The 56449-nt window shown below is 70.9% G+C and carries 50 protein-coding genes, 1 tRNA gene and 1 riboswitch (1 of these 52 cut by a window edge); of the genes, 34 read left to right on the top strand and 17 right to left on the bottom strand.

The genetic code is table 11. The features are described from left to right. The 9 genes from QIT00_RS25975 to QIT00_RS25935 form a co-directional block, all read left to right on the top strand. A protein-coding gene (locus tag QIT00_RS25975; RefSeq protein ID WP_282537822.1) for a cytochrome P450 family protein crosses the window boundary here: on the top strand, nt 1-1101 show its 3' portion. Its footprint begins 171 nt before the window's first position; only the last 1101 of its 1272 coding nucleotides appear in the window; the start codon falls outside the window, past its left edge; the stop codon is at nt 1099-1101. A gap of 280 nt (nt 1102-1381) precedes the next feature. Beyond that, a complete protein-coding gene (locus tag QIT00_RS25970; protein WP_282537821.1) occupies nt 1382-2278 on the top strand; it encodes a transglycosylase family protein in 897 nt (298 codons plus the stop codon). A 219-nt stretch (nt 2279-2497) separates the two neighbouring features. Continuing rightward, a riboswitch (cyclic di-AMP (ydaO/yuaA leader) is annotated at nt 2498-2690 on the top strand. Nucleotides 2691-2694: 4 nt separating this feature from the next. Next, nucleotides 2695-3393 carry a LysM peptidoglycan-binding domain-containing protein gene (locus tag QIT00_RS25965; RefSeq protein ID WP_282537820.1) on the top strand — a complete coding sequence of 233 codons (699 nt, stop codon included), beginning with the start codon at nt 2695-2697 and terminating at the stop codon, nt 3391-3393. A gap of 402 nt (nt 3394-3795) precedes the next feature. Continuing rightward, complete coding sequence (gene eno / locus QIT00_RS25960; RefSeq protein ID WP_282537819.1) at nt 3796-5076, top strand: phosphopyruvate hydratase; 1281 nt, start codon at nt 3796-3798, stop codon at nt 5074-5076. 90 nt (nt 5077-5166) lie between these two features. Beyond that, on the top strand, nt 5167-5655 hold the full coding sequence (locus QIT00_RS25955) for an FtsB family cell division protein (RefSeq protein WP_282537818.1): 489 nt from the start codon (nt 5167-5169) through the stop codon (nt 5653-5655). An 88-nt stretch (nt 5656-5743) separates the two neighbouring features. After that, nucleotides 5744-6307, top strand: a complete 564-nt coding sequence (locus tag QIT00_RS25950) for a DUF501 domain-containing protein (protein ID WP_282537817.1) — start codon at nt 5744-5746, stop codon at nt 6305-6307. Further along, on the top strand, nt 6304-7248 hold the full coding sequence (locus tag QIT00_RS25945) for a Ppx/GppA phosphatase family protein (protein ID WP_282537816.1): 945 nt from the start codon (nt 6304-6306) through the stop codon (nt 7246-7248). The genes QIT00_RS25950 and QIT00_RS25945 overlap by 4 nt, the downstream gene beginning before the upstream one ends. Nucleotides 7249-7626: 378 nt before the next feature. Then, the gene (locus QIT00_RS25940) at nt 7627-9036 is read left to right on the top strand and encodes an NAD(P)/FAD-dependent oxidoreductase (protein WP_282537815.1); all 1410 of its coding nucleotides are present in this window, start codon (nt 7627-7629) and stop codon (nt 9034-9036) included. 247 nt (nt 9037-9283) lie between these two features. Beyond that, nucleotides 9284-10573 carry an SAM-dependent methyltransferase gene (locus QIT00_RS25935; RefSeq protein ID WP_282537814.1) on the top strand — a complete coding sequence of 430 codons (1290 nt, stop codon included), beginning with the start codon at nt 9284-9286 and terminating at the stop codon, nt 10571-10573. 278 nt (nt 10574-10851) lie between these two features. On the opposite strand, the gene QIT00_RS25930 is transcribed toward QIT00_RS25935, so the two are convergent. Together QIT00_RS25930 and QIT00_RS25925 are read right to left on the bottom strand one after the other, a co-directional pair. Next, the gene (locus QIT00_RS25930) at nt 10852-13383 is read right to left on the bottom strand and encodes an ABC transporter permease (RefSeq protein WP_282537813.1); all 2532 of its coding nucleotides are present in this window, start codon (nt 13381-13383) and stop codon (nt 10852-10854) included. Between the two features lie 48 nt (nt 13384-13431). After that, nucleotides 13432-14202 carry an ABC transporter ATP-binding protein gene (locus QIT00_RS25925; protein WP_282537812.1) on the bottom strand — a complete coding sequence of 257 codons (771 nt, stop codon included), beginning with the start codon at nt 14200-14202 and terminating at the stop codon, nt 13432-13434. Between the two features lie 403 nt (nt 14203-14605). Between QIT00_RS25925 and QIT00_RS25920 the strand changes: the two genes are divergently transcribed. Further along, nucleotides 14606-14688 (top strand) — tRNA-Leu (locus QIT00_RS25920). Nucleotides 14689-14833: 145 nt separating this feature from the next. After that, a complete protein-coding gene (locus QIT00_RS25915) occupies nt 14834-15718 on the top strand; it encodes a Bax inhibitor-1/YccA family protein (protein WP_282537811.1) in 885 nt (294 codons plus the stop codon). 96 nt (nt 15719-15814) lie between these two features. Here the strand turns inward: QIT00_RS25915 and QIT00_RS25910 are convergent, their stop codons facing one another. Beyond that, nucleotides 15815-16045, bottom strand: a complete 231-nt coding sequence (locus tag QIT00_RS25910) for a DUF4287 domain-containing protein (protein WP_282537810.1) — start codon at nt 16043-16045, stop codon at nt 15815-15817. A gap of 98 nt (nt 16046-16143) precedes the next feature. Between QIT00_RS25910 and QIT00_RS25905 the strand changes: the two genes are divergently transcribed. Then, the gene (locus QIT00_RS25905) at nt 16144-16455 is read left to right on the top strand and encodes a hypothetical protein (RefSeq protein WP_282537809.1); all 312 of its coding nucleotides are present in this window, start codon (nt 16144-16146) and stop codon (nt 16453-16455) included. Nucleotides 16456-16561: 106 nt separating this feature from the next. On the opposite strand, the gene QIT00_RS25900 is transcribed toward QIT00_RS25905, so the two are convergent. From QIT00_RS25900 to QIT00_RS25890, 3 genes are all read right to left on the bottom strand, one after another. Then, nucleotides 16562-17413 carry a hypothetical protein gene (locus tag QIT00_RS25900; RefSeq protein WP_456316491.1) on the bottom strand — a complete coding sequence of 284 codons (852 nt, stop codon included), beginning with the start codon at nt 17411-17413 and terminating at the stop codon, nt 16562-16564. Between the two features lie 262 nt (nt 17414-17675). Next, nucleotides 17676-18896: an acetyl-CoA C-acetyltransferase gene (locus QIT00_RS25895; RefSeq protein ID WP_282537807.1), complete on the bottom strand. Its 1221-nt coding sequence runs from the start codon at nt 18894-18896 to the stop codon at nt 17676-17678. Nucleotides 18897-18958: 62 nt separating this feature from the next. Beyond that, nucleotides 18959-20077, bottom strand: coding sequence for an SGNH/GDSL hydrolase family protein (locus tag QIT00_RS25890; RefSeq protein WP_282537806.1), 1119 nt, complete (start codon nt 20075-20077; stop codon nt 18959-18961). Nucleotides 20078-20317: 240 nt separating this feature from the next. Between QIT00_RS25890 and QIT00_RS25885 the strand changes: the two genes are divergently transcribed. After that, a complete protein-coding gene (locus tag QIT00_RS25885; protein WP_282537805.1) occupies nt 20318-21709 on the top strand; it encodes a cystathionine beta-synthase in 1392 nt (463 codons plus the stop codon). A 484-nt stretch (nt 21710-22193) separates the two neighbouring features. Here QIT00_RS25885 and QIT00_RS25880 read toward each other — a convergent pair whose 3' ends face one another. Beyond that, complete coding sequence (locus tag QIT00_RS25880) at nt 22194-23033, bottom strand: helix-turn-helix transcriptional regulator (RefSeq protein ID WP_282537804.1); 840 nt, start codon at nt 23031-23033, stop codon at nt 22194-22196. A gap of 131 nt (nt 23034-23164) precedes the next feature. Between QIT00_RS25880 and QIT00_RS25875 the strand changes: the two genes are divergently transcribed. Beyond that, entirely contained in the window at nt 23165-23926 is a 762-nt protein-coding gene (locus tag QIT00_RS25875; RefSeq protein WP_282537803.1) for an SDR family oxidoreductase, read from the top strand. Nucleotides 23927-23936: 10 nt separating this feature from the next. Here QIT00_RS25875 and QIT00_RS25870 read toward each other — a convergent pair whose 3' ends face one another. Both QIT00_RS25870 and QIT00_RS25865 read right to left on the bottom strand, forming a co-directional pair. Beyond that, nucleotides 23937-24353 (bottom strand): hypothetical protein, encoded by a 417-nt coding sequence (locus QIT00_RS25870; protein WP_282537855.1) that lies wholly within the window; start codon nt 24351-24353, stop codon nt 23937-23939. Continuing rightward, nucleotides 24334-25761 carry a purine-cytosine permease family protein gene (locus QIT00_RS25865; RefSeq protein WP_282537802.1) on the bottom strand — a complete coding sequence of 476 codons (1428 nt, stop codon included), beginning with the start codon at nt 25759-25761 and terminating at the stop codon, nt 24334-24336. The genes QIT00_RS25870 and QIT00_RS25865 overlap by 20 nt, the downstream gene beginning before the upstream one ends. Before the next feature lie 137 nt (nt 25762-25898). On the opposite strand from QIT00_RS25865, the gene QIT00_RS25860 reads away from it, so the two are divergent. From QIT00_RS25860 to QIT00_RS25850, 3 genes are all read left to right on the top strand, one after another. Beyond that, nucleotides 25899-26735 (top strand): MurR/RpiR family transcriptional regulator, encoded by an 837-nt coding sequence (locus QIT00_RS25860; protein ID WP_282537801.1) that lies wholly within the window; start codon nt 25899-25901, stop codon nt 26733-26735. Nucleotides 26736-26848: 113 nt separating this feature from the next. Beyond that, nucleotides 26849-27106 carry a hypothetical protein gene (locus QIT00_RS25855; RefSeq protein ID WP_282537800.1) on the top strand — a complete coding sequence of 86 codons (258 nt, stop codon included), beginning with the start codon at nt 26849-26851 and terminating at the stop codon, nt 27104-27106. Beyond that, complete coding sequence (locus tag QIT00_RS25850) at nt 27103-27363, top strand: PIN domain-containing protein (RefSeq protein ID WP_282537799.1); 261 nt, start codon at nt 27103-27105, stop codon at nt 27361-27363. The genes QIT00_RS25855 and QIT00_RS25850 overlap by 4 nt, the downstream gene beginning before the upstream one ends. 12 nt (nt 27364-27375) lie before the next feature. Here the strand turns inward: QIT00_RS25850 and QIT00_RS25845 are convergent, their stop codons facing one another. Then, nucleotides 27376-28743, bottom strand: a complete 1368-nt coding sequence (locus tag QIT00_RS25845) for an APC family permease (protein ID WP_282537798.1) — start codon at nt 28741-28743, stop codon at nt 27376-27378. Nucleotides 28744-28890: 147 nt separating this feature from the next. Continuing rightward, on the bottom strand, nt 28891-30252 hold the full coding sequence (locus QIT00_RS25840; protein ID WP_282537854.1) for a type III PLP-dependent enzyme domain-containing protein: 1362 nt from the start codon (nt 30250-30252) through the stop codon (nt 28891-28893). Between the two features lie 175 nt (nt 30253-30427). Here QIT00_RS25840 and hutU point away from each other — a divergent pair, with 175 nt between their 5' ends. The 4 genes from hutU to hutI all read left to right on the top strand — a co-directional run bounded on the left by hutU (nt 30428) and on the right by hutI (nt 36247). Then, the gene (gene hutU / locus QIT00_RS25835; RefSeq protein ID WP_282537797.1) at nt 30428-32107 is read left to right on the top strand and encodes a urocanate hydratase; all 1680 of its coding nucleotides are present in this window, start codon (nt 30428-30430) and stop codon (nt 32105-32107) included. A 203-nt stretch (nt 32108-32310) separates the two neighbouring features. Beyond that, nucleotides 32311-33513 (top strand): allantoate amidohydrolase, encoded by a 1203-nt coding sequence (locus tag QIT00_RS25830; RefSeq protein WP_282537796.1) that lies wholly within the window; start codon nt 32311-32313, stop codon nt 33511-33513. Next, the gene (locus QIT00_RS25825) at nt 33510-34844 is read left to right on the top strand and encodes a formimidoylglutamate deiminase (RefSeq protein WP_282537853.1); all 1335 of its coding nucleotides are present in this window, start codon (nt 33510-33512) and stop codon (nt 34842-34844) included. The genes QIT00_RS25830 and QIT00_RS25825 overlap by 4 nt, the downstream gene beginning before the upstream one ends. A gap of 233 nt (nt 34845-35077) precedes the next feature. Then, a complete protein-coding gene (gene hutI / locus QIT00_RS25820) occupies nt 35078-36247 on the top strand; it encodes an imidazolonepropionase (RefSeq protein WP_282537795.1) in 1170 nt (389 codons plus the stop codon). A 159-nt stretch (nt 36248-36406) separates the two neighbouring features. Here the strand turns inward: hutI and QIT00_RS25815 are convergent, their stop codons facing one another. After that, nucleotides 36407-37444, bottom strand: coding sequence for an RNA polymerase sigma factor SigF (locus QIT00_RS25815; RefSeq protein WP_282537794.1), 1038 nt, complete (start codon nt 37442-37444; stop codon nt 36407-36409). 239 nt (nt 37445-37683) lie between these two features. Between QIT00_RS25815 and QIT00_RS25810 the strand changes: the two genes are divergently transcribed. The 6 genes from QIT00_RS25810 to QIT00_RS25785 all read left to right on the top strand — a co-directional run bounded on the left by QIT00_RS25810 (nt 37684) and on the right by QIT00_RS25785 (nt 43536). Beyond that, entirely contained in the window at nt 37684-38052 is a 369-nt protein-coding gene (locus QIT00_RS25810; protein ID WP_282537793.1) for an STAS domain-containing protein, read from the top strand. Nucleotides 38053-38409: 357 nt separating this feature from the next. Beyond that, nucleotides 38410-38910, top strand: a complete 501-nt coding sequence (locus QIT00_RS25805) for an ATP-binding protein (RefSeq protein WP_282537792.1) — start codon at nt 38410-38412, stop codon at nt 38908-38910. A gap of 306 nt (nt 38911-39216) precedes the next feature. Further along, nucleotides 39217-39849, top strand: a complete 633-nt coding sequence (locus QIT00_RS25800) for an LPXTG cell wall anchor domain-containing protein (protein WP_282537791.1) — start codon at nt 39217-39219, stop codon at nt 39847-39849. 167 nt (nt 39850-40016) lie between these two features. Further along, nucleotides 40017-40958 carry a COG1470 family protein gene (locus QIT00_RS25795; protein ID WP_282537790.1) on the top strand — a complete coding sequence of 314 codons (942 nt, stop codon included), beginning with the start codon at nt 40017-40019 and terminating at the stop codon, nt 40956-40958. Continuing rightward, entirely contained in the window at nt 40955-42172 is a 1218-nt protein-coding gene (locus QIT00_RS25790) for a hypothetical protein (protein WP_408909853.1), read from the top strand. The genes QIT00_RS25795 and QIT00_RS25790 overlap by 4 nt, the downstream gene beginning before the upstream one ends. Nucleotides 42173-42210: 38 nt before the next feature. Further along, entirely contained in the window at nt 42211-43536 is a 1326-nt protein-coding gene (locus tag QIT00_RS25785) for a hypothetical protein (RefSeq protein WP_282537851.1), read from the top strand. A 141-nt stretch (nt 43537-43677) separates the two neighbouring features. Here QIT00_RS25785 and QIT00_RS25780 read toward each other — a convergent pair whose 3' ends face one another. Next, nucleotides 43678-44505 (bottom strand): alpha/beta hydrolase family protein, encoded by an 828-nt coding sequence (locus QIT00_RS25780; RefSeq protein WP_282537789.1) that lies wholly within the window; start codon nt 44503-44505, stop codon nt 43678-43680. Between the two features lie 123 nt (nt 44506-44628). Further along, on the bottom strand, nt 44629-46131 hold the full coding sequence (locus tag QIT00_RS25775) for a peptide MFS transporter (RefSeq protein WP_282537788.1): 1503 nt from the start codon (nt 46129-46131) through the stop codon (nt 44629-44631). Between the two features lie 427 nt (nt 46132-46558). Between QIT00_RS25775 and QIT00_RS25770 the strand changes: the two genes are divergently transcribed. Both QIT00_RS25770 and QIT00_RS25765 read left to right on the top strand, forming a co-directional pair. Next, a complete protein-coding gene (locus QIT00_RS25770) occupies nt 46559-47245 on the top strand; it encodes a response regulator transcription factor (RefSeq protein WP_282537787.1) in 687 nt (228 codons plus the stop codon). 252 nt (nt 47246-47497) lie between these two features. Next, the gene (locus QIT00_RS25765) at nt 47498-48778 is read left to right on the top strand and encodes an ATP-binding protein (RefSeq protein ID WP_282537786.1); all 1281 of its coding nucleotides are present in this window, start codon (nt 47498-47500) and stop codon (nt 48776-48778) included. Here the strand turns inward: QIT00_RS25765 and QIT00_RS25760 are convergent. Then, on the bottom strand, nt 48771-49337 hold the full coding sequence (locus tag QIT00_RS25760) for a GtrA family protein (protein ID WP_282537785.1): 567 nt from the start codon (nt 49335-49337) through the stop codon (nt 48771-48773). The genes QIT00_RS25765 and QIT00_RS25760 overlap by 8 nt on opposite strands. 227 nt (nt 49338-49564) lie before the next feature. Here QIT00_RS25760 and QIT00_RS25755 point away from each other — a divergent pair, with 227 nt between their 5' ends. The 4 genes from QIT00_RS25755 to QIT00_RS25740 all read left to right on the top strand — a co-directional run bounded on the left by QIT00_RS25755 (nt 49565) and on the right by QIT00_RS25740 (nt 53867). Then, nucleotides 49565-50704 carry a 5-(carboxyamino)imidazole ribonucleotide synthase gene (locus QIT00_RS25755; protein ID WP_282537784.1) on the top strand — a complete coding sequence of 380 codons (1140 nt, stop codon included), beginning with the start codon at nt 49565-49567 and terminating at the stop codon, nt 50702-50704. Then, nucleotides 50701-51258, top strand: a complete 558-nt coding sequence (purE, locus tag QIT00_RS25750) for a 5-(carboxyamino)imidazole ribonucleotide mutase (RefSeq protein WP_282537783.1) — start codon at nt 50701-50703, stop codon at nt 51256-51258. Before QIT00_RS25755 ends, purE begins: the two co-directional genes overlap by 4 nt. A 144-nt stretch (nt 51259-51402) precedes the next feature. Continuing rightward, nucleotides 51403-52596 carry a dipeptidase gene (locus QIT00_RS25745; protein ID WP_282537782.1) on the top strand — a complete coding sequence of 398 codons (1194 nt, stop codon included), beginning with the start codon at nt 51403-51405 and terminating at the stop codon, nt 52594-52596. A 131-nt stretch (nt 52597-52727) separates the two neighbouring features. Further along, nucleotides 52728-53867 (top strand): dipeptidase, encoded by a 1140-nt coding sequence (locus tag QIT00_RS25740; protein ID WP_282537781.1) that lies wholly within the window; start codon nt 52728-52730, stop codon nt 53865-53867. 26 nt (nt 53868-53893) lie between these two features. Here the strand turns inward: QIT00_RS25740 and QIT00_RS25735 are convergent, their stop codons facing one another. Next, nucleotides 53894-54265: a VOC family protein gene (locus QIT00_RS25735; RefSeq protein WP_282537780.1), complete on the bottom strand. Its 372-nt coding sequence runs from the start codon at nt 54263-54265 to the stop codon at nt 53894-53896. A gap of 129 nt (nt 54266-54394) precedes the next feature. Here QIT00_RS25735 and QIT00_RS25730 point away from each other — a divergent pair, with 129 nt between their 5' ends. Next, a complete protein-coding gene (locus tag QIT00_RS25730; protein ID WP_282537779.1) occupies nt 54395-54910 on the top strand; it encodes a CGNR zinc finger domain-containing protein in 516 nt (171 codons plus the stop codon). Nucleotides 54911-54918: 8 nt separating this feature from the next. Here QIT00_RS25730 and QIT00_RS25725 read toward each other — a convergent pair whose 3' ends face one another. After that, nucleotides 54919-56244, bottom strand: coding sequence for a UDP-glucose dehydrogenase family protein (locus QIT00_RS25725; protein WP_282537778.1), 1326 nt, complete (start codon nt 56242-56244; stop codon nt 54919-54921). Nucleotides 56245-56449: the final 205 nt, after the last annotated feature.

Raw genomic sequence — 56449 nt, 5'->3', positions numbered from 1 at the left:
GCCCGGCAGGCCCTCGCCGACCAGCGGCTCAGCAAGAACCCGGAGCATCACGACGAGCCCTCCCACGCCAAGGGTAAGACGGGCATTCCGGGCGAACGCAAGGCCGAGCTGATGACGCATCTGCTCAACATCGACCCGCCGGACCACACCCGGCTGCGGCGGCTCGTGTCGAAGGCGTTCACGCCGCGCCGGGTGGCCGAGTTCGCGCCGCGCGTGCAGCAGCTCACCGACGAGCTCATCGACAAGTTCATCGCGTCGGGCGAGGCCGACCTCATCCACGAGTTCGCCTTCCCGCTGCCCATCTACGCGATCTGCGACCTGCTCGGCGTCCCGCGCGAGGACCAGGACGACTTCCGCGACTGGGCGGGCATGATGCTGCGACATTTCAAGCCGGGCCACGGCGGAGGCCCGCGCGGCGGCGTCGCCCGCTCGGTGAAGAAGATGCGCGGCTATCTTGCCGAACTCATTCACCGCAAGCGCGAAGAGCCCGGCGACGACCTGATCTCCGGCCTCATCAAGGCCAGCGACCACGGCGAGCACCTCACCGAGAACGAGGCCGCCGCGATGGCCTTCATCCTGCTCTTCGCCGGTTTCGAGACCACGGTCAACCTCATCGGCAACGGGACGTACCAGCTGCTCCGCAACCCCGGCCAGCGCGAGCGGCTGCAGCGGTCCCTGGCGGCGGGGGAGACGGACCTCCTGGAGACCGGCGTCGAGGAACTGCTCCGCCACGACGGCCCGGTGGAGCTCGCCACCTGGCGCTTCGCCACCGAGCCGCTCAGCATCGGCGGCCAGGACATCGCGCCCGGCGACCCGGTCCTGGTCGTCCTCGCTGCCGCCGACCGCGATCCGGAACGCTTCGCGGACCCGGACACCCTCGACCTGGCCCGGCGGGACAACCAGCACCTCGGATACGGGCACGGCATCCACTACTGCCTGGGCGCACCGCTCGCCCGCCTGGAGGGTCAGACCGCGATCGCGACGCTGCTCCGCCGCCTCCCGGACCTGCGGCTCGCGGCGGAACCTGCCGATCTGCGCTGGCGCGGCGGGCTCATCATGCGCGGACTGCGCACGCTTCCGGTGGAGTTCACGCCGGAGTGAGCCCCCGGTCGGCAGGGGGCCGCACCACGACACCGTTTCTGACGGGGCGTCAAGACTGTGACTTTCGCGTGATCTGCGCTGTACCGGGTTGTGACAAGCGTTCGACTGTCGCTAGGTTTCAGCCTCGACTGAGACGCCTCGACTGAGACGCCACGGCTGCCAGACGTCATGGCTGCCTGATGTCATGGCTGTCAGACGCCACGCCTGTTGTCGCGCGAAAGGGAACCGCATGCTCTCCGGGAACGGCCGTCACCGACGCCCCCGTCAAGCCCCTGCCCTCGTGGTCGCGGCAGGAGTGACCGGGTCGGCGATCGCCATCCCGCTGCTCGGCGCGACCGGCGCCAGCGCCGCGGACGCCACCGTCGACGCCAACACCTGGGACCGCCTCGCGGACTGCGAGAGCGGCGGGGTCTGGAGCGCCGACACCGGCAACGGGTACTACGGCGGGCTCCAGTTGACCCAGGCCGTCTGGGAGGACCACGGCGGCCTGAAGTACGCCCCGACGGCCGACCTGGCCAGCCGCGCCCAGCAGATCGCCGTGGCAGAGAAGGTCCTCGCCGAACAGGGCCCGCTCGCCTGGCCCACCTGCGGCCTGGTCGCGGGCTTCCCGCTCGATGTGACGAACCCGACGGACGAGCCGGAGGCCGACCCCTCCCAGCCCGCCGACGAGGCGACCGAAGAGCCCGCCGACGAGCCGTCGTCCGGAGGCCCGTCGTCCGAGGACCCCGCCCCGGAGGCGCCCGGCGACACCGCCGTCGAGAACCCGGCCGACGTTCCCGCTGACACCCCCACCGACACCCCCACCGACACCCCGTCAGGTGATACTTCGGGTGATTCGGGCGACAAGGCTCGCGACGACTCTGCGGACGAAACGGGCAACTCAGGCCAGAACGGCTCCGGCAAGCATCGCGGTGAGCCCGCCCCCGAGGCCCCGGGCGGCGACCGCGACTCCAACTCCTCGGGCCGGCACGCCTCGCGCGGCGACGGCCCCCGTGACGACTCCCGCGACGACGATGGATCGACGTACACGGTCCGCCTCGGCGACAGCCTCTCCGCGATCGCCGACGCCCGTGGGATCGACGGCGGTTGGACCGCCCTGTACGAGGCCAACGAGGACGCGATCGGCGCCGACCCGGACCTCATCCTCCCTGGCCAGCGCCTCGCCCTCGACGACTGACGGGGGAACGAGCGGGGTGAAACTGGGCGGAATCCGGCGGCAGTTCGCCGCTGAATGTCCGTTATAAAGACACTTCACCCCTGGTGAGAGATGAGTCTCATCAGCCTTGATCGGCTTGGTATTTCCGTGGATCGCATGGCTACCGTCGTCACCGCTCGCCACTGGCGGGCCCCGATGGCCGTCACGCCGAATCCTGCCGGCGGCCCTTGGGAACAGTCGTCGCGTAAAGCGCCGTAGGCAGGAGCGGGGGACCCAAGGTTTGTGCCGGGCCCGGCCGTTGAGAGCTCCACGCGGAGCCCGCAGCGGCGACGGAAACGGCTTGGGGTGAAGTCGTACGGACCATCCGTACGGCCGGGCAACTCACTTGGCCCGAACCCGACAGCTCACCTCGCAGGCGTCGGTGAGGGGATTACTCCATGCTGTTCTCCGGCAAGGGCAAGCACCGTCGTCTGACCAAGGCCGACAAGGCCACCCGCGCCCTCGCGGTCGCCGGTGTCGCCGGTGCCGCGGTCGCCGCGCCGATCGCCACCGCGGGCTCCGCCTCCGCCGCCACCGGCTCCGAGTGGGACGCCGTCGCCCAGTGCGAGGCGGGCGGCAACTGGTCGATCAACACCGGCAACGGCTACTACGGCGGCCTGCAGTTCTCGGCCTCCACCTGGAGCGCCTACGGCGGCGACAAGTACGCGGCCACCGCCGACCAGGCCACCAAGGCCCAGCAGATAGAGATCGGCGAGAAGGTCCTCGCCGGTCAGGGCAAGGGTGCCTGGCCGAACTGCGGCACCGGCCTCTCCAACGCCGCCTACGACGGCGGCGGTTCGGAGCAGCCCGCCGAGCAGGCCCCGCAGCAGCAGGCCGCCCCGCAGCCGGAGCGCAAGGCCGAGCAGCCCGCCTCCCGCTCGCAGGAGCGCGCCCCGCAGAAGACCGTCGAGACCCCGACCGGCAAGAAGGTCAAGAAGGGCGACGGCGAGTACAAGGTGAAGAAGGACGACACGCTCTCCAAGATCGCCGAGGAGCACGACGTCAAGGGTGGCTGGAAGACTCTCTTCGAGCTGAACAAGGACATCGTCGACGACGCCGACTTCATCTTCCCGGGCCAGCAGCTGCACCTGAAGTAAGCAGTAGCTGCACCTGAAGTAAGCAGTAGCTGCACCCGAAGCGAGCAGCGGCACGCGGCCGGGGCGGAATCAGCACATCCCCCCACCAACCGCCCCCGGCCGCCCCGCCGCTGCCCCCCACACTCTCCGCCCCGGCGCGCATTCCCCCGTACGCGCCGGGGCGGGGTCATGCCCGTACGAGCGGGTCGGCGCACATCGTGCTTACCGCTCGGTAGTGTTGTTGTTCTTTGCCCCTCAATGCGTGTCTTCGAGTCTCTTTTCGTCCCAGCGGGCGGGCGGCCGGGTGGCTGTGCCTCCGGAGGCGGTTAGGCTCGTGAGACGCAAGGCAAAGCATGGTCGGCCCGCAACGGCGCGGTCCGCGTGCAAGCACAGCTATGCGTCACATCCCAGAAGGAGATGCTCGTGCCGTCCATCGACGTCGTCGTAGCCCGGGAAATCCTGGACTCCCGAGGCAACCCCACGGTCGAGGTCGAGGTCGGCCTCGACGACGGCAGCACGGGTCGTGCTGCCGTTCCGTCCGGCGCCTCCACCGGTGCCTTCGAGGCCATCGAACTCCGTGACGGTGACCCCAACCGTTACCAGGGCAAGGGCGTGGAGAAGGCCGTCCTCGCGGTCATCGAGCAGATCGGCCCGGAGCTCGTCGGTTACGACGCCACCGAGCAGCGCCTGATCGACCAGGCGATGTTCGACCTGGACGCCACCGACAACAAGGGCTCGCTCGGCGCCAACGCCATCCTCGGCGTCTCCCTCGCCGTCGCCCACGCCGCCTCCGAGGCGAGCGACCTGCCGCTGTTCCGCTACCTCGGCGGCCCGAACGCGCACCTGCTGCCGGTGCCGATGATGAACATCCTGAACGGCGGCTCGCACGCCGACTCCAACGTGGACATCCAGGAGTTCATGATCGCCCCGATCGGCGCGGAGTCCTTCTCCGAGGCGCTGCGCTGGGGCACCGAGGTCTACCACACGCTGAAGAAGGTCCTGAAGAGCAAGGGCCTGGCCACCGGCCTCGGCGACGAGGGCGGCTTCGCCCCGAACCTCGGCTCCAACCGCGAGGCCCTCGACCTCATCCTCGAGGCCATCAAGGAGGCCGGTTACGTCCCCGGCCAGCAGATCGCCCTCGCCCTCGACGTCGCCGCCTCCGAGTTCTACAAGGACGGCACGTACACCTTCGAGGGCAAGGACCGCTCCGCCGCCGAGATGACCGAGTACTACGAGGAGCTCGTCTCCGCGTACCCGCTCGTGTCCATCGAGGACCCGCTGTTCGAGGACGACTGGGCCGGCTGGAACGTCATCACCGAGAAGCTCGGCTCCAAGGTGCAGCTGGTGGGTGACGACCTGTTCGTCACCAACCCGGAGCGCCTGGCCCGCGGCATCGAGGAGAACTCGGCCAACGCCCTGCTCGTCAAGGTCAACCAGATCGGTTCGCTGACCGAGACCCTGGACGCCGTCGAGCTGGCCCAGCGCAACGGCTTCAAGTGCATGATGTCGCACCGCTCCGGTGAGACCGAGGACGTCACCATCGCCGACCTGGCCGTCGCCACCAACTGCGGCCAGATCAAGACCGGCGCCCCGGCCCGCTCCGAGCGCGTCGCCAAGTACAACCAGCTCCTTCGCATCGAGGAGATCCTCGACGACGCCGCGGTCTACGCCGGTCGCAGCGCCTTCCCGCGCTTCAAGGGCTGACCCTCACGGCCTGAGTAGTTACGTACGTCCCCGCACCCGGTCCCGTACCGTGTGCGGGGACGTACGCGCGTGTGAACGGGAGGCGGGGACATGGCCGTGAAGGACCGGGAGCGGTTCTCCACCGCGACCAGGCTGCGGCTGTTCGGCGAGCAGACCGCGGCGCGCGTCTACCGCTCCCAGTCCCGCCGCCAGGCCCGCCGCTCCCGCCTCACCGGCCGCGCGGCGCTGCTCGCCCTCGTCGTCTGCTCGCTGATCGTGGCGCTCGCGTACCCGATGCGGCAGTACGTGGCGCAGCGCGCCGACATAGAGGAGCAGGAGCAGAAGCTGGCCGAGGCCCGCGAGCAGACCGAGAAGCTCCGGGACTCCAAGGCGCGCTGGCGCGACCCGGCGTACGTGGAGCGGCAGGCCCGCGAGCGGCTGCACATGGTGCTGCCGGGCGAGACCGGGTACACCGTGGTGGACCCGAGCGGCGGCCGCGTGCGCACCACCGAACCGGGAGCGGCCGACCGCGCCTGGTACAGCAACCTCTTCGACGGCGTCGACCAGGCGGACCGCCGCGGCTCCGAAGACGACAACTGACCGCCTTTCTCCGACCCGTACTTTCTCCGACCCGTACTTTCTTCGACCGTACTTTCTTCGACCTCACCGAAAGAACACGAGCACCGGCATGGAAACGCCCCCGCCCTCCACCCCGCGCACCGAGCCGACCGACGCGGACGTCGCGGCCTTCAAGCAGCAGCTCGGCCGACCGCCGCGCGGGCTGCGGGCCATCGTCCACCGCTGCCCGTGCGGTCAGCCCGACGTGGTGGAGACGGCGCCCCGGCTGCCCGACGGCACGCCGTTCCCGACGCTGTACTACCTGACGTGCCCGAAGGCCGCCTCGGCGATCGGCACGCTTGAGGCCAACGGTGTCATGAAGGAGATGACGGAGCGGCTCGCCACGGACCCGGAGCTCGCCGCCGCGTACCGCGCCGCGCACGAGGACTACATCCGCCGCCGCGACGAGATCGAGGTCCTCCAGGGCTTCCCGTCGGCGGGCGGTATGCCGGACCGGGTGAAGTGCCTGCACGTCCTCGTCGGCCACTCGCTGGCCGCCGGACCCGGGGTGAACCCGCTCGGCGACGAGGCCATCGCGATGCTGCCGGAGTGGTGGCGCAAGGGCGCGTGCGTGACGCTCCCCGAGGACAAGCCGGAAGACCGGCCGGAAGACCAGCCGGAGGAGACCGTATGACCCGCGTCGCCGCCATCGACTGCGGTACGAATTCCATCCGCCTGCTCGTCGCTGACGCGGACCCCGAGACCGGTCAACTGGTCGATCTGGACCGGCGGATGACGATCGTCCGGCTCGGCCAGGACGTCGACAGGACCGGCCGGCTCGCCCCCGAGGCGCTGGAGCGTACGTTCGCGGCGTGCCGGGAGTACGCCGGGATCATCAGGGAGCACGGCGCCGAGCACCTCCGCTTCGTGGCCACCTCGGCCTCGCGGGACGCGGAGAACCGGGACGAGTTCGTGCGCGGCGTCGTCGACATCCTGGGCGTCGAGCCCGAGGTGATCACCGGCGACCAGGAGGCGGAGTTCTCCTTCACCGGCGCCACCGGGGAGCTGAAGGGCCGCGCCGATCTGCACACGCCCTACCTGGTCGTGGACATCGGCGGCGGCTCGACCGAGTTCGTCGTCGGGGACGCGGACGGGGTGCGCGCCGCCCGCTCCGTCGACGTCGGCTGCGTGCGCATGACGGAGCGCCACCTCGTGCGGGACGGCGCGGTCGCGGACCCGCCCTCCGAGGCGCAGGTGGAGGCCATCCGCGCGGACATCGCCGAGGCCCTCGACCTGGCCGAGCGGACGGTGCCGATCGGCTCGGCCCGCACCCTGGTCGGCCTGGCGGGCTCGGTCACGACGGTCGCCGCGATCGCCCTCGGCCTGCAGAGGTACGACTCGGCGGCGATCCACCACTCCCGGATCCCCTACGCCCAGGTCAAGAAGATCACCGAGCAGCTCCTCGGCTCGACGCACGCGGAACGCGCCGCGATCGGCCCGATGCACCCGGGCCGCGTGGACGTGATCGGCGCGGGCGCCCTCGTACTCCTGATGATCATGGAACGCGTCGGCGCGGACGAGGTCGTCGTGAGCGAGCACGACATCCTCGACGGGATCGCCTGGTCCCTCGCCTGAGCCGCCTTGGATTCCTTGGCGGCGGGCCGGATCGACCCTGTCGCCGAGAAAGTTCGTGAACTTCTTCACAAGGAAAAGGGGTCCGGCGGGCCTCTAGGTGCGCTTCTTGTCCTGAATGGCGGGCTCCGCCGGACCTCACCCCAGGTTTCAGAGGTGCGTCGGGCGGCGGCAACCGCGGGGAAACCAGGCCGTGTTCCACTCGGGTCCGTGCCCAGAGCGGCAGCTCAGCGGCGGTCTCAACGCGTCCGGCCGGTCCGATGGTTCCCCGGCGGGGTCATGACCTCGGTCACGTGGGTGGCGGAGTGTAGCAGAGGGTGTCGAGACCCTTGTGAAGGGGCTCACGAGCGACCCCTCATCGGGGGGTGGATACTCGATGGCATGAGCACCACGGAGCGTCCCAGGATCCTCGTTGTAGGCGGTGGGTACGTAGGCCTGTACGCAGCTCGGCGCATTCTCAAGAAGATGCGCTACGGCGAGGCGACCGTCACGGTCGTCGACCCCCGGTCGTACATGACGTACCAGCCCTTCCTCCCCGAAGCTGCCGCCGGCAGCATCTCGCCTCGGCATGTCGTCGTCCCGCTGCGACGCGTGCTGCCCAAGGCTGAGGTCCTCACCGGCCGAGTCACCACCATCGATCAGGACCGCAAGGTCGCCACGGTCGCGCCGCTCGTCGGCGAGGCCTACGAGCTGCCCTTCGACTACCTGGTCATCGCGATGGGCGCGGTCTCCCGCACCTTCCCGATCCCCGGCCTCGCCGAGCAGGGCATCGGCATGAAGGGCATCGAGGAGGCCATCGGCCTGCGCAACCACGTCCTCGAGCAGCTCGACAAGGCCGACTCCACGACCGACGAGGACGTCCGCCGCAAGGCGTTGACCTTCGTCTTCGTGGGTGGTGGCTTCGCGGGCGCGGAGACCGTCGGCGAGGTCGAGGACATGGCCCGGGACGCGGCGAAGTACTACACGAACGTGTCCCGCGAGGACATGCGCTTCATCCTCGTGGACGCCGCCGACAAGATCCTTCCCGAGGTCGGCCCGAAGCTCGGGCAGTACGGCAAGGAGCACCTGGAGAGCCGTGGCGTCGAGGTCTACCTCTCGACCTCCATGGACTCCTGCATCGACGGCCACGTGGTGCTGAAGAACGGCCTCGAGGTCGACTCCAACACCATCGTGTGGACCGCCGGTGTGAAGCCCAACCCGGTGCTCTCCCGCTTCGGTCTGCCGCTCGGCCCGCGCGGCCACGTGGACACCCAGGCCACCCTCCAGGTCCAGGGCAGCGACTACATCTGGGCCGCCGGCGACAACGCCCAGGTTCCGGACATGGCCGGCCGCAAGGCGGGCAACGAGAACGCCTGGTGCCCGCCGAACGCCCAGCACGCGCTGCGTCAGTCGAAGGTCCTCGGCGACAACGTGATCTCCGGCATGCGGGGCTTCCCGCAGAAGGAGTACAGCCACGCCAACAAGGGTGCGGTCGCCGGTCTCGGCCTGCACAAGGGCGTCGCGATGATCGTCATGGGCAAGATGAAGATCAAGCTCAAGGGCCGTCTCGCCTGGTACATGCACCGCGCGTACCACGGCATGGCGATGCCGACGTACAACCGCAAGATCCGGGTCTTCGCGGACTGGACCCTCGGCATGTTCCTCAAGCGCGAGGTCGTCTCCCTCGGTGCGATGGAGTCGCCGCGCGAGGAGTTCTATGAGGCCGCCAAGCCCGCCCCGGTCGCCCCGCCGGCCGCCGAGGCCGTCGACAGCAAGGCCGACGCCAAGTCGGAGAAGGCCAAGGCCTCCTGAGGCGTCGCGCCTCCTGAGCCCCGGCTCACCGTCAGACCCCGCAGGGGCCGCCCGCCATCCGTGGTGCGGGCGGCCCCTGCGGGGTTTCTGCGGTCCCAGGGACGATTCGGTGTGCTGTCGGTGGGCTATCGGTGTCCCGAGGCAACTGTTTTACGATCCTTTTATGGCGCAACGGGACTGCGCGGGCCCCCTGTTGGTGTTTACGTGGTGTTGGACCTACCGGTAAAGACCAGGAAGGTGACACGCCATGGCAGACGCCGCGCTGCGGCTGAGGACACTCGCCGAGCAACTCCTCGGAGCCCCGCTCCCCGTCCGGATCCGCGCCTGGGACGGCAGCGAGGGCGGTCCCCCCGGCGCCCCCACCTTGATCGTCCGCAACCGCCGCGCCCTGCGCCGGATGCTCTTCAAGCCCGGCGAACTGGGCATGGCCCGCGCCTGGGTGGCCGGAGACCTGGACGTCGAGGGCGACCTCTACGCGACCCTCGACCTGATGTCCGAGCTGATCTGGGAGCGCGCCGAGGACGCCGCGCCCCCCTCGCTGCGCGACCCCGACACCCGCGCCGCCGTCCGCGAGCTGCTCTCCCTCGCCGGACCGCTGCTGCTGCCCCCGGCCCCGCCCGCCGAGGAGGTCGGCCGGCGCAGCGGCCCCCTGCACACCAAGATCCGCGACCGCCAGGCCATCAGCCACCACTACGACGTCGGCAACGACTTCTACGAGCTGGTCCTCGGCCCGTCGATGGTCTACTCCTGCGCCTACTGGGAATCGCCGGACGCGAGCCTGGAGGACGCCCAGCGGGACAAGCTCGGACTCATCTGCCGCAAGCTGGAGTTGACCGCCGGGCAGCGCCTGCTCGACGTCGGCTGCGGCTGGGGCTCCCTGGCCATCCACGCGGCCCGTGAGTACGGCGTCCAGGTCGTCGGGGTCACGCTCTCCCAGGAGCAGGCCGCGTACGCCCGCAAGCGGATCGCGGACGAGGGCCTCACCGACCGGATCGAGATCCGCGTCCAGGACTACCGCGACGTCCGGGACGGCCCGTACGACGCGATCTCCTCCGTCGGGATGGCCGAACACGTCGGCTCGGTCCGGTACTTGGGGTACGCGAACGACCTGTACGCCCTCCTGAAGCCCGGCGGGCGGCTCCTCAACCACCAGATCGCGCGCCGGCCGGTGAGCGACGAGGCGGGGTACAGCGTGGACGAGTTCATCGACGCGTACGTCTTCCCGGACGGCGAGCTGGCCCCCGTGGGCCGTACGGTCTCGCTCCTGGAGGAGGCGGGCTTCGAGGTCCGCGACGTGCAGGCGATCCGCGAGCACTACGCGCTGACGCTGCGGCAGTGGGTGGCCAACCTGGAGGACGCGTGGCCGCGCGCGCTGCGGCTTGTCTCGCCGGGGCGGGCGCGGGTGTGGCGGCTCTACATGGCCGCTTCCGCGCTGGCCTTCGAGCGGAACCGGATCGGGGTGAACCAGGTGTTGGCGGTGCGGACTGAGGAGTCCGGCACGTCCGGTGTGCCCCTCCGCGCGCGGGACTGGCGGTAACCGGGGGCTCCGCCCCCCGGACCCCCGGTCTGTTCTTCGGCTGCGGCGCCGTCGTGGCTGGTCGCGCAGTTCCCCGCGCCCCTTAAAACCCCCGCCCCTCCGGCAGGATCCAGGCGCTCCGGGGCTAAATCCAGCCCCTCCGGCGTTTGAGGAGCGGGGGTCCGGGGGCTGGCCCCCGTGCCGACGGCAGTCTTTCGGGAAGGGGCGGGGAGGGGAAAAGAATGAGGTCCCGGGTGGCACGTACGCGCACCCGGGACCCAACCCCCGTCCGGCAAGGACTACTCCGCCTTGATGGCGGCCAGCATGTTCAAGCGGGCCGCCCGCCGCGCCGGCCACAGCGCGGCCAGGACGCCGACCACCGCCGCGAGCGCGAGGAAGAGCCCCATCCGGCCCCACGGCAGGACCAGCTCGTACGTCGCCAGGGACGAGCCGATCAGCTCCCCGGCCGCCCAGCCGAAGAAGACGCCTAGGCCGATCCCGAGGACGCCGCCGAAGAGCGAGATCACCAGGGACTCCATGCGGACCATCCGCTTGATGCCCTTGCGGTCGAGGCCGATCGCGCGCAGCATCCCGATCTCCTGGGAGCGCTCGAAGACCGACATCGCCAGGGTGTTGATCACGCCGAGCACGGCCACGATGACCGCCATGGCGAGCAGCCCGTACAGCATGTTCAGCATCAGCGTGAACATCTGGGCGATCCCGTTGGAGATGTCCTTCTTGTCCTCGACGGCGATCGCCGGGTTGTCGCCGAGCGCCGCGCGGATCGAGTCCTTGACCGCGGGCGTCGCGCCGTCCGACATCTTCACCATCACCTGCATGTCGGTGATCTGCCGCTGGTGCGGGGCGAGCCGGTCCTTGTCGATCATGATGCCGCGCATCATCTCGTTGCCCTGGTACACGCCCGCGACCCGCAGCGTGCCCTTCTCGCCGTCCTCGTACCGGACGGTGAAGTCCGAGCCGGCCTTCCAGCCGTGCTGCTTCGCGGTGTCGCTGTCGACGACGACCTTGCCGCCGCCGAGGCCGCCCCACGAGCCCTGCTCGAAGTCCAGGGAGGCGAGCGAGCCGATGGTCTCCGCGTCGACGCCCGTCAGGTACGCGGGCTCCTTCTTGCCGTCGATCTGCGCGGGCGAGTTGCGCAGTGGGCTGGTGGCGGTGACGCCGTCGAGGTCCGCCAGCCTCTTCTCCACGTCGGGGGAGAGCGTGTTGAAGTTCTGCATCGAGACCACGTAGTCGGCCTTGATGGAGTCCGTGGCCATCTTGTCGATGGACTTCTGCACGCTGCCCGCGATCACGGTCATGCCGGTGATCAGGGTGAGCCCGATCATCAGCGCCGAGGCCGTGGCCGCCGTACGGCGCGGGTTGCGCACCGAGTTCTGCCGGGCGAGCTTCCCGGAGACCCCGAAGAGGCGCAGGACCGGGGCGGCGGCCGCGATGATCGGTCGGGAGAGCAGCGGCGTCAGGACGAAGACGCCGATCAGCAGCAGCGCGGCGCCCAGGCCCATCGGCAGCTTGCCGTCGTCGCCCATCCGCGTCCCGGCGAGCACCGCGGCGATGCCCGCGCCGGAGAGGAGGGCGCCGATGGTGTTGCGTACGACGAGGGACTTGGTGGTGGCCGTGGCGTGCACGCTGTTCATCGCGGCGACCGGCGGGATCTTCGCGGCGCGGCGGCCCGGCAGCCAGGCGGCGAGCATCGTCACGACGATGCCCACGACGAGCGAGGCGATCACCGTCGAAGAAGAGACGACCAGCGGGCCGTCCGGCACGCTGCCGCCGAAGGAGCCCATCAGGGAGCGAAGGCCGGCGCCGATGCCGACGCCCGCGGCCAGACCCACCACGGCCGCGACAGCGCCCACGACGAACGCCTCGATCAGCACCGACCGCGTGACCTGGCGGCGCGAGGCGCCCACCGCGCGCATCAGGGCCAGCTCCTTGGTGCGCTGGGCGACCAGCATGGTGAAGGTGTTGGCGATGATGAAGATGCCGACGAAGAGCGAGATCCCGGCGAACGCGAGCATGCCGGTCTGCATGCCGCTCATGCCGCTCTCGATCTGCCTGGCCTGCTCGTCGGCGAGCTCGCTGCCCGTGGTGGCCTCGGCGGTGCCGTTCTTCGGCAGCACCTTCTCGATCTCGGCCTTGAGCGCGGCCTGGCTGGTGCCGGGCGCGGCCCGCACGTCGATCTCGCTGAACGTGCCGGGCTGCGCGTACAGCGCCTGCGCGGTCCTGGTGTCGAACAGGGCGAGGCTGCCGCCCGCGGCGACGTTGCCGTCGTCGGTGGTGAAGATGCCGGAGACCTTCGGCGTGAGCACGGGCCCGTCGATGGACATCCGCACCTGGTCGCCGACCTTGTACCCGGCGCGCTCCGCGGTCTTCGCGTCGAGAGCGATCTCGCCCTTGCCGGACGGGGCGCGGCCGTCCTTCATCGGGTAGCGGGAGTCGCTCTCGCCGTAGTAGTTGGCGCCGGTCGTGGACCAGCCCTCGCCGACCAGCTTGCCGTCCTTGTCGGCGAGCGCGGCGAAGCCGGAGACGGTGCCGGTCGCGGAGGCGGCGCCGGGCACGCTCGCGGCCTTGTCGAGCAGCTCCTGGGTCAGCCGGGGCGGGGCACCTGGCTTGTCCTCGGCGCCCTTCTTCGGCTGTACGGCGACGTCGACGTGCTCGAAGCCCTGGGCGGAGCTCTTCTGGAACGCGTCGGAGATGGTGTTGGTGAAGACCAGGGTGCCGGAGACGAAGGCCACGCCGAGGAGGACGGCGAGCACGGTCATCAGCAGCCTGGCCTTGTGCGCGAGCACGTTGCGCAAGGCGGTACGGAACATGGTTCCTGAGGTCCTGTTCTGAAGGTCAGTAGTGGGGCTGCTGGGGGCTCAGCTGGTCCGGCCCTTGGCGTCGAACCGCTTCATCCGATCCAGTACGGCCTCGGCGGTCGGCTCGTGGAGCTCGTCGACGATGCGGCCGTCGGCGAGGAACACGACGCGGTCGGCGTACCCGGCGGCCACCGGGTCGTGCGTGACCATGACGACGGTCTGGCCCAGCTCCCGTACGGAGTTCCTGAGGAAGCCGAGGACCTCGGCGCCGGAGCGGGAGTCCAGGTTTCCGGTCGGCTCGTCGCCGAAGATGATGTCGGGCTTCGAGGCGAGGGCGCGGGCCACGGCCACGCGCTGCTGCTGGCCGCCGGAGAGTTCGCTCGGCCGGTGACCGAGCCGCCCGGAGAGGCCCACCATCTGGATCACCTGCTCGACCCACTGCTTGTCCGGCTTCCGCCCGGCGATGTCCATGGGGAGCGTGATGTTCTCGTACGCGGTGAGGGTGGGCAGCAGGTTGAACGCCTGGAAGATGAACCCGATCTTGTCCCGGCGGAGCTTGGTCAGCTGCTTGTCCTTCAGGGACCCCAACTCGGTGTCGCCGATGCGCACGGAGCCGGAGCTGAACGAGTCGAGCCCGGCGACGCAGTGCATCAGGGTCGACTTGCCGGACCCGGACGGGCCCATGATCGCGGTGAACTCGGCCTGCCGGAAGTCGACCGTGACCCGGTCCAGGGCGACCACCTGGGTCTCGCCCTGGCCGTAGACCTTGGTCAGCTCGGTGGCACGCGCGGCTACTGCGGTCGCCTGGTGAGCGACGGATGTGGTGGTCACGGAACGGGGCTCCTGTCGGCACGACGTCAACTTCCGGTATCCATCGTGCTGTCGGATCCGTGTGAAGAAGTCAGCCCCAGCTCTCGTTCGCCGCTTCCTCTTCAGGCTGACCGGTGGGGTCCGGTGTCATACCTGGGGAGGAGCCCCGACCCTGACCCGGTTCGCCGGAAACGCGGTCGGTCCACCCCGCGGACACCCCCGCGCGGGGCGACAGAATCCCGTCATTCCGCCGGGGGCTCCCGAACCGCGCGCGGGGGCGGTCCCGTAAGCGTCGAACACCCCTCACGAGCGCTGACGCACCCTCAGACGTCAATAAAACAAGACAACATCGGGCTGTTGTTCGGCCGTTCGGGGGACGCCTCCCGATAGGCTCAGGACCCCGCACACGCGGAGTCCACGGTCTGCCCGGATGGTGGAATGCAGACACGGCGAGCTTAAACCTCGCTGCCCCTCGGGGGCGTACCGGTTCAAATCCGGTTCCGGGCACCTCTCCACTCCATTCTTCACCACCCTCCTACAGCGAAGTGAGAGAAGATCCTCCCAGAGCACTAGGGTGGTTCTTTTGCTTACGCATTACCCTTGTCGTAGGGCCGCGCAGGGTGGCCAGTCGTGATTGGCGCAGAGGAGTGAAATGAGGAGCAGCAACCCGGTCTTCTCGCGACGGGGGTTCAGCCGCGACAACGGCTACGCGGGCTTCGGCTCGGCGCCGCAGGCCGGGGGCCCCGCGGTCGGTACGCAGGGCAACCCCTACGCGGGCGGCAACCCGTACGCGCAGGCGCCGACGAACCCGTACGCGCAGAACCCCTACGCGCAGCAGGACCTCCAGCACGGCGCCCCGCAGGCGCCGGTCAGCACCGGCGACAAGATGACGATGGACGACGTCGTCATGCGGACGGGCATCACGCTCGGCACCGTGATCGCCGGCGCCACCGTCGCCTGGGTCATGAACGTGGGCCTCGGCATCGCCATCGGCGCCGCGCTCATCGCGATGGTGCTCGGCCTGGTGCAGGCCTTCAAGCGCAAGGCCAACCCCGCGCTGATCCTGGCGTACGCCGCCTTCGAGGGTGTCTTCCTCGGCGCGATCAGCAACTACGTCAACAGGTACATCGCGGAGGGTGCGGCCATGCAGGCCGTGCTCGGCACGATGGCCGTCTTCGTCACGATGCTGGTGCTGTACAAGACCCGCATCGTCCGCGTCACGCAGCGCTTCACGCGCTTCCTGATGATCGCCGTGACGGCGTTCCTGGTGCTGACCGCCGTGAACCTGCTGTTCATGGTGTTCGGCGGCGGTGACGGCCTCGGCTTCCGCAGCGGCTGGCTCGGTGTCGTCTTCGGCATCGTCGGCATCCTGCTCGGTGCCTTCTTCCTCGCCCTGGACTTCAAGCAGGTCGAGGACGGCATCGCGTACGGCGCTCCGCGCTCGGAGTCCTGGCTGGCCGCCTTCGGTCTGACCATGACCCTGGTCTGGATCTACCTGGAGATGCTGCGGCTGATCTCCATCTTGAACAGCGACTGACGGACGTCCGTCCGGTCCTGCCCGACAGGACGAAGGGCCCGCGAAGCGCTTGCTTCGCGGGCCCTTCGGCGTTGTCGGGGATCTGGTGGGGTGCGCTCAGAGGAATCTGCGCGCGGCCCTCCTCATGTCGTGCTCGTGGACGATCGCCTTGGCGTGACCGTGGGCGAGGTCGTACTCGGCGCGGAGCCAGCTGACCTTCTCGTCGAAGCGGAGGAAGGACGGGCCGTCGTCGATCGCGCGAAGCCACTCGGCGACTTCGCGACCGGTGCAGTGCGGGATGCGGGCGAGCAGATTGCGGTGGGTCTCCTCGGAGAAGACTAGGGACATCGGCGCCTCCGGACGCTGTCGATGCGAGTCCTTCACGTCACCGTGCCTGAGTGTCCCGGGGTTGGCAACAGCCCCGGAAGGGCGCATAGGGTCACAGGGTGCTTGATACGACGCCCCTGACGGATGCCGTGGACCAGTTCGCCGACCGCCTGCGGGCCGCCCCGGAGAGCCGCCTCCAGCGCGTCGCCGCGGCCGAAGCCCGGTCCCTTGCCAGGGAGTTGGCGGTGCGCGCGCAGTCCATCGAGGACCCGCGGACCGAGCCGCGGGAGATCCCTGACGCGGGCCTGTTCGCGGTCTCCGATCAAGTAACGGTCGCCGGACGCGACTTGGCCCTTGTGTTGACGGACGAGGCGCAGCTCGCGGAAGCGGTGGAACTGGTGCATGAGGCACAGAAACGCGCCGGGGTATGAACACCGGCGCGTTTCGGGGGCGTACGGGGGCTGGCCTCGGGCGGGGATACCAGGACGGGCCTCGGGCGAGGACGGGCCCTCGGGCGAGGACGGCCCTCGGGCGGGCTCAGGCGGAGGCTATGACGCGGTCCGCCAGGATGTAGACGTTCTCGTCGCCGCAGCCGAACGTCAGCGTGTACGCGCCGGAGACTCCGGAGCCGCCGAGCAGCACCGGGGTGTCGCCCGCCCGCAGGGCCGCGGCCAGGCGCTCCGCGGTCTCGCGGTGGCCCGGGGTCATGCACAGCGTCGTACCGTCCGAGAAGACGTACACGTCGAGGGTGCCGAGCGGGCCGGGGCGGACGTCGGAGAGCGCGGTGCGGTCCTGGGCGAGCTCCTCCAGGCAGCGCAGCGTGTGCTCGTGGTCGCCGGTGGCGCCGTCGCGTCCCGCCTTGACCGGCACGAAGTCGGGGTGCGAGGGGTGGCGGCGGCGGGCCGCGGCCAGCTCGGGGGAGTCCTCGGGGAACTCGTCGGCGGCGCCGTTCAGCTCCTCGGCGGGCTCGGCCAGCTCGTGCTGCAGCTCCCGCTCCAGGCCGACGAAGTCGGACTGGCGGGGCAGGAACAGCTCCTCGGCCAGGTGCGCCGGCAGCCCGCCGAGCAGGGACGGGGCGTCGGCGGCGTCGCGGGCCTCCTGCGCGGCCCAGAAGGCGCGCGCCTCGGCCAGCTCACGCTCCCGCTCCTCGGCCAGGGCCTCGGCGACGGCGGCGCGGATCGCGTCGGTGCCCTGCGCGGGCACACCGGACTCGGCGGCGCCGCGGGCGTGCGGCACGGCGACGTCGCTGTGCTCGGCCAGGCCCGTGGCGAGCTCGGTGCGCAGCGCGGAGATCTCGGAGAGCTGCTGACGGAGGCCACGCACGGTGTGCAGTGCGGCGGCTCCCACGGCCGTGGCAGCGGCGGTGGCGACCAGCAGGGCAAGAGTCATGGCGCTCACTGACGTACTCCCGGTTCCAAGTTGACCCCCTGCTTACAGATCCCCGACTTACTGACCCCCGACTTACTACAACAGCTTGTCGGAGACGGCTGAGGGCTGTCAGTGCATTAGGTCACGAAACGGACAGGACTTTCTACCCCAGGTTTCCCCCCGCACCGCCCTGACCTGCGGAAATGCTACTCCCCCAGGACATAGGTCACATCCTGGGGGAGGTTGTGTCACGGCTGGGACTCGGAAGGTTACGCGGGGTGCGTCAGCTGAGGCGCTCGATGACCATGGCCATGCCCTGGCCGCCGCCGACGCACATGGTCTCCAGGCCGAACTGCTTGTCGTGGAACTGCAGGCTGTTGATCAGCGTGCCGGTGATGCGGGCGCCGGTCATGCCGAAGGGGTGGCCGACGGCGATGGCGCCACCGTTGACGTTCAGCTTGTCCTCGTCGATGCCCAGGTCGCGGGCGGACGGGATGACCTGCGCGGCGAAGGCCTCGTTGATCTCGAACAGGTCGATGTCGGAGACCGACAGGCCCGCCAGCTTCAGGGCGCGCTTCGACGCCTCGACCGGGCCGAGGCCCATGATCTCCGGGGAGAGGCCGGAGACACCGGTGGAGACGACGCGGGCGAGCGGTGTCAGGCCGAGCTCGCGGGCCTTCGTGTCGGACATGACGACGAGGGCGGCGGCGCCGTCGTTCAGCGGGCAGCAGTTGCCGGCCGTGACCAGGCCGTCGGGGCGGAAGACCGGCTTCAGGCCCGAGACGCCCTCAAGGGTGACGCCGGCGCGCGGGCCGTCGTCCTTCGCGACGACCGTGCCGTCGGGGGTGGTGACCGGGGTGATCTCGCGCTCCCAGAAGCCGTTCTTGATGGCTTCCTCGGCACGGTTCTGCGAGCGCACGCCGAAGGCGTCCATGTCCTCGCGGGTGATGCCCTTGAGGCGGGCGAGGTTCTCGGCGGTCTGGCCCATCGCGATGTACGCGTCCGGCACCAGGCCGTCCTCGCGCGGGTCGTGCCAGCTGGTGCCGGTCTGCTCGGCGACGGCGGCGGTACGGGCCTCGGCCTCGGCGAACAGCGGGTTGTGCGTGTCCGGCAGCGAGTCCGAGTTGCCCTTGGCGAAGCGGGACACCATCTCGACACCGGCCGAGACGAACACGTCGCCCTCGCCTGCCTTGATGGCGTGCAGCGCCATGCGGGTCGTCTGCAGCGAGGAGGAGCAGTAGCGGGTGATCGTGCAGCCGGGCAGGTGGTCCATGCCCATCTGCACGGCGACGATGCGGCCCAGGTTGTTGCCCTGCTCGCCGCCGGGCAGGCCGCAGCCGAGCATCAGGTCGTCGATGTCCTTCGGGTCGAGCTCCGGGACCTTGGCGAGGGCGGCCTGGATGATCGTCGCGGTCAGGTCGTCCGGGCGGAGGTCCTTCAGGGAGCCCTTGAAGGCGCGGCCGATGGGGGAGCGGGCGGTGGAGACGATCACGGCTTCGGGCATGAGGGGGCTCCCTTGTCGCAGGTATGGACGGTACGGGAAGTTACCTGCACGTACCGCGAAGGTCATCGGTCCTGGCGTGTGACACCCGCCTCTTTTCTAAGCGCTTGCTCAGGGTTGGTGGGTTCCGGAGCCGGCCGGGATTCCGCATCCGAGTGTTCCTCGTGGCCGTTCCCCGCGCGCTCCGGGGCGTTGATACGGCGCCGCCTGCGGTGCTTGAGGAGGGCCCACGGACCCCGCGGACCGGTCGGCATCGCGGCCGTGACCTCCGTACCGCCCTCGGCCGCGGCCTCCGCCGCCGCCCGTGCGACCGGCAGGAAGCCCTCGTCGCGGGAGGTGTCGGGGCGCTCCTCCTCCGGCCACAGGCCGACCGCCGCGCAGACCGTGGGCAGTACGGCCATCGCCGCCGTCGCGTAGCCCTCCGCCGACGGGTGGTAGTTGTCCGGGCCGAACAGCTCGCGCGGGTTCGCCGTGAACTCCGGGCCGAGCAGATCGCCGAGCGAGACCGTACGACCGCCCTGCTCGACGACGCCGATGGTCTGGGCGGCGGCCAGCTGGCGGGAGACGCGGCGGGCCAGCCAGCGCAGCGGCTGGTAGACCTGCTCGACCGAGCCCAGGTCGGGACAGGTGCCGACGACCACTTCGGCACCCGCGGTGCGCAGCCGCCGTACCGCCGCCGCGAGGTAGCGGACCGAGCGGGTCGGGGGCATCCGGTGCGTGACGTCGTTGGCGCCGATCATGATCACGCAGACGTCCGGCACCGCCGAGGAGTTGGCGAGCAGCAGCGTGACCTGGCGGGCCAGGTCGTCCGACTGCGCGCCCGGCAGCGCCACGTTCCGCAGCAGCACCGGGCGTTCCGCCACCGCCGCGAGGCCCTGCGCGATCAGCGCGCCCGGCGTCTGGCCGGTGCGGTGCACGCCCTGGCCCGCGGCCGTGGAGTCGCCGAGAAGGGTCAGGCGCAGCGGGGAGCGGGTGTCCGCCGGGTCGAGGAACGGCCTGCCGTACAGGCCGTCGGCGTGCGGCGGCTGCGTCGGCTCGGCGCCCGACGCGGTCCCCACACTGCGTTTCGCCAGCTGCACCTCGGCCAGGAGCACCCCGACCGCCGCCGCGCTCAGCAGCCCGACTCCGCCGCCGCCGTACGCGGCACCCGCGGCGATCCGCCGCGCCACCCTTGCCCTCGACATGGACCGAAGCCACCTCCTTGTAGCGCCGTACATCAACTCCTTGCCCGGTACGTACCGTCGGTCAATCTCCGACCTGGCGAAGGAGGGGTACGGGCAGGGGTGCGGGCAGGGGTACGGGCAGGGGTGCGGGCCGGTGCGGCGGGCCCCGGAAGTCCGGTGTGGCAGGCCCCCGAAGTGCAGCGCCGGGCAGCCGAATTCCGCTTAGGCTGGCCGCATTCCTAGGGAGAACCGGAGACAACGGTGCAATTCCACGACTCGATGATCAGTCTCGTCGGCAACACCCCGCTGCTGAGGCTCAACAACGTGACCGCGGGCATCAGGGCCACCGTCCTGGCCAAGGTCGAGTACTTCAACCCGGGCGGCTCCGTGAAGGACCGCATCGCGCTGCGCATGATCGAGGCGGCCGAGGCGAGCGGCGAGCTGCGGCCGGGCGGCACCATTGTCGAGCCGACCAGTGGCAACACCGGGGTGGGCCTCGCGATCGTGGCCCAGCAGAAGGGCTACAAGTGCGTCTTCGTGTGCCCGGACAAGGTCTCCACGGACAAGATCAACGTGCTGCGCGCGTACGGCGCCGAGGTCGTCGTCTGCCCCACGGCCGTGGACCCCGAGCACCCCGACTCGTACTACAACGTCTCCGACCGGCTCGTCCGTGAGACGCCCGGCGCCTGGAAGCCGGACCAGTACAGCAACCCGAACAACCCGCGCTCGCACTACGAGACCACCGGGCCCGAGCTGTGGGAGCAGACGGAGGGGAGGATCACCCACTTCGTGGCGGGCATCGGCACCGGCGGGACGATCTCCGGAACCGGCCGCTACCTGAAGGAGATCAGCGACGGCAAGGTCCGGATCGTGGGCGCCGACCCCGAGGGCTCGGTCTACTCCGGGGGCTCCGGGCGGCCGTACCTGGTCGAGGGCGTCGGCGAGGACTTCTGGCCGACGGCGTACGACCAGCACGTGACGGACGAGATCGTCGCGGTCTCGGACAAGGACTCCTTCCAGATGACCCGGCGTCTCGCCAAGGAGGAGGGCCTGCTCGTCGGCGGCTCCTGCGGCATGGCGGTCGTGGCGGCGCTCAAGGTGGCGGAGGGCCTCGGGCCGGACGACGTGGTCGTCGTCCTGCTGCCGGACTCCGGGCGCGGCTACCTCTCGAAGATCTTCAACGACGAGTGGATGAACGACTACGGCTTCCTGGAGCAGCCCGGTGACGAGCCGCGCGTCGGCGACGTCCTGGAGCACAAGGAGGGCGGCATCCCCAAGCTCTTGCACATGCACCCGGAGGAGACCGTCGGCGAGGCCATCGAGGTCCTGCGCGAGTACGGCGTCTCGCAGATGCCGATCGTGAAGCCGGGCGCCGGGCACCCGGACGTGATGGCCGCGGAGGTCATCGGCTCGGTGGTCGAACGCGAGCTGCTCGACGCGCTGTTCACGCAGCGGGCCTCGCTCGCCGACCCGCTGGAGAAGCACATGTCCGACCCGCTGCCGCAGGTCGGCTCGGGCGAGCCGGTGGCCGACCTGATGTCCGTGCTGTCCGCGGCGACCGGTGCCGACGCGGCGATCGTCCTGGTCGAGGGCAAGCCGACGGGTGTGGTGAGCCGGCAGGACCTCCTTGCGTACCTGGCGCGCGAGAAGTAGGCCTGTACGGTTCGGGGTTCGGGAAATCGGTACGAGCGCGACACGTGCGCGCAGCACCCGCTTAACACGGCTCCGGCACAGTGGTCGATGTCGGCGCACAGGACTCCTCCGGAGCGGCTCCCGGACCTCCTGAACGCCTCGGACGCGGAAACACCGGCCCTGACCCGGCCCGCGTCCCCCGCGGGGACCACCGTCGTCCCGCCCTCCGGCACTCGCTGCCGAAGGTGCGGTGGTCCCTGCGGGGCACTCCCCGTCTTACGTGGTCTTTCTGCTGCTGTTGTCCAGCGCACCCTTTGCCGGCCTTCTGGCGCCGTTGACCAGCGCCCCCTTCGCCGGCCTTCGGCCTTGTCCTCAAACGCCGGACGGGCTGGATCATCGGCCTTCGGCCTTGTCCTCAAGCGCCGGACGGGCTGGATTGTCGGCCCGCTTCCTCAAGCGGCGGACGGGCTGGATCGTCGCCCCGCGTCCTCAAGCGCCGGACGGGCTAGATCGTCGGTGGGTGGGCTGGGTTTGCCGTCCAACTTCCCAGGAGCGCCAGCCTTTCCGCCGTCTCCGAGCCCGGCTCCGGGGTGTAGACGACCAGGAGCTGGTCCGGGTCGCCCGGGAAGGTCAGGCCCTCGTACGGGAGGGTCAGGAGACCCGCCACCGGGTGCTGGACGCGTTTCACGCCGTGCGTCTTCTCCTTGACCTGGTGGTCCGCCCACAGACGCCGGAAGTCCTCGCTCTTCACGGACAACTCGCCGACCAGCTCGGCCAGTTGACGGTCACCGGGGTGGCGGCCCGCGTCCAGCCGGAGGTAGGCCACGGTCTCGGCGGCGACCGCGGGCCAGCCGGGGTAGCGGTCGGGGGCGGCCGGGTCGAGGAAGATGTGGCGCATGATGTTGCGCTCGCGCGGGGTCTGCGCGGAGTAGCCGCTCAGGGCGTCGGCGAGCGCGTTCCAGGCCAGCACGTCCATGCGGCGGCCGAAGACGTACGCGGGCGCTTCCCGGATCGTGTCGAGCAGCAACTGCAGGCCAGGGCGGACCAGTTGGGGCTCGGAGCGGCCGACGGCGCGGGACGGGCGGGCCACGTCGTACAGGTGCGCGTGTTCCGTCCCGTCGAGCCGCAGCACGCGCGCGACCGCGTCCAGGACGGCGTCCGAGACCGCCGGGCCGCGGCTCTGCTCCAGGCGGATGTAGTAGTCCACGCTGACGCCCGCCAGCTGGGCCACCTCCTCGCGGCGCAGCCCCGGCACCCGGCGCCGGCCGTGCGAGGGCAGGCCCACGTCCCGCGGCTGGATGCGGGCGCGCCGAGAACGCAGGAAATCTCCGAGGTCACCGTCCATAGGACCGAGCGTAGGACAGCCGCGCGGATCCAGCCTGGTACTGCCGGACCCAGGAAAACTCCAGCCCTGGGTGGAGGAGTCGCGGCCCCGCAGAGTCGGTCCCGGAAGACAGGAACGACGAGGGAGAGACCATGACGTACGACAGCCTCGCAGGGCGTACCGCCGTCGTCACCGGAGCCGCCAGCGGGATCGGGGAGGCGGTGGCCCGGCTGCTCGCTGCGCAGGGGGTGCGGGTGGCGCTGCTCGCTCGGCGGGCCGAGCGGCTCGAAGAGCTGGCCCAGAAGATCGGCGCCGACGGCGGCAGCGCGCTCGCGGTGCCCGCCGATGTGACAGCCGAGGCATCCGTGGAGGCGGCCGTGGAGCTGGTGCACGGCGCGTTCGGGCGGGTCGACCTGGTCGTGAACAACGCCGGGGTGATGCTGCCCAACCCGGTGGACGCGGGCCGGGTTGACGAATGGCAGCGGATGATCGACACCAACGTGACCGGCGCGCTGCGGGTGGTCCGTGCGTTCCGGGCGGACCTGCTGGACGCCGCCGCCGCGGGCCGGCCCGCCGACCTGGTCAACGTCTCGTCGGTCGCGGCGCACCTGATGTTCCCGACGTACGCGGTGTACGGGGCGACCAAGGCCGCGCTCACCTATCTCTCGCAGGCGCTGCGCGGCGAGTTCGGGCCGCGGGACGTGCGCGTCACCAACGTCGAGCCGGGGTTCACGGACACCGAGCTGCGCGGGCACATCGACAACGCGGAACTGAGCGAGGCCCTGGAGGGCCTGTTCGGGGAGGTCGGCTCGCTCGCCGCGGAGGACATCGCCGACCTGGTGGCGTACGCGACGAGTCGGCCCCGGCACGTCAACCTGCGCCAGGTGGTGGCCCTGCCGACGCGGCAGGCGTAGGGGGCGCGGGTCAGCCCTGCCAGTCCGTGTCGCGGTTTCGGCGGTCGTGGCGCGGGGTGGCGAAGAGGGTGCGTCGTGCGTGCGCCGCGTTCACGGCGATGATGCCGGTCCAGGCGACGGCCAGGCCGAGCAGGCCCGCGTTGACGACCGCGATCGCCGAGAGCGGGACCGCCAGGATCAGGGAGACCAGGGCGAAGCCGAAGCGTTCGCCCCAGCCGTCCAGGGAGTCGCGGCCCCCGCGGACCGCCGCCGTCCGTTCCTCGGCGAGGCGGCGGCGGACGCGGCGGTCGACCGTGGCGTCGAGGCGCTGCTCGACCTTCTCCAGGAACGACTCCACCAGGACGGAGTCGTACTCCTCGCCCAGCTCCCTGCGGGTCTGCAGGGTGGCGTGGAGCTCCTTCTTCAGCTCAGGGTCGCGGGCTTCCATGTGGTTCACGGTACGAAGCGTCGGCGGCGGGCGCAGTGGGGCTGACCCCCGTATTCCGCTTCCGGCCTGCCAGAGCCCAGTAGAGCACCGCCGGGACGGTGAGGCCCACGATCCAGGAGATGTCGGCGCCGCCGAGCGGGGCGACGAGTGGGCCGGTGTAGAAGTGCGTGACCAGGAAGGGGAGTTGGAGGGCGACGCCGATCGCGTAGACCGCCAGCGCGTCCCAGCGCCAGCTGCCGTAGCGGCCGTTCGGGTCGGACAGGGCCGGCAGGTCGTACCGCTCGCGGGAGATCAGGTAGTAGTCGACCAGGTTGATCGCGGACCAGGGGGTGAAGAACGTCAGCAGGAAGAGCAGGAAGTCCTTGAACGAGGTGAGGAAGCTGTCCTTGCCGAGCAGGGCGACCGCCGTGCCCGCGATCATGATCAGCGCGATGTAGACGGCCCGGCCGCGCGGGGAGAGCACGCGCTGGCCGCGGAAGCCGCTGACGCTCGTCACGATCGACATGAAGCCGCCGTATGTGTTCAGGACGTTGATCGTGAGCTTGCCGAGCGCGATCACGAAGTAGAGGAACGCGGCGATCAGTCCGCCGCCGCCGAGCCCCACCACGTACGACACCTGGTTGTCCATGAACGCGCCGCCCGCCGTGGCCGCCACGAGCACGCCGAAGGTCATCGACCACTGCGAGCCGAGCGCCGAGCCGGACAGGGTCCACCAGAACGTGGCGCGGGTCGAGGTCGTACGCGGCAGATAGCGCGAGTAGTCCGCGACGTACGGGCCGAACGCCAGCTGCCAGGAGGCCGAGAGGGAGATCGCGAGCAGGAACATCGGCAGGTCGAAGTGTGCGTCCGCGAGCAGCGTCGTGAGGTCGGCGCGCTCCAGGAGGCGGATGCCGAGGTAGACGAAGGCGAGGGCGCAGATCACGCCGGCGACGCGGCCGACGGCGTGGATCAGGCGGTAGCCGACGGCGGCCATGAGGCCGGAGACGGCCGCGAAGATCAGGATGCCGGGGGTCTCGCCGAGGTGGGTCAGCTCGCCCACGGCCTGTCCGGCGAGGACGCTGCCGGAGGCGAAGAAGCCGATGTACATGACGATCACGAGGGCCAGCGGCACGACCGCGCCGCGCACCCCGAACTGGGCCCGGGACTGGATCATCTGCGGCAGCCCGAGCTTGGGCCCCTGCGCGGAGTGCAGCGCCATCACCGCTCCGCCGAGCAGGTTGCCGAGGACCAGGCCGATGATCGACCAGACCACGTCGCCGCCGAAGACCACGGCGAGGGCGCCGGTGACGACGGCGGTGATCTGCAGGTTGGCGCCCAGCCAGAGGGTGAACTGCGAGAAGGCGGTACCGTGCCGTTCCCCGTCCGGGACGACGTCGATGGACCGCTGTTCGACGAGTGAGGCTGCCATGGGTCCCCCAGGTTCGGGTGGAGCGGTGTTGCCTGTCTGTATAACGTCATGCAGAGTTCTGGGTGAGTGAATAATTTGTCAATACCCTGGCGGGAATCGCCTTGGCGCACAGTGACTGGTGATGAAGGAGGGGCCCGGTGACGGACAGCCCGACCGCCCGGCTGCAACAGCTCTTCGAGGGGCACCGCCTCACCCCCACGCAGCGGCGGATCGCCCACTGCATGGTGCGGCGTGCGGCCGAGGTGCCGTTCCTGTCGAGCGTGGAGCTGGCCGAGCTGGCCGGAGTCAGCCAGCCCTCGGTGACCCGCTTCGCGGTGGCGCTCGGCTTCGACGGCTACCCGGCACTCCGCCGCCATCTGCGCGAGGTCGCGCCAGCCGAACAGGCCTTGGGCCAGGGCGAGTTCAACGAGTACCAGCAGGCCGTCGAGGCCGAGATCGAGAACCTGCGGCACCTCGCCGCCGCCCTCGCCGACCCGGCGCCGGTCGAGCGCGCCGGCCGGCTGCTCGCCGCCTCCCGGCCGCTGCCGGTGCTCGGCCTGCGCGCGGCGGCCTCGCAGGCGTACGGCTTCGCGTACTTCGCCGCCAAGGTGCACCCGGACGTCCGGCTCCTGCGCGAGGGCGGCACGATGCTCGCCGACCGGATCGACGCCGCCGTACGGGCGGGGGCCTCGGCGCTGCTCTGCTTCGCGCTGCCGCGGTATCCGCGGGAGGTGGTCGAGGCCCTGACGTACGCGCGTGAGGCGGGCCTGACCGTGGTGACGGTGGCCGACAGCGCGTTCGCGCCGGTCGCGAAGGTGTCCGACCTGCTGATCCCGGCGGCCGTCGGCACCGGCCTCGCCTTCGACACGGCCTGCGCCCCGATGCTGCTCGGCCGGGTGCTCTTGGAGGCCATGGCCGACGAACTCCCGGACGCGCAGGCCCGCTTGGAGGAGTTCGATACGCGGGCCGCGGAGCGGGGGTTGTTCGTGGAGTGAGTGGAGTGAGTGGAGTGAGGGGCGCTCGCGGGGCGAGTAGGGGCGCTCGCTCGTACGGGTGAGCGAATGCTGAGCAGTGCCGTTCGGGGGAGCCTGGTCGTACGCTCGGGGGTATGAGCTCAGCAGAGGACTACGACCACCTGCGGCACTTGCTGGACAAGCTGCGGCCGGAACAGCTGCGGCACCTGCGTGCGGTCGCGGACACCGACCCGGAGCTCAAGCCGCAGGAGGGTGCGGAGGAGCTGCCTCCGGCTATTGAGCGCCCGGGGTTCCTGGCGTTTGTCGGGATGGGCGATTCAGGCCGTACGGACACTGCCGAGCGGCACCGGGAGCTGATCACGGAGTGGATCGACGAGGGCCGGATCCGGTGAAGCCGCTGCTCCTGGACACGGGTGTCCTCTACGCGATCGCCGACGCGGACGACGACGACCACCCCGCGTGCGCGGCGTACGTCAGCAGCTGGCGCGGACGTCTCCTGAAGTACGCCGACTTTCCGCTCGGTTCGGTGGACGCATCCGTTGTCGCGGTGGCCGAGCGCCTCGGGTTGACCGAAGTCGCGACGCTCGACCACCGGCACTTCTCCGCCGTACGCCCGAGTCACGTGCCGGCGTTCACCCTCCTCCCCTGACCGAAAGCCCCCTCACTCCTCCCCGCGAGCCTTCAGCACCAGCTTGTTGACGACCCAGAGGCCGATGCCGATGACCAGCAGGACACCGGCCCGGATGTAGACGTCGGCCGAGCGGTCCGCGAGTGGGCTGGCCAGGATCAGGGCCGTGATCGCGCCGAGGACCGGCAGGATCGTCGGCGTACGGAAGTGCTTGTGCTCCACGGGGTCCCTGCGCAGCACCAGAACCGCCACGTTGACCACCGCGAACACGCAGAGCAGCAGGAATGCCGTGGTGTCGCCGAGTCCTTCGATCTCGCCGGTGGACACCAGGCCGATCGCGAGCAGCGAGACGAAGACGATGCCGACCACCGGGGTGCGCCGGTGGGGCAGGACGCGGCCCATGGCCTTCGGCAGGATGCGCTCGTTGGCCATGCCGTAGCAGAGCCGCGAGGCCATCATGATGTTGATCAGGGCCGAGTTGGTGACCGCGAACAGCGCGATCAGGGCGAAGAGCTTGGGCGGGAACTCAAGGCCGCCCGCCTTGACCACCTCAAGGAGTGGGCCGCTGGAGCCCGCCAGCGTCTTGGTGTCCACCAGGAGCGAGGAGACCAGCGCCACCAGGACGTAGATCGTGCCGGTCACGGTGACGCCGATGAAGATGGCCTTCGGGAACGTGCGCGCCGGGTCCTTGGTCTCCTCGGCCATGTTCACCGAGTCCTCGAAGCCGACGAAGGCGAAGAAGCCGAGCGCGGTCGCGCCGAGGATGCCGGTCATCAGCGCGAAGCTCGTACCGCTGGACTCGAACTCGGTCAGGCGGGACGGCTCCCCGTCGCCCGTGAGCACCGCGTACGCGCCGACCGCGAGGATGACCACGAGACCGGTCAGCTCGACCAGGGTGAGGACCACGTTGGTCTTCACCGACTCCGAGACACCGCGCAGGTTCAGCGCCGCCAGGGCCAGGATGAACAGGATCGCGACCAGGGTGGCGGGCAGCACGCCCGCGGTGAGTTCGTCGAGGTAGTCGCCGCTGAACGCGCGGGCGGCGGCGCTCGCGGACGACAGGCCGGAGGCCATCACCATGAAGGCGATGATGAACGTCAGGAACGGGACCTTGAACGCCTTCTGCGTGTAGAGCGCGGCGCCGGCCGCCTTCGGGTACTTGCCGACGAGTTCGACGTACGAGGCGGCCGTCAGGATCGCCACCACGAAGCCGATGACGAACGGCAGCCACAGGGCCCCGCCGACCTTGCCCGCGACGTTTCCGGTGGTGGCGTAGATGCCGGTGCCGAGGATGTCGCCGATCACGAACAGGATCAGCAGTTTGGGGCCGATGGCCCGTTTGAGTGGTGGCTGCGAGGGCTCAGGGACGGGCCCCGCCGCGGTGGAGTCGGTGGTGGACATCTGTGGAAACCTCCCCCGATCGCTGATGCGTCAGGTGGATGTTCTGCCCGTGGCGCGCACGGGGATGCGCGGCGGCCGTATCTCAGAGCTTCACTTGAGCTTCTGGACTGTCTGGACCGATTCTCCCCGGACCCGCGCCCGCTGTCCTCACAGCGCGTCGAGCGTGCGGATGTGCTCGCCGCCCGACTCGGCGACGACCTCCTCGACCGTCTGCGGGCTGCGGATCGTCGCGAACCGCACGCCGCCGTCCGTACCGGCGGAGAACCCGTGGACGCCGGGCCGGGCGAGGCTGTTGTACGCGTAGGGGGTGGCGAAGTAGTACGCGCCGGTGTCCAGGGCGGCCGCGATGTCGCCGGGTTCGAGCAGCGGCAGCGGCCGGTTCTCGGCGAGCAGGTCGCCCGCGAAGCAGGCGGGCCCCGCCACGTCCTGCGCGACGGCCGCCCCCGTCTTGGGCCGGCCCTCCGCGTCGTAGGCGGCGATCCGCAGCGGCCAGGACTGCGGGGCGTAGACGGTGCGGGCGGCGACCTGCGCGCCCGCGTGGGTGATGGCGATGCGCCGGTTGCCGGCGGCCTTGGTGTACTCGACGCGGGCCACGATCGTGCCGTGCTTGGCGAGCAGCGCCCGGCCGAACTCGGTGACAAGGGCGTACCGCCCGTCGAAGAGACCCGGCACGGTGCGCCGCAGGACACGGGCGTACGCGGCGAAGGTGGGCGCCTCGGAGTCCGAGTCGAAGTTGACCGGCAGGCCGCCGCCGATGTCGATCGTGTCGATCTGCCGCCTGCCCGCCAACTGGTTGATCTCCTCGGCCAGTTCGTACGTCGTACGGACGCCTTCGGCGAGCAGGTCCAGGGGCACGCCCTGGGAGCCGGAGTGGGTGTGGAGGCGGGTCAGCCAGGGCCGGTCCAGGAAGGCGCGCACGACCCACTCGCGCGCCCCCGTGTCCCGCAGGCCGACCCCGAACTTCGAGGTGGCGGTGGCCGTGGACAGGGCGTCGATGGACCCGGCGCCGGTCTGCGGGTTGACGCGCAGGCCGATCGGGGAGCGGGTGGGCGCCGAGCGGGTCAGGGTGTCGAGGCGGGCCAGCTCCTGCGGGTTGTCGGCGTTGACGGCGACGCCGAGGGCGAGGGCCTGGCGCAGCTCGGCCGGGGTCTTGGCGGGGGAGTCGAGCACGGTGTGCGAGGGCTTCACCCCGGCGGCGCGGGCCAGGGCGAGCTCGCCGGGGCTCGCCACCTCGGCGCCCAGGCCGGACTTGCGGAGCAACCGTAGGACGGGCACGAGCGGGGCCGCCTTGACGGCGAAGGCGTGCAGCACGGGCGCGGCGGTGACCTCGGCGAACGCGGAGCGCAGCGCGGCGGCGGAGCGGCGGATTCCGACGACGTCGAGCAGCGCGGCCACCGGGGTGCCCTGGCCGACGAGGCCCTGGGCGACGGCGGCGCGCACGGCCGCGTCGCGGCGGGCGACGGCTGCGGCGGCGGGAAGGTCGGGGGAGAGCGCCGTCGTGGCGTCCATGTCACCTATGGCCATGGCTCCATCCCATCATCGACGGGCGCGCGGCGCCGAGGCCCCCCGGGGATTGACTAGGGATATTCATAAAGCCACCATGTGAATAGACGAATGTGAACAGGTGTGGCACAGGTGTGGCACAGGTATGGCAGAAGAGGCATGGCAACGGAGGAGGCAGTCGATGTCGGGACCCCGTCCTGTCCGAGCACCGCGCGGCACGGAGCTGAGCGCTCTGGGCTGGCAGCAGGAAGCCGCTCTGCGGATGCTGCAGAACAACCTCGACCCCGAGGTGGCCGAGCACCCCGACAAGCTCGTCGTCTACGGCGGCACCGGCAAGGCCGCCCGCGACTGGCGCTCCTTCGACGCGATGGTCCGTACGCTGCGGACCCTCAAGCAGGACGAGACGATGCTGGTCCAGTCCGGCCGCCCCGTCGGCGTCATGCAGACCCACGAGTGGGCCCCGCGCGTCCTGATCGCCAACTCCAACCTGGTCGGCGACTGGGCGAACTGGGAGGAGTTCCGCCGCCTGGAGCGGCTGGGCCTGACCATGTACGGCCAGATGACGGCCGGTTCCTGGATCTACATCGGCACGCAGGGGATCCTCCAGGGCACGTACGAGACGTTCGCCGCCGTCGCCCAGAAGCTGCATTCAATCGGTAAGGGGGTCGGCGGCACGCTCGCCGGGACGATCACGCTGACCGCCGGACTCGGCGGCATGGGCGGCGCCCAGCCGCTGGCGGTGACGATGAACGACGGCGTCGCGATCTGCGTCGACTGCGACCCGCGCGCCATCGAGCGCCGCATCGAGCACAAGTACCTCGACGTGAAGGCCGACTCGCCCGCGCACGCCCTGCGGCTCGCCGTCGAGGCCCGCGACGCCCGCCGCCCGCTCTCCATCGGCCTGCTCGGCAACGCGGCGGAACTGCTGCCGCAGCTGCTCGCCGAGGGTGCCCCCATCGACATCGTCACGGACCAGACCTCGGCCCACGACCCGCTCGCCTATCTCCCCGCCGGGCTCCCCTTCGAGGACATGGCGGACGCGGCGGCCAAGGACCCGGCGGGCTTCACGGCCCGCGCCCGTGAGTCCATGGCCCGGCACGTCGAGGCCATGGTCGGCTTCATGGACGCGGGCGCCGAGGTCTTCGACTACGGCAACTCGATCCGGGGCGAGGCCCAACTCGCCGGGTACGAGCGGGCGTTCGCGTTTCCCGGCTTCGTGCCGGCGTACATCCGTCCGCTCTTCTGCGAGGGCAAGGGGCCGTTCCGCTGGGCGGCGCTCTCCGGGGAGGCCTCGGACATCGCGAAGACGGACAGGGCGATCCTGGGGCTCTTTCCCGAGAACGAGTCCCTGCACCGCTGGATCAGGATGGCGGGCGAAAGGGTCCACTTCCAGGGCCTCCCTGCACGCATCTGCTGGCTCGGCCACGGCGAGCGGGACCGGGCGGGCGAGCGGTTCAACGACATGGTGGCGAGCGGGGAGCTGGCGGCCCCGCTCGCGATCGGCCGCGACCACCTGGACTGCGGCTCGGTGGCCTCCCCGTACCGCGAGACCGAGGCGATGCTCGACGGGTCCGACGCGATCGCGGACTGGCCACTGCTCAACGCGATGGTGAACGTGGCGTCCGGCGCGTCCTGGGTCTCCCTCCACCACGGTGGCGGCGTCGGCATGGGCCGCTCCCTCCACGCGGGCCAGGTCACGGTGGCCGACGGGACGGCGCTCGCGGGCGAGAAGATTCGGCGGGTGTTGACGAATGATCCGGGGATGGGGGTGATCCGGCATGTCGATGCCGGGTACGAGGCCGCGGACGCGGTGGCTTCGGAACGGGGCGTTCGGGTTCCCATGCGGGAGGGGTCGGAGTGATGGTGCCGCGCGATCTTTCTTCTTCCCCTAACCCGCCCCTTCCCGAAAGTCCTGCCGGACGGGCCTCCTCAATCGCCGGAGGGGCTGAAATTTCAGCCCCTCCGGCGATTGAGATGGGGGTCCCCCCTGCTCGAGCGCAGCCGAGAGCTTGGGGGAGGGGGTCCGGGGGCGGAGCCCCCGAAGCGCCCCCCAGCTTCCAGCAGATGTGGGCCGACCTCAGCCCCATCGGCCGCGACAAAGACACCCGCGGCTACCGCCGCCACGCCTGGACCCCCGCGGACGCGGACTGCCGAACCTGGTTCAAGGAGCAGGCGGAGTCGAGAGGCCTCACGTACGAGCTGGACCGCAACGGCAACCAGTGGGCCTGGCTCGGCGACCCCGCACAAGGCGACGCCGTCGTCACCGGCTCGCACCTGGACTCCGTGCCCGACGGCGGCGCGTTCGACGGCCCCCTCGGCGTCGTCTCCTCCTTCGCCGCGCTCGACGAACTCCGCCGCAGGGGAGCGGAGTTCACCCGGCCGCTGGCGATCACCAACTTCGGCGACGAGGAGGGCGCCCGCTTCGGCCTCGCCTGCGTAGGCTCCCGCCTCACCGCGGGACAGCTCACCGTCCCCGCCGCCCGCAGGCTCCGCGACGCCGACGGCATCACGCTGCCCGAGGCGATGGAGAACGCCGGGTACGACGCGACGGCCATCGGCCCCGACCCCGAACGCCTCGCGCGCATCGGCGCGTTCGTGGAGCTGCACGTCGAGCAGGGTCGCGCCCTCGACCTGTCCGGTGACCCCGTCGGCATCGCCAGTGCCATCTGGCCGCACGGCCGCTGGCGCTTCGACTTCGCGGGCGAGGCCAACCACGCGGGCACGACCCGGCTCGTGGACCGCCGCGACCCGATGCTCCCGTACGCGGAGACGGTGCTCGCCGCTCGTCGGGAGGCCGAACTCGCCCGCGCCGTCGCCACGTTCGGCAAGATCGCGGTCGAGCCGAACGGGGTCAACGCCATCCCGTCCCTGGTCCGCGGCTGGCTCGACTCGCGCGCGGCCGACCAGGAGAGCCTCGACCAGGTCGTCGCCGGGGTGGAGAAGGCGGCCCGCGAGCACGCCGAGCGGCACGGCGTGGACCTGACCGTCGTACGGGAGTCCTTCACGCCCGTCGTCGAGTTCGGGCACGCCCTGCGCGACGAGCTCGCCGCGCTCCTCGGCGCCGGGGCCGAGCGGCCCGTACCCGTCCTCGGCACGGGCGCGGGCCACGACGCGGGCATCCTGTCCGGCTCGATCCCCACCGCCATGCTGTTCGTACGCAACCCCACGGGCGTCTCGCACTCCCCGGCCGAGTTCGCGGCCGAGGACGACTGCGTGGCCGGGGTGCTCGCACTCGCCGACGTACTGGAGGGGCTCGCGTGCAGATGACGACGTACTGGGCCGAGCACGCCTGGCTGGGCACCCATGTGGAGCCGGGGGTCGCCCTGGACGTGGCGTCCGACGGCCGGATCTCCGCCGTACGCAACGGAGTCGAGGCCCCGCCGCCCGGCGCCGTCACCCTGCGCGGGCTCACCCTGCCCGGCCTCGCCAACGCCCACTCGCACGCCTTCCACCGGGCCCTGCGTTCCACCGTGCAGGTCGGCTCGGGCACTTTCTGGACCTGGCGCGAGGTCATGTACCAGGTCGCGGCGCGGCTCGACCCGGACACGTACCACGCGCTCGCGCGGGCTGTGTACGCGGAGATGGCGCTCGCCGGGATCACCGCGGTCGGGGAGTTCCACTACGTCCACCACGCGCCGGGCGGCACGCCGTACGCCGACCCCAACGCGATGGGCGAGGCGCTGATCGCCGCCGCCCGGGACGCGGGCATTCGCATCACCCTCCTCGACACCGCCTACCTCTCCTCCGGCTTCGGCGCCGCCCCCGACCGGCACCAGCTGCGCTTCAGCGACGGCACGGCCGAGGCCTGGGCCGAGCGGGCGTCGGCCCTGAAGCCCGGCGACGGGGTGCGGATCGGCGCCGCCATCCACTCCGTACGGGCCGTCCCCGCCGGGCAGTTGGGCACCGTGGCCGCGTGGGCGCGGGAGCGGGACGTACCGCTGCATGTGCACCTGTCCGAGCAGACCGCCGAGAACGACGCCTGCCGGGCCGCGCACCGCTGCACCCCGGCGAGGCTGCTCTCCGACCACGGCGTGCTCGGCCCGCGCACCACCGGCATCCACAACACCCACCTGACCGCGGGCGACATCGCGCTCATCGGCGACTCCGGCACGGGCACCTGCATGTGCCCCACCACGGAACGCGACCTCGCGGACGGCATCGGCCCCGCCGCCGATCTGCAGCGCCGCGGCTCGACGCTCAGCCTCGGCACCGACAGCCACGCCGTGATCGACCTCCTGGAGGAGGCGCGGGCCATGGAGCTCGACGAGCGGCTGCGCACCCGCACGCGGGGGCACTGGACGGCCGCCGCGCTGCTCCGCGCTGCCACGTCGGACGGGCACGCGGCACTGGGCTGGGAGAACGCGGGGACCCTGGAGCCGGGCGCGCTCGCCGACTTCACGACGATCGCCCTCGACTCGGTCCGCACGGTGGGGGCGCTGCCCCGGCTGGCGGCGGAGACGGCGGTGTTCGCGGCGTCGGCGTCGGATGTGCGGCACACGGTGGTCGGGGGGCGTCATGTCGTACGGGACGGTACGCATCTACTGGTCCCGGACGTGCCGTCGGCGTTGGCATCGGCGATCGGAGCACTGCGCGAGTAACAGCCCTTTTTGTCCCCACCCCGCCCCTTCCCGAAAGCTTGCGGCGCTGTCGTTCGGCTTGCCCGCCGTCGTGGCTGGTCGCGCAGTTCCCCGCGCCCCTTAAAAACAGGCCCTATCGGGGCAAATTCAGCCCCTCCGGCGTTTGAGGAGCGGGGTCCGGGGCGGAGCCCCGAAGCTGCCGCAGGCTTTCGGGAAGGGGCGGGGAGGGGAAGAAGAAACACCGAGAGGAACCCATGAGCACCACCCTCATCACCAACATCACCAACCTCGTCACCAACGACCCGTCCCTGGGCGAGGGCCCGTTGGGCCAGATCCAGGACGCCGCCGTCGTCCTGGACGGCGACCGCATCGCCTGGGTCGGGCGAGCCGAGGACGCCCCCGAGGCCGACCACGCGCACGACGCGCAAGGCCGTTCAGCCATCCCCGGCTTCGTCGACTCCCACTCCCACCTGGTCTTCGCGGGCGACCGCACCCAGGAGTTCAACGCCCGCATGGAGGGCCGGAGTTACTCCGCCGGAGGCATCCGCACCACCGTCGCCGCGACCCGCGCCGCGAGCGACGAGGAGCTGGAGGCGAACCTCGTCCGCTACCTCCGGGAGGCCGCCCGCCAGGGCACCACGGTCTTCGAGACCAAGTCGGGCTACGGACTGACCGTCGAGGACGAGGCCCGCGCCCTGCGCATCGCGAGCCGTCACACCGACGAGGTCACCTTCCTCGGCGCGCACATCGTCTCCCCGGACTTCGCCGAGGACCCGGCCGCGTACGTGGACCTCGTCACCGGCGCGATGCTCGACGCCTGCGCGCCGCACGCCCGTTGGGTCGACGTGTTCTGCGAGAAGGGCGCCTTCGACGGGGACCAGGCGCGGGCCATCCTGACGGCGGGCCGCGCGAAGGGCCTGCACCCGCGCGTCCACGCCAACCAGCTCTCGTACGGCCCCGGAGTCCAGCTCGCCGTCGAGCTGGACGCGGCCAGCGCCGACCACTGCACGCACCTCACGGACGCGGACGTGGACGCGCTCGCGCAGGGCAACACCGTGGCGACGCTGCTGCCCGGCGCCGAGTTCTCCACCCGCGCCGAATGGCCGGACGCGCGCCGCCTGCTGGACGCGGGCGCCACGGTCGCGCTCTCCACGGACTGCAACCCGGGCTCGTCGTTCACGTCGTCCATGCCGTTCTGCATCGCCCTCGCCGTACGGGACATGGGGATGACCCCGGACGAGGCGCTCTGGGCGGCCACGGCGGGCGGTGCGCGGGCGCTGCGCCGTACCGACGTCGGCCGCCTCACCCCCGGGGCCCGCGCCGACCTGGCGCTGCTCGACGCGCCGAGCCATGTCCACCTCGCCTACCGGCCGGGCGTCCCGCTGGTCCGGGAGGTCTGGCAGCGGGGCACGCTGCTCGGCTGAGCCGGGGGCCGCACACGCCGAGGCGGCGGTGGCGGCGGCGCTCTCCCGCTGGGAGGAGCGCCCCCGCCACCGCCGCCGCTGGCGTGCGTGGCACGAGGTGGTGCGTTACTGCGCCCTCACCGCTCGGGCGAGGTCATTCCTGTCATTCCTGCCAACCTGTCATTCCTCGACCGTCAGGCCCTTGCGCAGCCGTACCAGCGTGCGCGAGAGCAGTCGCGAGACGTGCATCTGCGAGATGCCGAGTTCCTCGCCGATCTCGGACTGCGTCATGTTCGCCACGAACCGCAGGGAGAGGATCTTCCGGTCACGCGGCGGGAGATCGGCGATCAGCGGCTTCAACGACTCGACGTACTCGATGCCTTCGAGCCCGTGGTCCTCGTAGCCGATGCGGTCCGCGAGCGCGCCCTCGGAGTCGTCCTCCTCGGGCTGAGCGTCCAGGGAGCTCGCCGTGTAGGCGTTGGACGCCGCCATGCCCTCGACGACCTCGTCGTTGGAGAGGCCGAGGCGTTCGGCGAGCTCGTGCACGGTGGGTGCGCGGTCGAGCTTCTGGGCGAGTTCGTCACCGGCCTTGGCGAGGTCCAGACGCAGCTCCTGGAGCCTGCGCGGGACGCGCACCGACCAGCTGGTGTCGCGGAAGAAACGCTTGATCTCGCCGACGATGGTCGGCATCGCGAAGGTCGGGAACTCGACGCCGCGGCTGAGCTCGAAGCGGTCGATGGCCTTGATCAGACCGATCGTGCCGACCTGGATGATGTCCTCCATCGGCTCGCTGCGGGAGCGGAACCGGGAGGCGGCGAACTTCACCAGAGCGAGGTTGAGTTCGACGAGCGTGTTGCGTACGTACGCGTACTCGTGCGTGCCTTCCTCAAGCGTTTCGAGGCGCCCGAAGAGGGTCTTGGACAGGGCCCTTGCGTCCAGCGGTCCGACTTCGTCGTACGGGGGGATCTCGGGCAGTTCCGGGAGATCCGTGAACTCCTCGACGAGGGCGAGGGAGCCGGGGCCGTTCGCGGCCTCCATGGCGTCCGTGCCGTCTGCGCCGTCCATGCCCTCCGTGACTTCCGCCCCGTGAAGGGTTTCCGCTGCTTCCGCGCGGGGAGCCGGGAGAGTGTGGAGCTCGTTGTCGAAGGGGTCAGCTGGTGTCGACGTCGCGTTGCGGGTAGGCGATGCGTCGAGCCGGGGTGACATGAGGTCCTCCATCGTTCTCGGCATATGGCTGCCGATGCCAATACGTGCACTACGTGTGTGCGGCGCCTCCGAAGCCGGCCGTGTCGGGTGGTGTCCTTACTAGGCCTACCCGGTTCTGGCGGCTGCTTGCAAGTGGCTTACCTGGCATTATGTCCGTTTTCGGGTGGATGTTCGGGTATCCGGCGGCGTGGTGAAGGCGTAGGCTTTCCGGGCGTCAGACACCAGCTCGAGACCTGCGGAAGTGAGACGGCATGGACCGCCAGACGGTCGGCAGTGCGAACCGGGGCCGCCTTCGGGTCGAAGTGCAGAGCGACGGCGCGACCGCCGTCGTGACGCCGGTGGGTGAACTCGATCACCACACCGCGGATCTGCTGCGCGGACCCTTGGAGCACTGCCTCGACCAGGGCAGTTCACGCCTGGTCCTCGACTGCTCACAGCTGGAGTTCTGCGACTCCACCGGGCTCAACGTCCTGCTCGGCGCCCGCCTGAAGGCGGAGGCGGCGGGCGGCGGCGTTCATCTGGCCGGGATGCTTCCGGTCGTGGCCCGGGTCTTCGAGATCACCGGTGCGGACGCCGTCTTCACCGTGCATGAATCCCTCGAATCGGCCCTGGCCGACTGAGCGCACGTGAGTTACGGCACGGTTGTCTCTCCGTGATCTGCGTTGCCCATGTGTGATCGACACGTAACCCGCATCACATGGTCCGGTCCCAAGAAGTGGGTGTTCTCACGGAAGGGCCGGGCAGGAGACTGCTGGATCTGTTGAATGCCGGCGGACGCAGAACCGCTTCTGCCGCACTCTTCGTCCTGAGTAGTGCGAGTAGTAGTGCGAGCAGTAGTGCGTGCTCCGGCCGCAACCAGGGCACTCGTCCCGAGTGCCCGCCCCGACATGTTGTCCCTGTTGTCCCGACAGATCGAACGGATCGACCAGATCCGGCACAGATCTCAAGAACTGGTGAATCGGTGAGGTGAAGCGCTGATGAGCACCACCCGGCCCTTCTCGCCGGGCGACCGCGGCCCGGAGCCGGGGGCCACCGGTGAGGTGAGCGACCCGGTGGGTGCGCCCACCGTGCGCCAGGTCCGCAAGCTCAGTCTCGACGGCGCCAGCGGCGTCGTGCCGATGGCCCGCGACTTCACCCGGCAGGCGCTCTACGACTGGGGCTGGCTGCCCGCCGCCGGTGCCGACCGGCGCGCGGCCGCCGAGGACGTCCTGCTCGTCGTCTCCGAACTCGTCACCAACGCCTGCCTGCACGCCGAGGGCGCCAGCGAGCTCTGGGTCGGCTGCGACACCAAGGTGCTCCGCCTGGAGGTCACCGACCGGGGCGCGGGACAGCCCTCGCCGCGCACTCCGCACCGCGCCGGCCGGCCCGGCGGACACGGCATGTTCATCGTGCAGCGGCTCTGCCTCGACTGGGGCGTCGTGCGTGTGCCCGGACAGTCGGGCAAGACGGTCTGGGCCGAACTGGCCGCGCCCAACTAGGAGTTCGCCCAGCAGTCCCCCCAAGGGTTACCGCAGGTTCGGTGGTCCTTGGCGCGGCCCCTCGGCCACCCCTTCGACAGCCCGAGATCCGGGCTGTCTTTTGTCTTCCCTCCACAAGGTCCCCGGCGTACCTTGAGCGCCCGATCTGATGTGCCGTCAGGAACTGTCGGTGGCGCACGGGCAGTTGGAAGAGGGGAACTCAAGGTGTCGTACCCGAAGAGCCCGAAGACATGTGCCGCAGGCGGGCGGTCGGCAGGCGGGCGGTCGGCAGGCCGGCGGTCGGCAGGCCGGCGTTGCGCCGCGTTCGTGGCGGCCGCGGGACTGGCCGGTTCGGCGGTGCTCCTCGCCGCGCCCGCCGCGCACGCCGAGGTCGTGGACGTCGACTACCAGTGCAAGACGCCGATCGGCAACAAGGGTGCCGTCTCACCCATCGACATCAAGAGCGTCGAGAGCGGCGGCGGCCACAAGCTCACCATGTCCTTCGAGAAGGGTGTCTCGTCCAGCCCGGTGGAGCTCGGCAAGGGCGCCATGAAGCCCAGCGCGAAGATCAAGCTCGGCGGCGCGGAGAGCGGCACCCTCAGCGTCACCGGGCCGCCCAACGCCGAGGCGATCCCCGCCAACACCCCCATCAAGATCAGTGACTTGACGGGTACGTACACGCCGAAGAAGTCCGGCAAGGTCACCTTCACCGCGTCCACGCTGACCATCAAGGCCCTTGGTACGACCACCACCTGTACGCCCAAGAACAACCCGAAGCCGTCCCTCACCCTCGACGTGAAGGCGTCGGGCGGCGGGGCATCGTCGGGCGGCGGCGAGGAACTTCCGCAGACCGGACCGGAGGACTCGGCCGTCGCGCTCGGCACGCTCGGCGGGACGGTGGTTCTGGTCGGCGCGGCGGGGGTGCTGTGGCTTACTCGGCGGAATCAGGTGCGGGGGTAGGTCGGCGGGGCTTGCGTCGTCTGTTCCTTGCCGTGGACCAGCGCGCCCCTTGTCGCCCTGCGGGCTCGTCCTCAAGCGCCGGACGGGCTGATTGTCGGCCTTCGGCCTCGTCCTCAAGCGCCGGACGGGCTGATTCGTTTCCCCGTACCGCCCTCCAGGAGCCGCCGATGCCCCCCGTCGTCCCCCGAGCCTCCGCCGTTCTCTGTCTGGTCGCCGGTCTGTTCGCGCTGCCCGGAGCGTCCGCGTACGCCGACGAGGACTGGTCCCTCGCGCCCGCACGGTCCGCGGGGGACGGGCGGTCGTCGTTCTACCTGGAGGGCGCGCCCGGTGCCGTGCTCCAGGACACGGTGACGGTCACCAACCCGGGCGACTCCGCACGTACCGTCGAACTGCGCGGGGCCGACGCCGACAACGCGGCCGACGGGTCCTTCGAGATCGAGGCCGACGGGGCGTCACGGGACGGCGGTGCCTGGATCCGGCTCGCCGAACGGAAGGTCACCGTGCCGCCGCGCACCCGGGCCGAGGTGCCGTTCACGGTGACCGTGCCGGACGGTGCGGTGCCCGGCGACCACCCGGCGGCGATCCTGGCGAGCGGCGCGGGCCGCAGTACGGGCGTACGCCTGCACCTGCGGGTCGGCGGGCCCACCCTGTCCGCGCTCACCGTGGAACGGGTCCGGCTCGCCGACGACGGCAGGCGCATCCGCTACGACCTGGTGAACCGGGGCAACACCGTGCTCACGCCGAAGCTCGCGGTGCGCGCCGACGGGCTGTTCGGGAAGGCGCTCGACCGGGCCCCGCGCGCCCTGCCCGTCGAGCTGCTGCCCGGCCGCCGGGTCACGCTCACCGAACCCTGGCCCGACGCCCCGGCCCTCGACTCGGTCGACGTCCGGCTCACGGTGACGGCGGCGGGCGGCGCCCGGGACCAGGGCCTGGCCTCGGCCACGTTCGTGCCGTGGGGCGCGCTCGCGGGCGCGGTCGGCGGACTCGTGGCGGTCGTCGCGGGCGGACGGTGGGTGCGCGGGCGGCGGGGGCGCGGGTGGCGGGGGCGCGGATCGGGCCGGGCCGAACAGCAGCAGACGGAACGCGAGTTGACGGGAGCGGCGACGTGATCGGCAGGACGGTCAGCACGAGCATCCGGGCACTGATCCTCGCGGTGGCGGCCGCCGTGGCGGTCGTACTGGCCGCGCCGCCCGCGAGCGCGGCGGCAGCGGAGGCGGAGGCGCCCAGCGTCGAACTGTCCGAGAAACAGGCGGGCAAGGGCGGATCCATCACCGTCACCGGCGAGGACTGGCGGCCCAAGGCGCTCCTGATGCTGCTGATCTGCGGGCAGGCCGAGGGCGAGGCCGAGCCCGTCGGCGGGACCAACGCCTGCGCCAACGCCGACGGCCGGGCCGTCACCACCGACGGCGACGGCTCGTTCCGCAAGGAACTGCCGGTCGCCGAGCCGCCCGTCGCCTGCCCCTGTGTGGTCCGGGTCGCGACCGTGACCGGTGAGAAGGCCGCCGCGCAGGCCGAGTTCACGGTCGCCGGGCACCCCGTGAAGAAAGTGCCCGAGCAGCCGGCCGGCGGCAAGCTCGCGGTCCTCGCCGCCCCCCGGCTCGAAGGCTCCGGGAACGTCCTGACCTGGTTCGGCGCGCCCGCGAGCCGCACCCTCGTGGCCACAGTCGGCAACCTCGGCTCGGCGCCGGTGAAGGACCCGGTCTTCAAGGTCGGCACCGCGCACGGCGTGTTCGCCCCGCAGTGGGAGGAGCAGCAGTGGCGCGGCACCCTCGCGCCCGGCAAGAAGGCCCAGGTCAAGCTGCAGGTCCAGCTGAATCCGGGGGCGTACGGGGACTACGCGGTCTCGCTGCGGTACGGCGGCAAGGTGCTCGCCGAGCAGCCCTGGGACGTGGGCCGGCCCTGGGGCGTCACCATCTTCTGGATCCTGCTCTGCCTGGTCGTGCCCGCGGCGGTCTTCCGGATCGGCATGGCTGTCGTCGACCGGGTACGGCCGCGGCCCGCCCGCTCCGGCAGCCATCGGGCCCGCCGCGTACGGGAGTTGACGCGAGCGAGGCTGCCCGGGGCGCGCGGCGGGCGGTCCTCCGGCAGGCGCACCGCGCGGCGGCCGCGGGCGACGGCGGCGCAGGCGACGGCCGAGAGCACGAACACCACCACGGCCACGCTGCCGTGGTTCACCCCGGACTCCGCTCCGGGAGCTCCGGGAGCACCGGGAGCACAAAAAGCACAAGGAGCACCAGGAGCACAAGAAGCACAAGGAGCACCGCACCGGCTCTCCGCACCGCAACAGGACCGACCGACGGCACCAGGGAAGGGAAACACGTGATCACTCAACGGAGAGCGAGTGCGCTCGGTGTCGCGCTCATGCTCAGCGGCACGGGCCTCGTCCTCGCCGCGAGCCCGGCGCAGGCCGCCGCGACCGCGTACAAGACCGAGTGCATTCCGCCGGCGATCTCCGGCATGGATCCGGTGCACGGCATCACGAAGGTGGAGATCGAGGCACCGGCCGAGGCGAAGGTCGGGGACGAGGTGGAGGTGGTGTGGAAGACCACCGAGGCCGCGTCGAAGAACCCCGACATCCTCGACCTGGCGGAGAACACGGTGCTGCCGACCGGCACGATCAAGGTCGGCGGCGCCCAGACCGAGGACCTCGCGATGACGGGCGAGCGGAAGAACCCGCCGATCAAGAAGGGCAGCCCGATGGTGCTGTCCGACATGAAGGCCAAGCTGAAGCTGACGAAGCCGGGCGAGATCACGCTGACCCCGGACGCCTACAACATCAACGTCAGCAAGCCGCTGTCGACAGACACCAAGTGCAGCCCCGAAGAGGCCGTGAAGTCCGCGGCGACGATCAAGGTCGCGGACTCCGGATCGGGCGGTACGACGGGAGGCCTGCCGACCACACCGCCGACCGGACTGCCCACCGGCCTGCCGACCGGGCTGCCCACGGGCGGCGCGGCGGGCGGCGGCGACGCGGGCGGCTCGGACTCCGGAGGCTCGGACTCCGGGGGCTCCTCCGGCGGTTCGACCGGCGGCGGGGGCGGCCAGGCGGACTTCAAGGGCAAGGAGGTCCAGATCCCGTACAAGTGCAAGACGCCGATCGGCGACAAGGAAGCCACCTCGCCCGTGCAGATCGACGCGGCGAAGAGCGGCGAGAACTTCGATCTCACCGTGAAGTTCAAGAAGTCCGTGATGGACAGCCCCGCCGACATCCCGAAGGACTCGGTCAAGCCGTCGATGGAGGTCAAGCTCGGCGGGGCCGACAAGGGCACCGTGCATGTGGAGGGCCCGACCAACAAGGAGCCCATCAAGTCCGGTGACCCGATCGAGATCCCGGACCTGAAGGGGACGTACAAGCCGGGCGCGGACGGCAAGTCCACGCTGTCGCCCGGCGTGCTCACGGTGAAGGCCCTGGGCACGACGACCACGTGCACCCCGGCCAGGACGGAGGTCTCCCTGGAGCTCGACACCTCGGCGCAGCCGGGTGGCGCGGCGGGCGGCTCCGGCTCGGGCTCGGGTTCGGCGGGTGGCGCGGCGGGCGGCTCGTCCGGCGGCGGCCTCGCGGAGACCGGCGCGAGCGACGACGGGTCGCTGCGCGCGCTCGGCCTGGTCGCGGGGACGGTGATCCTGCTCGGCGGCGCTGTCTTCACGTTCATGCCACGCCGACTGGCCCTGCTCCGCAGGCGCTGAACCACCGGGGCCCGGCTGAACCACCGGCTCGGCTCGGCTGGGCTCGGCTCGCGGGCGGGCTTCAAGGGCGGCAACTCCCTTGGCCCGCCCGCGAGTTCATTCTCGTACGGGCACGGGTACGGGTACGGGTACGGGCAAAGGTCAGGCGTGCTCGCGCAGCCAGCGGAGCACGGAGCTGCGAACCCCGCCGTCGTCCAGGAGCTTCGCGCCGTGCGCCGAGCCCGGCACGACGCGCAGCCAGGTGTCGGTGCGCCCGGCGACGCTCTGCGCGTCGGCCAGGTCGTGCGAGTGCGCCGCGGGCACGAAGTCCTCGGCCGAGTGCACCAGGAACAGCGGCGCGTCCTCCGTGCCAGAGGCGTGCGTACGGGCCGCCATGTCCGCCCAGCGGGCCCAGCAGAGGCGGCCCTCCCGCTCCGGGTCGCAGCCCGCGAGCCTGTGGGCCTCCCGGCGCAGCCTGCGCTGATGGCGGTCGGCGCCGTCGCGTGCCCCGTCGACCCAGGCCCGGAACGGCGTGGCCACCGGGGACAGCGCGACGACGCCGCGCACGCGGGTGGCGCCGGCCCCGTACGTACCGGCGACCGTCGCGATCTGGCCACCCGCCGACGAGCCGAGGAGCAGCGGCCGGGCACCGCCGTTGCGGGCGGTGACCCAGCGGAGCGCGGCGAGGGCGTCCGCGCGCTGGGCGTCCCAGGGCGCGTCGGAGTTGAGGCGGTAGTCGGTGTCGTACACCCGGAAGCCGCGCTCGGCGAACCAGCTCGCCCACTCGCTCCAGTCGGTGTCCTCCGCCCAGTACCCGCCGTGCAGGATCACGAGGGCGGGGCCCTTCGTGCCGTACACCGTGACGGTCTGGCGGGCGTGCTGTCCGTACGAGTAGCCCCGCACCACGGGGCCGGGGGCCGCCTGGACGACGACGAAACTTCCGGACAGCAGCGCCCCGCACACGAGGGGGGCGAGCAAGGCACGGCGCATGGCGTGATCGTGCCCCTCGGACGGGCGCGGTTTAACCGGAAACGGCGGAGGGCCACCGCACCGGGTGGTGCGACGGCCCTCCGTTCGAACGACGGTTTTCGAACGACGGTTATCGAGACGGCGTCAGTGGACGCCGCCCATCAGCGCCTTGACCCGCTTGCGCAGCATGAACACCGCGACACCGCACAGGACGGCGAGGGCGCCCTGGCTGGCGAACCAGAACTGTGTGTCGGTCGGTGCGCCGAGCAGCTGCAGCAGCGCGATGGTGGAGTCGCCCGCGGTCACGGCCAGGAAGAACACACCCATCATCTGGGAGGCGTACTTGGCCGGGGCCAGCTTGGTCGTCAGGGACAGACCGACCGGGGAGAGCGTGAGCTCACCGACGGTCTGGATCAGGTAGACCGAGCACAGCCACAGCGGGGTGACCTTCGCGTCGCCCGAGGCCGCGGCCTGCGCGAGCATCATCACGAAGAAGGACAGACCGATCAGGAAGACGCCGTTGGCGAACTTCGTGATGGTGCTCGGCTCCTTGCCGCGCTTGTTCAGCGCGACCCACAGGGCCGCGAAGACCGGGGCGAGCGCCATCACGTACAGCGGGTTCAGGGACTGGAACCAGCTGGACGGGAAGTCGAAGCCGAGCAGCGTGTTGGTCGTGTTCTCCTTCGCGAACAGGCTCAGGGTGGAGCCGGTCTGGTCGTAGATGCCCCAGAACACGGCGGCGACGACGAAGAACCAGACGTATGCGGACATCCGCTTCTGCTCGACCTCGTCGAGGTCCTTGTCGCGCTTGACCTTGACCAGGTACCAGATCGGCAGCAGCAGACCGATGATGGTCAGCGGCCACAGCATCCAGTCGACGGTGAACCAGCCGGCGGCGATGACGAAGCCGTACGCGACGACCGCGACGGCCAGCCAGATCAGGCCCTTCTTGACCAGGGACTGGCGCTCGGCAGCGGTCATCGGCGAGGTGACGACGTCCGACTCGGGCGACAGGTGGCGGTAGCCGAGCAGGAAGAACACCAGGCCCAGGGCCATGCCGACACCGGCCATCGCGAAGCCGAGGTGCCAGTTGACCGCCTGGCCGACCAGGCCGATGCTCAGCGGCGCGAAGAAGGCACCGATGTTGATCGCGATGTAGAAGATCGAGAAGCCCGCGTCACGCCGCGGGTCGTTCTTGTCCGGGTAGAGGTGGCCCACCATCGTGGAGATGTTGGACTTCAGCAGACCCGAGCCGAGCGCGATCAGGCCGAGCCCGGCGAAGAACGTGCCTTCCCACGGCAGGGCCAGTGTGAAGTGGCCGACCATGATGATGGCCGCGCCGATGCCGGTGGTCTTGCGCGGCCCCCACAGGCGGTCGGCGAGCCAGCCGCCCGGCAGGGCGAGCAGGTAGACCAGAGCGTTGTAGACCGAGTAGATCGCCACCGCGGTGGCCGTCTTCATTCCGAGCCCACCGTCGGCGACCGTGGCCGTCAGGTAGAGCACGAGCAGGGCCCGCATGCCGTAGAAGCTGTAGCGCTCCCACATCTCGGTCATGAACAGGTTGGCCAGGCCGCGGGGGTGGCCGAGGAAGGTCTTCTCGCTGCCGGGTGCGGTACCGGCCGAGTCCTTCGTCAGGCTGGACGCCATGGGGGTTCCTTCTACGCTCGGGGAAGCGCCGCGCAAGCGCACGCGCGCCCGGGTGGGGGGCGGCCGGAACCGTACGGCGTCGCGCGGACCCGGCCCACTGGTCAAACTCTTGCTACGGGACTGCGATCCAGTCGGCGCACACAAGGCCCCGAGCGATGCCGAACTCCTGAGGTTCCGCAATGTTCGCAAGGGCGTTGACACTCCATTACGGCATGTTAAAGCGGTATATGGAAGGTCCTGAGAGATGGATCACAGGGAACCATGGAACCCAGGCCACGGTTTCGAAGGTAGCGCAAGGGTATTTCGTACGGAGCCCTGGCGCCGAAAGAACCGCGTCCGACCAGCGGATTCGGGCCACCGCTCACCGGACGGCCGGAACCCCGGTATCCGCCCAAGTCAGCGAGGTGGCGCGGACTACCATCACTCCATGACCCGTGTACTGCTCGCCGAGGACGACGCATCCATCTCGGAGCCACTGGCCCGCGCCCTGCGCCGGGAGGGGTACGAGGTGGAGGTGCGGGAGGACGGACCGACGGCGCTCGAAGCAGGGCTGCAGGGTGGCGTCGGCGGAGTCGACCTGGTGGTGCTCGACCTGGGGCTGCCCGGCATGGACGGTCTGGAGGTGGCCCGGCGGCTGCGCGCCGAGGGGCACACGATCCCGATCCTGATCCTCACCGCCCGGGCGGACGAGGTGGACACGGTGGTCGGCCTGGACGCCGGCGCCGACGACTACGTGACGAAGCCCTTCCGCCTCGCCGAACTCCTCGCCCGGGTCCGGGCCCTGCTCCGCCGCGGCGCCGCCGAGCCGGTCCAGGCCCCCGCCACGCACGGCGTCCGCATCGACGTCGAATCGCACCGCGCCTGGATGGGCGAGGAGGAACTCCAGCTCACGGCCAAGGAGTTCGACCTCCTGCGGGTCCTGGTCCGGGACGCGGGCCGGGTCGTCACCCGCGACCAGCTGATGCGCGAGGTCTGGGACACGACCTGGTGGTCCTCGACGAAGACCCTGGACATGCACATCTCCTGGCTCCGCAAGAAGCTGGGCGACGACGCGGCCAACCCGAGGTACATCGCAACGGTCCGGGGCGTGGGGTTCCGCTTCGAGAAGAGCTGAGAATGGCAGCGTGCCCCAGCCCGTACGGCGGTAAATCCAGCCGGTCCGGCGCTTGAGGACAAAATCAGCCCGTCCGGCGCTTGAGGACGAGCCCGCAGGGCGAAAATCAGCCGGTCCGGCGTTTGAGGACGAGCCCGCAGGGCGAAAATCAGCCGGTCCGGCGCTTGAGGACGAGCCCGCAGGGCGATCAACGGCGCCCACGTCAAGGGCAACAAGACGGCAACGTAAGACAGCGCACCCCTCGGAGAGAACATGCGGCGGCGACTGATCAACTCCACCCTCGCCGTAGTCCTCGTCGTCATCGCCGTCTTCGGGGTCTCCCTGGTGATCGTGGAGACCCGCACGATCACCACCAGCGCCCGCGAGCGCGTCGCGTCCGAGGCGAGCCGGCTCGTCGCGATCGTCGACAGCCGTCTGATGGCCGCCGACCGGATCACCGAGGGCGTCCTGACGGAGCAGGTCGGCACCGAGCGGTACGCCCGTATCGAGATCCCCGAGCGCGCCCCCATCGAGATCGGCACCAAGCCCGAGGGCGACGTCATCAAGGCCACCGCCACCGGCGAGCAGGGCGAGACCGTCACCGTCGAGGAGCCGCGCTCCACCGTGACCGGCGAGGTCGGCCGCACGCTCCTGATGATCGGCCTGGTCGCGCTGCTCGCCGTGATCGCCGCCGTGCTCCTCGCGCTGCGCCAGGCCAACCGGCTCGCCTCCCCGCTCACCGACCTCGCCCAGACCGCCGAACGCCTCGGCTCCGGCGACCCGCGCCCACGGCACCGGCGGTACGGGGTGCCCGAGCTGGACCGCGTCGCGGACGTACTGGACGGCTCCGCCGAGCGGATCGCCCGGATGCTCACCGCCGAACGCCGGCTCGCCGCGGACGCCTCGCACCAGCTGCGCACCCCGCTGACCGCGCTCTCCATGCGCCTGGAGGAGATCACGCTCACCGACGACCCGGAGACGGTCAAGGAGGAGGCGACGATCGCGCTCGCGCAGGTCGAGCGACTCACGGACGTGGTCGAGCGGCTGCTCACCAACTCCCGCGACCCGCGCACCGGCTCCGCCGTCACCTTCGACCTGGACGAGGTCGTCAAGCAGCAGATCGCCGAGTGGCTGCCCGCCTACCGCAGCGCCGGCCGGGCCCTGGTCCGCTCCGGCAAGCAGCACCTGATGGTGGAGGGCACGCTCGGCGCGGTCGCGCAGGTGCTCGCCGCGCTGATCGAGAACTCCCTGATGCACGGCGGCGGCACCGTCGCCCTGCGGACCCGCGTCACCGGCAACCAGGTGGTGATCGAGGTGACCGACGAGGGCCCGGGGGTGCCGCCCGAGCTCGGTGCGCGGATCTTCGAGCGGACCATCAGCGGCCGCAACTCCACCGGCATCGGCCTGGCCGTGGCCCGCGACCTCGCGGAGGCGGACGGCGGCCGCCTGGAGATGCTGCAGCAGAAGCCGCCGGTCTTCGGCCTGTTCCTGTCCCGCTCCCGCCCCACGGACGACGACCCCGCGCGCACCGAACCGGAACCGACGGTCAGGTGACGTGCTGGCGGCGCCGCTCGGCCTCCTGCTTCTTGGAGGACGCCTCCTGCTCCTTGGAGGACGCCTCCTGCTTCTTGGTGGACGCCTCCAGGAACGATTCGGCGCCGCCGGCCACCGTCTTGCGCGCGGGCAGCGCCTTGAACACCCAGGTGCGGTACGACCAGAAGCGGAAGAGCGTCGCGATGCCGATGCCGAGGAACTTGAAGATGTTGCTCTGCAGCTGGCTGTCCCAGCCGAACCCGTACGTCGCCGCGTACAGGACGCCGTTCTCGATCACCAGGCCGATGACGGAGAACAGCAGGAAGAGCGTCATCTCCTTCGTACGACCGCTCTTGTCGCGGTCCCGGTAAGTGAAGTAGCGGAAGCCCACGTAGTTGCAGCAGATCGCGACGACCGTGGCGATGATCGAGGCGCGCACCACCGGGATCTCGGTCGTGTGCCGCAGGAGGTTGAACACACCGAGGTTCACCAGCGTGCCGATCCCGCCCACCACGCCGAACTTGGCGATCTCGCGGATGAGCTGGTCCAGTTGCACGCGCAGTGCGCCCCGCTCACTCATGGTGATCGTTCGTCCCGTCCGTTCGGTGGTCGGCCTCTCGGATTACCCCGTCTTACCCCGTCATGCTAACCAGCGTGGACTTCCCGTGCCTGGCCTGTGGAAGCCGTGGAACGGCGACGTGACGCGCGTAGCCCTCGCAGCGCAGGCGGGACCGGACTCTCGGCTGTGAGATGTGACGCAGGACTCGTGGGTCTCTACGTATCCCAGGGCCCCTTACCCTGGATGATGTGACGTTCCCGGTAGTCGGCATGGTCGGCGGTGGGCAGCTCGCGCGCATGACGCACGAGGCAGGCATCCCGCTCGGCATCAGGTTCAAGCTCCTCAGTGACACTCCCCAGGACTCGGCGGCCCAGGTCGTCAGCGATGTCGTCATCGGCGACTATCGCGACCTGGACACCCTGCGTGAGTTCGCCCGTGGCTGCGACGTGATCACCTTCGATCACGAGCACGTACCCACGGAGCATCTGCGCGCCCTGGAGGCGGACGGGATCCCCGTCCGCCCCGGGCCGGACGCGCTGGTGCACGCCCAGGACAAGGGCGTGATGCGGGCGAGGCTCGACGCGCTCGGCGCCCCGTGTCCGCGCCATCGCATCGTGACGGACCCCGACGACGTCGTGGCGTTCGCCGGGGAGGGCACGGGCTTCCCCGTCATCCTCAAGACGGTGCGCGGCGGGTACGACGGCAAGGGCGTGTGGTTCGTGCGCTCCGCCGCGGACGCCGCCGATCCGTTCAAGGCGGGCGTCCCCGTCCTCGCCGAGGAGAAGGTCGCGTTCGTACGCGAGCTGGCGGCGAACGTCGTCCGCTCGCCGCACGGCCAGGCCGTGGCGTACCCGGTGGTGGAGTCCCAGCAGGTCGACGGCGTCTGCGACACGGTGATCGCGCCCGCGCCCGGCCTCTCCGAGGACCTCGCGGGCCGCGCCCAGGAGCTGGCCCTGCGGATCGCGCGGGAGCTGGACGTGGTGGGCCACCTCGCCGTGGAGCTCTTCGAGACCGCCGACGGGCAGATCCTCGTCAACGAGCTCGCCATGCGCCCGCACAACTCCGGCCACTGGACCCAGGACGGCGCGGTCACCTCGCAGTTCGCCAACCATGTGCGCGCGGTCCTCGACCTGCCGCTCGGCGACCCGCGCCCGCGCGCGAAGTGGACGGTCATGGCCAACGTCCTCGGCGGCGACTACCCGGACATGTACCAGGCGTACCTGCACTGCATGGCCCGCGACCCGCAGCTGAAGATCCACATGTACGGCAAGGACGTGAAGCCGGGCCGCAAGGTGGGCCACGTCAACACCTACGGCGACGACCTGGACGACGTGCTGGAGCGCGCCCGTCACGCGGCCGGCTACCTGCGAGGAACGATCACGGAATGACCAGCCCCACCAGCCCCACCAGCCCCACCGGCTCCCCTGTGGTCGGCATCGTCATGGGCTCCGACTCCGACTGGCCCGTCATGGAGAACGCCGCGAAGGCGCTCGACGAGTTCGAGATCCCGTACGAGGTCGACGTCGTCTCCGCGCACCGCATGCCGCGCGAGATGGTCGCGTACGGCGAGGACGCGGCGGAGCGCGGCCTCAAGGCGATCATCGCGGGCGCGGGAGGCGCGGCCCATCTGCCCGGCATGCTCGCCTCGGTGACGCCGCTGCCGGTGATCGGTGTGCCGGTCCCGTTGAAGTACCTGGACGGCATGGACTCGCTGCTCTCCATCGTGCAGATGCCGGCGGGCGTGCCGGTGGCGACGGTCTCGGTCGGCGGCGCGCGCAACGCGGGCCTGCTCGCGGCCCGCATCCTCGCCGCCCACGACCCCGAACTCCTCACCCGCATGCGGGAGTTCCAGCAGGAACTCAACGACCAGGCGACGGAGAAGGGGAAGCGGCTGCGGGCGAAGGTCGAGGGCGCGGGGTCGGGGTTCGGCTTCGGGCAGTAGCAGCCGGGCTCTGTCGTTCGGCTTTCCCGCCGTCGTGGCTGGTCGCGCAGTTCCCCGCGCCCCTGAATAGCCCCTCCGGCGTTTGAGGAGCGGGGGTCTGGGGGCTGGCCCCCAGGAGCCGAGGGTGCGGGGACAATGGCCCGCATGCCAGCAACCGATCACCTGGAAGAAGCGCGAGCAACCCTCGCCGAGTACCCCGTCGCCGACGGTCACAACGACCTCCCCTGGGCGCTGCGCGAGAAGGTCCGCTACGACCTCGACCGTCTGGACATCGCAGCCGACCAGACCGGCCGCCTGCACACCGACCTGGCCCGCCTCCGCTCCGGCGGCGTCGGCGCACAGTTCTGGTCGGTGTACGTACGCACCGACCTGACCGGTGACGCCGCGGTCAGCGCGACGCTCGAACAGATCGACTGCGTCCAGCAGTTGCTCGACCGGCACCCGGCCGAGCTGCGCCGCGCCCTGACCGCCGCCGACATGGAGGCGGCACGCGCCGAGGGCCGGATCGCCTCACTGATGGGTGCCGAGGGCGGCCACTCCATCAACAACTCCCTCGCCACTCTGCGCGCCCTGCACACCCTCGGCGTGCGCTACATGACGCTCACCCACAACGACAACATCGCCTGGGCGGACTCGGCGACGGACGAACCGGGCGTCGGCGGCCTCTCGCCCTTCGGCCACGAGGTAGTACGCGAGATGAACCGCGTCGGCATGCTCGTGGACCTCTCGCACGTCGCGGCCACCACGATGCGCGCGGCCCTGGACACCTCCACGGCGCCGGTGATCTTCTCGCACTCGTCCTCGCGTGCGGTCTGCGACCATCCGCGCAACATCCCGGACGACGTCCTGGAGCGGCTGCCCGGGAACGGCGGCGTCGCGATGGCCACGTTCGTACCGAAGTTCGTGCTGCAGGCGGCGGTGGACTGGACCGCCGCCGCCGACGACAACATGCGGGCGCACGGCTTCCACCACCTGGACACGACGCCGGAGGCGATGAAGGTCCACGAGGCGTTCGAGGCGTCCCACCCGCGCCCCGTCGCCACCGCCGCCACGGTCGCCGACCATCTGGACCACATGCGCGAGGTGGCCGGCGTCGACCACATCGGTATCGGCGGCGACTACGACGGCACGGCGTTCACGCCGGACGGCCTCGACGACGTGTCCGGCTACCCGAACCTGATCGCCGAGCTGCTCTCGCGCGGCTGGTCCCGGGCCGATCTCGCCAAGCTGACCTGGCGGAACGCGGTGCGGGTGCTCGGCGCGGCGGAGGACGTGGCCCGTGACGTGGGCGCCCGCCGCGGCCCGTCCGTGGCGACCCTCGACCAGCTGGACGGCTGAGCGACCCTCGCGGCCAGGGGGGCGTCTCTCGCTGTCGGCACCACTCGTACGCACCGTTCGCCGAGACCGCTCGGCGTGCGCGTGCCACGGTTGGCGTACGGATCGCTGCATCACCCCACCGGAGCCCCACCATGGCCGATCTTCAGGACGACGAGGACATCCCCCTTTCCGCCGGCGGCGCGAGCGCCCACGCCGAGGAAGGGGCGGAGGGGAAGTCGGAAGAGCTGAGGCCTGGTGCGTCCGCGCCCGCGCCCGTGCCCGCGTCCGAGGAGCGGGCGCGGGCCCTGCTCGCCGAACACCCCGTCGCCGACGGCCACAGCGGACTGGCCTGGGTGCTGTCCCGACTGACCTGGTACGACCTGGAGTTGGGCGACACCGCCCTGCAGACCGACCTGCCGCGGCTGCGCGAGGGCGCGGTCGGCGCGATGTTCTGGTCGCTGCGGCTGCCGCAGGAGTACGAGGGCAACCGTGCCGTGAGCGCCACCCTCGCCCTGATCGACCTCGCCGAGACCGTCGTCCGCGACCACCCGGAGGGCCTGCGGCTCGCGCACACCGCCTCCCACACCGTCGACGCCCGCGCGCACGGGCGGATCGCCTGTCTGCTCGGCCCCGCGGCCGCGGCGGCGATCGACGACTGCCTCGGCACGCTGCGCGCCCTCCAGCGGCTCGGCGTCCGCAGCCTCACCCTGACGGGGACGCGCTGGGCGGGGGAGCAGGGGCTGTCCCGCTTCGGCGAGGAGGTGGTCCGCGAGATGAACCGCCTCGGCGTCCTCGCCGACCTCAGCGGCAGCTCGACCGCCACGGTCAAGCACACCCTGGCTGTCTCCAGGGCCCCGGTGATCTTCTCCCGGTCGGCGGCCCACGCGCTCAACCCGCACCCGGACAACGTCCCCGACGACCTGCTCGCCGCCCTGCGGGCCAACAGCGGCCTGTGCCTGGTGCCCTGCGCGGCCGAGCAGACGGGCCCGGCGCTGCGGGACGTGGCGGACCATCTCGACCATGTCCGCCGCGTGGCGGGCCCCGAGTGCGTCGGCATCTCCGGCATGTACGACACCGAGAGCACCCTGGCGGACGGCCTGCACGACACCTCCCGCTACCCCCAGCTGATCGCCGAACTCCTGGACCGCGGCTGGCCCGACGCCGACGTGTCCCTGCTGACCTGGGGCAACGTCCAACGCGTGCTGCGCGACGCCGACTTCACCGCCAAGGCGGCCCAGATCCGCCGCGCACCGTCGACGGCGACGCTCGCGCGCTTGGACGGGGACGGCTGAGCCCGAAGGGCGAAGTTCAGGGGCACTCAGCAGGCGCACAAGCAGAACGGGTGCCCCGCCGGGTCCGCGTACACCCGCCAGCTGCGGGAGCGGTCCTCCGCGTCGAGGACCTCGGCGCCGAGTGCGAGCACCTGCTTCTCGGCGGCGTCCAGGTCGTCCACGGTCAGGTCCAGGTGGAACTGCTGCGCGCCGTCCGCCGAGGGCCACTGCGGCGGTACGTAGTCGGGCGCGGCCTGGAAGGCGAGGGTGCTGCCGCCGTGGTCCTCCAGGTCGACCCAGGTGTCGCCGTTCTCCTCCATCGGCTTGATCGTGCCGCCGACGAGCGCCGCGTAGAACTCGGCCAGGGCCAGCGGGTCGGGACAGTCCAGGACGACGGCCCCGAGTTTGGCGATGGACATGATCGGATCCCTCCGTAGGCGATACGTGCGGGTTACCGGGACACCGGGTTACCGGGCCCGGTTACCGCTTACCCGTCTCAACTGGTAACGGTTACCTCATGCTCCCGCAACGGAGGTAACGTCGCAACCATGAACGAGAAAGCGTCCGCCCCCGGCGAGCTGGCCTTCGTGGCGGCGCTGGTCAACACCCTCGACGTGGAGAGCGGGCGCGACTCCCTGGACACCGCGGAGGGCCGCGCGGAGTTCGGCGTGAGCGCGCGGGAGCTGGGTGACGCGCAGGAGCTGCGCGAGGCGCTGCGCGCCGCGTGCCTGGCGCACGCGGGCCACGCCCCGCACCGTACGACCCGCCCGCTCTCCCAACTCCTCGCCGATGCACCGCTGTTGGTGACCGTGGACGGGGCGGGCGCGGCCGGCCTGGAGCCCGCCGACCCGGCGCCGCTCGCCGCCCGCGTCGCGCACGCGATCGCCCGCGCGACGGTGGACGGCACCTGGCTCCGCCTCAAGGCCTGCGAGGCCGAGAACTGCCTCTGGGCGTATTACGACCGCAGCCCGGCGGGCCGCAGGCGCTGGTGCTCGATGCAGGTGTGCGGGGCCAGGGCGAAGATGCGTACGTACCGGGCAAGATCCACGGGAAGGGGCGGGTAGGGGAAGAGTCAGGCCGCCGGGCGTCCCATGGCCCGGTACACCCACCCCGCCTCGCGCCAGCGAGCCGAGTCGAGCGCGTTGCGGCCGTCGAGCAGGACACGCCGGCCGACCGCCGCACCCAGCTCCGCAGGGTCCAGCTCCCGGAACTCCCGCCACTCCGTCAGGTGCAGGACGACGTCCGCGCCGCGCACCGCGTCGAGCGCCGACTCCGCGTACCCGAGCGTCGGGAAGACCTGGCGGGCGTTGGCCATGCCCTTCGGGTCGTAGACCGTGACCTGGCCGCCCTGCAGATGGATCTGGCCGGCGACGTTGAGCGCGGGGGAGTCCCGTACGTCGTCGGAGTCCGGCTTGAACGTCGCGCCGAGGACCGCGACCCGCTTGCCGAGGAAGGAGCCACCGCCGAGCGCCTCGCGGGCCAGCTCGACCATGTGGCCGCGGCGCCGCATGTTGATGGAGTCGACCTCGCGCAGGAACGTCAGGGCCTGGTCGGCGCCCAGCTCACCGGCGCGGGCCATGAACGCGCGGATGTCCTTCGGCAGGCAGCCGCCGCCGAAGCCGATGCCGGCGCGCAGGAATTTCTTGCCGATCCGCTCGTCGTACCCGATCGCCTCGGCCAGCTTCACCACGTCACCGCCCGCGGCCTCGCAGACCTCGGCCATCGCGTTGATGAAGGAGATCTTCGTGGCGAGGAAGGAGTTGGCGGAGGTCTTCACCAGCTCGGCCGTCGGGAAGTCCGTCACGACCAGCGGCGAGCCTTCGGCGATCGGCGTCGCGTACACCTCGCGAAGCAGCTTCTCCGCGCGCTCGCTCTCGACGCCCACCACGATCCGGTCCGGGTGCAGGGTGTCCTGCACGGCGAAGCCCTCGCGCAGGAACTCCGGGTTCCAGGCCAGCTCGACGCCGTCCGGCAGCACCTCGGTGAGGCGGGCCGCCGAGCCCACCGGGACCGTCGACTTGCCGACGACCAGGGAGCCCTCGCGGGCCACCGGGGCGAGCGAGGCGAAGGCGGAGTCGACGTAGCTCATGTCGCAGGCGTACTCGCCGTGCTTCTGCGGGGTGTTCACGCAGACGAAGTGCACGTCACCGAAGGCGCCGAGCTCCTCGTAGGAGGTGGTGAAGCGCAGCCGCCCGCTGGAGCCCTCGATGCCCGCGACGTGTTTGGACAGCAGTTCCTCCAGGCCCGGCTCGTACATCGGCACGCGCCCCTGCGAGAGCAGTTCGATCTTCTCGGGGACGACGTCGAGCCCGAGCACTTCGAAGCCCAGCTCAGCCATGGCCGCTGCGTGGGTGGCGCCGAGGTATCCGGTGCCGATCACGGTGATCTTGAGGGCCATGAAGCTGCTCCAGAGGGGTGACGGGGGAATGCGCTGCCCGAGCATAGTCGGGGCGGCGGCCGGGGCTGATCCGCTGTCCGGAAGCTGTCGGGAAGCTCACGTGTACCAACGCGCGCCGGAGCCCTAAAATCAGGGTTACTTAACGGTAGTTAGTGCTCTTGGGGAGTGAGAGATCTTGGCGGGTACGAACGATTCCTCGGCTTTT

Source organism: Streptomyces luteolus (assembly GCF_029968015.1).
In the GTDB taxonomy this organism is placed as follows: Bacteria; Actinomycetota; Actinomycetes; order Streptomycetales; family Streptomycetaceae; genus Streptomyces; species Streptomyces luteolus.
This window is presented reverse-complemented; position numbering and strand designations above follow the sequence as displayed.

Excerpts from the sequence above, each read along its gene's own strand:
- QIT00_RS25965 (WP_282537820.1), top strand. The coding sequence starts at position 2,695 with ATGCTGTTCTCCGGCAAGGGCAAGCACCGTCGTCTGACCAAGGCCGAC.
- QIT00_RS25955 (WP_282537818.1), top strand. The coding sequence starts at position 5,167 with ATGGCCGTGAAGGACCGGGAGCGGTTCTCCACCGCGACCAGGCTGCGG.
- QIT00_RS25950 (WP_282537817.1), top strand. The coding sequence starts at position 5,744 with ATGGAAACGCCCCCGCCCTCCACCCCGCGCACCGAGCCGACCGACGCG.
- QIT00_RS25945 (WP_282537816.1), top strand. The coding sequence starts at position 6,304 with ATGACCCGCGTCGCCGCCATCGACTGCGGTACGAATTCCATCCGCCTG.
- QIT00_RS25940 (WP_282537815.1), top strand. The coding sequence starts at position 7,627 with ATGAGCACCACGGAGCGTCCCAGGATCCTCGTTGTAGGCGGTGGGTAC.
- QIT00_RS25935 (WP_282537814.1), top strand. The coding sequence starts at position 9,284 with ATGGCAGACGCCGCGCTGCGGCTGAGGACACTCGCCGAGCAACTCCTC.
- QIT00_RS25930 (WP_282537813.1), bottom strand. The coding sequence starts at position 13,383 with ATGTTCCGTACCGCCTTGCGCAACGTGCTCGCGCACAAGGCCAGGCTG.
- QIT00_RS25915 (WP_282537811.1), top strand. The coding sequence starts at position 14,834 with ATGAGGAGCAGCAACCCGGTCTTCTCGCGACGGGGGTTCAGCCGCGAC.
- QIT00_RS25910 (WP_282537810.1), bottom strand. The coding sequence starts at position 16,045 with ATGTCCCTAGTCTTCTCCGAGGAGACCCACCGCAATCTGCTCGCCCGC.
- QIT00_RS25900 (WP_456316491.1), bottom strand. The coding sequence starts at position 17,413 with ATGACTCTTGCCCTGCTGGTCGCCACCGCCGCTGCCACGGCCGTGGGA.
- QIT00_RS25895 (WP_282537807.1), bottom strand. The coding sequence starts at position 18,896 with ATGCCCGAAGCCGTGATCGTCTCCACCGCCCGCTCCCCCATCGGCCGC.
- QIT00_RS25890 (WP_282537806.1), bottom strand. The coding sequence starts at position 20,077 with ATGTCGAGGGCAAGGGTGGCGCGGCGGATCGCCGCGGGTGCCGCGTAC.
- QIT00_RS25880 (WP_282537804.1), bottom strand. The coding sequence starts at position 23,033 with ATGGACGGTGACCTCGGAGATTTCCTGCGTTCTCGGCGCGCCCGCATC.
- QIT00_RS25875 (WP_282537803.1), top strand. The coding sequence starts at position 23,165 with ATGACGTACGACAGCCTCGCAGGGCGTACCGCCGTCGTCACCGGAGCC.
- QIT00_RS25870 (WP_282537855.1), bottom strand. The coding sequence starts at position 24,353 with ATGGAAGCCCGCGACCCTGAGCTGAAGAAGGAGCTCCACGCCACCCTG.
- QIT00_RS25865 (WP_282537802.1), bottom strand. The coding sequence starts at position 25,761 with ATGGCAGCCTCACTCGTCGAACAGCGGTCCATCGACGTCGTCCCGGAC.
- QIT00_RS25855 (WP_282537800.1), top strand. The coding sequence starts at position 26,849 with ATGAGCTCAGCAGAGGACTACGACCACCTGCGGCACTTGCTGGACAAG.
- QIT00_RS25845 (WP_282537798.1), bottom strand. The coding sequence starts at position 28,743 with ATGTCCACCACCGACTCCACCGCGGCGGGGCCCGTCCCTGAGCCCTCG.
- QIT00_RS25840 (WP_282537854.1), bottom strand. The coding sequence starts at position 30,252 with ATGGACGCCACGACGGCGCTCTCCCCCGACCTTCCCGCCGCCGCAGCC.
- hutU (WP_282537797.1), top strand. The coding sequence starts at position 30,428 with ATGTCGGGACCCCGTCCTGTCCGAGCACCGCGCGGCACGGAGCTGAGC.
- QIT00_RS25830 (WP_282537796.1), top strand. The coding sequence starts at position 32,311 with ATGTGGGCCGACCTCAGCCCCATCGGCCGCGACAAAGACACCCGCGGC.
- QIT00_RS25825 (WP_282537853.1), top strand. The coding sequence starts at position 33,510 with ATGACGACGTACTGGGCCGAGCACGCCTGGCTGGGCACCCATGTGGAG.
- hutI (WP_282537795.1), top strand. The coding sequence starts at position 35,078 with ATGAGCACCACCCTCATCACCAACATCACCAACCTCGTCACCAACGAC.
- QIT00_RS25815 (WP_282537794.1), bottom strand. The coding sequence starts at position 37,444 with ATGGAGGACCTCATGTCACCCCGGCTCGACGCATCGCCTACCCGCAAC.
- QIT00_RS25810 (WP_282537793.1), top strand. The coding sequence starts at position 37,684 with ATGGACCGCCAGACGGTCGGCAGTGCGAACCGGGGCCGCCTTCGGGTC.
- QIT00_RS25805 (WP_282537792.1), top strand. The coding sequence starts at position 38,410 with ATGAGCACCACCCGGCCCTTCTCGCCGGGCGACCGCGGCCCGGAGCCG.
- QIT00_RS25795 (WP_282537790.1), top strand. The coding sequence starts at position 40,017 with ATGCCCCCCGTCGTCCCCCGAGCCTCCGCCGTTCTCTGTCTGGTCGCC.
- QIT00_RS25785 (WP_282537851.1), top strand. The coding sequence starts at position 42,211 with ATGCTCAGCGGCACGGGCCTCGTCCTCGCCGCGAGCCCGGCGCAGGCC.
- QIT00_RS25780 (WP_282537789.1), bottom strand. The coding sequence starts at position 44,505 with ATGCGCCGTGCCTTGCTCGCCCCCCTCGTGTGCGGGGCGCTGCTGTCC.
- QIT00_RS25775 (WP_282537788.1), bottom strand. The coding sequence starts at position 46,131 with ATGGCGTCCAGCCTGACGAAGGACTCGGCCGGTACCGCACCCGGCAGC.
- QIT00_RS25770 (WP_282537787.1), top strand. The coding sequence starts at position 46,559 with ATGACCCGTGTACTGCTCGCCGAGGACGACGCATCCATCTCGGAGCCA.
- QIT00_RS25765 (WP_282537786.1), top strand. The coding sequence starts at position 47,498 with ATGCGGCGGCGACTGATCAACTCCACCCTCGCCGTAGTCCTCGTCGTC.
- QIT00_RS25760 (WP_282537785.1), bottom strand. The coding sequence starts at position 49,337 with ATGAGTGAGCGGGGCGCACTGCGCGTGCAACTGGACCAGCTCATCCGC.
- purE (WP_282537783.1), top strand. The coding sequence starts at position 50,701 with ATGACCAGCCCCACCAGCCCCACCAGCCCCACCGGCTCCCCTGTGGTC.
- QIT00_RS25745 (WP_282537782.1), top strand. The coding sequence starts at position 51,403 with ATGCCAGCAACCGATCACCTGGAAGAAGCGCGAGCAACCCTCGCCGAG.
- QIT00_RS25740 (WP_282537781.1), top strand. The coding sequence starts at position 52,728 with ATGGCCGATCTTCAGGACGACGAGGACATCCCCCTTTCCGCCGGCGGC.
- QIT00_RS25735 (WP_282537780.1), bottom strand. The coding sequence starts at position 54,265 with ATGTCCATCGCCAAACTCGGGGCCGTCGTCCTGGACTGTCCCGACCCG.
- QIT00_RS25730 (WP_282537779.1), top strand. The coding sequence starts at position 54,395 with ATGAACGAGAAAGCGTCCGCCCCCGGCGAGCTGGCCTTCGTGGCGGCG.
- QIT00_RS25725 (WP_282537778.1), bottom strand. The coding sequence starts at position 56,244 with ATGGCCCTCAAGATCACCGTGATCGGCACCGGATACCTCGGCGCCACC.